The 57,671-nt window shown below is 63.2% G+C and carries 51 protein-coding genes; 19 read left to right on the forward strand and 32 right to left on the reverse strand.

From position 1 onward, the window contains the following. Positions 1-991: 991 nt before the first annotated feature. The 8 genes from A5788_RS24560 to A5788_RS09035 form a co-directional block, all read right to left on the reverse strand. On the reverse strand, positions 992-2,290 hold the full coding sequence (locus A5788_RS24560; protein ID WP_082937917.1) for an oligosaccharide flippase family protein: 1,299 nt from the start codon (positions 2,288-2,290) through the stop codon (positions 992-994). Between the two features lie 2 nt (positions 2,291-2,292). After that, positions 2,293-3,444, reverse strand: coding sequence for a Coenzyme F420 hydrogenase/dehydrogenase, beta subunit C-terminal domain (locus A5788_RS24565; RefSeq protein ID WP_082937916.1), 1,152 nt, complete (start codon positions 3,442-3,444; stop codon positions 2,293-2,295). Positions 3,445-3,520: 76 nt separating this feature from the next. Then, positions 3,521-4,459 (reverse strand): polysaccharide pyruvyl transferase family protein, encoded by a 939-nt coding sequence (locus tag A5788_RS24570; RefSeq protein ID WP_442902845.1) that lies wholly within the window; start codon positions 4,457-4,459, stop codon positions 3,521-3,523. Between the two features lie 210 nt (positions 4,460-4,669). Continuing rightward, positions 4,670-5,524 (reverse strand): glycosyltransferase, encoded by an 855-nt coding sequence (locus tag A5788_RS23480; RefSeq protein WP_197494498.1) that lies wholly within the window; start codon positions 5,522-5,524, stop codon positions 4,670-4,672. 89 nt (positions 5,525-5,613) lie between these two features. Then, positions 5,614-6,111, reverse strand: a complete 498-nt coding sequence (locus A5788_RS24050; protein WP_197494497.1) for a glycosyltransferase family protein — start codon at positions 6,109-6,111, stop codon at positions 5,614-5,616. A 469-nt stretch (positions 6,112-6,580) separates the two neighbouring features. After that, entirely contained in the window at positions 6,581-7,957 is a 1,377-nt protein-coding gene (locus tag A5788_RS09030) for a nucleotide sugar dehydrogenase (protein WP_082937913.1), read from the reverse strand. Further along, entirely contained in the window at positions 7,938-8,438 is a 501-nt protein-coding gene (locus tag A5788_RS24575; RefSeq protein ID WP_082937912.1) for a WecB/TagA/CpsF family glycosyltransferase, read from the reverse strand. The genes A5788_RS09030 and A5788_RS24575 overlap by 20 nt, the downstream gene beginning before the upstream one ends. Before the next feature lie 471 nt (positions 8,439-8,909). After that, a complete protein-coding gene (locus A5788_RS09035; RefSeq protein ID WP_064866508.1) occupies positions 8,910-10,421 on the reverse strand; it encodes a sugar transferase in 1,512 nt (503 codons plus the stop codon). Positions 10,422-11,774: 1,353 nt separating this feature from the next. Here A5788_RS09035 and A5788_RS09040 point away from each other — a divergent pair. Both A5788_RS09040 and A5788_RS09045 read left to right on the forward strand, forming a co-directional pair. Next, positions 11,775-12,425 carry a TetR/AcrR family transcriptional regulator gene (locus A5788_RS09040; protein WP_064866610.1) on the forward strand — a complete coding sequence of 217 codons (651 nt, stop codon included), beginning with the start codon at positions 11,775-11,777 and terminating at the stop codon, positions 12,423-12,425. A 199-nt stretch (positions 12,426-12,624) separates the two neighbouring features. Further along, positions 12,625-13,221, forward strand: a complete 597-nt coding sequence (locus A5788_RS09045; protein ID WP_064866510.1) for a thymidine kinase — start codon at positions 12,625-12,627, stop codon at positions 13,219-13,221. 58 nt (positions 13,222-13,279) lie between these two features. Here A5788_RS09045 and A5788_RS09050 read toward each other — a convergent pair whose 3' ends face one another. Then, positions 13,280-13,720: a hypothetical protein gene (locus A5788_RS09050; protein WP_156525474.1), complete on the reverse strand. Its 441-nt coding sequence runs from the start codon at positions 13,718-13,720 to the stop codon at positions 13,280-13,282. 895 nt (positions 13,721-14,615) lie between these two features. On the opposite strand from A5788_RS09050, the gene A5788_RS09060 reads away from it, so the two are divergent. From A5788_RS09060 to A5788_RS23810, 3 genes are all read left to right on the forward strand, one after another. Beyond that, positions 14,616-15,989 carry an HNH endonuclease gene (locus tag A5788_RS09060; protein WP_082937910.1) on the forward strand — a complete coding sequence of 458 codons (1,374 nt, stop codon included), beginning with the start codon at positions 14,616-14,618 and terminating at the stop codon, positions 15,987-15,989. Positions 15,990-16,370: 381 nt separating this feature from the next. Beyond that, complete coding sequence (locus A5788_RS09065) at positions 16,371-16,760, forward strand: DUF5313 family protein (protein WP_049700807.1); 390 nt, start codon at positions 16,371-16,373, stop codon at positions 16,758-16,760. Positions 16,761-16,898: 138 nt separating this feature from the next. Continuing rightward, positions 16,899-17,045, forward strand: a complete 147-nt coding sequence (locus A5788_RS23810) for a hypothetical protein (protein WP_156525475.1) — start codon at positions 16,899-16,901, stop codon at positions 17,043-17,045. Between the two features lie 5 nt (positions 17,046-17,050). Here the strand turns inward: A5788_RS23810 and A5788_RS09070 are convergent, their stop codons facing one another. After that, positions 17,051-17,539, reverse strand: coding sequence for an excalibur calcium-binding domain-containing protein (locus tag A5788_RS09070; protein ID WP_082937922.1), 489 nt, complete (start codon positions 17,537-17,539; stop codon positions 17,051-17,053). A 236-nt stretch (positions 17,540-17,775) separates the two neighbouring features. On the opposite strand from A5788_RS09070, the gene A5788_RS09075 reads away from it, so the two are divergent. Both A5788_RS09075 and A5788_RS09080 read left to right on the forward strand, forming a co-directional pair. Next, the gene (locus A5788_RS09075) at positions 17,776-20,040 is read left to right on the forward strand and encodes a hypothetical protein (protein ID WP_064866515.1); all 2,265 of its coding nucleotides are present in this window, start codon (positions 17,776-17,778) and stop codon (positions 20,038-20,040) included. Between the two features lie 9 nt (positions 20,041-20,049). Further along, positions 20,050-21,033, forward strand: coding sequence for a glycoside hydrolase family 26 protein (locus A5788_RS09080; protein WP_231894155.1), 984 nt, complete (start codon positions 20,050-20,052; stop codon positions 21,031-21,033). Here the strand turns inward: A5788_RS09080 and A5788_RS09085 are convergent. Genes A5788_RS09085 through A5788_RS09095 form a run of 3 tightly spaced genes read right to left on the reverse strand, consistent with a single transcriptional unit; the run spans position 21,030 to position 25,149 of the window. After that, positions 21,030-23,255: an acyltransferase family protein gene (locus tag A5788_RS09085; protein ID WP_231894157.1), complete on the reverse strand. Its 2,226-nt coding sequence runs from the start codon at positions 23,253-23,255 to the stop codon at positions 21,030-21,032. The genes A5788_RS09080 and A5788_RS09085 overlap by 4 nt on opposite strands. Next, the gene (locus A5788_RS09090; RefSeq protein ID WP_049700804.1) at positions 23,252-23,449 is read right to left on the reverse strand and encodes a hypothetical protein; all 198 of its coding nucleotides are present in this window, start codon (positions 23,447-23,449) and stop codon (positions 23,252-23,254) included. The genes A5788_RS09085 and A5788_RS09090 overlap by 4 nt, the downstream gene beginning before the upstream one ends. Continuing rightward, complete coding sequence (locus A5788_RS09095; protein WP_064866519.1) at positions 23,446-25,149, reverse strand: glycosyltransferase family 2 protein; 1,704 nt, start codon at positions 25,147-25,149, stop codon at positions 23,446-23,448. Before A5788_RS09095 ends, A5788_RS09090 begins: the two co-directional genes overlap by 4 nt. Positions 25,150-25,298: 149 nt before the next feature. Here A5788_RS09095 and A5788_RS09100 point away from each other — a divergent pair, with 149 nt between their 5' ends. The 3 genes from A5788_RS09100 (at position 25,299) to A5788_RS09110 (ending at position 28,224) form a co-directional block, all read left to right on the forward strand. After that, positions 25,299-26,390: an alpha/beta hydrolase family protein gene (locus tag A5788_RS09100; RefSeq protein WP_231894154.1), complete on the forward strand. Its 1,092-nt coding sequence runs from the start codon at positions 25,299-25,301 to the stop codon at positions 26,388-26,390. A gap of 60 nt (positions 26,391-26,450) precedes the next feature. Next, on the forward strand, positions 26,451-27,230 hold the full coding sequence (locus A5788_RS09105) for an SGNH/GDSL hydrolase family protein (protein WP_231894153.1): 780 nt from the start codon (positions 26,451-26,453) through the stop codon (positions 27,228-27,230). Between the two features lie 124 nt (positions 27,231-27,354). Continuing rightward, on the forward strand, positions 27,355-28,224 hold the full coding sequence (locus A5788_RS09110) for a 1,4-dihydroxy-2-naphthoate polyprenyltransferase (RefSeq protein WP_064866525.1): 870 nt from the start codon (positions 27,355-27,357) through the stop codon (positions 28,222-28,224). A 240-nt stretch (positions 28,225-28,464) separates the two neighbouring features. Here A5788_RS09110 and A5788_RS09115 read toward each other — a convergent pair whose 3' ends face one another. The 7 genes from A5788_RS09115 to A5788_RS09145 all read right to left on the reverse strand — a co-directional run bounded on the left by A5788_RS09115 (position 28,465) and on the right by A5788_RS09145 (position 34,737). Continuing rightward, the gene (locus tag A5788_RS09115) at positions 28,465-29,499 is read right to left on the reverse strand and encodes a type IV toxin-antitoxin system AbiEi family antitoxin domain-containing protein (protein ID WP_064866527.1); all 1,035 of its coding nucleotides are present in this window, start codon (positions 29,497-29,499) and stop codon (positions 28,465-28,467) included. A gap of 157 nt (positions 29,500-29,656) precedes the next feature. Further along, on the reverse strand, positions 29,657-30,571 hold the full coding sequence (locus tag A5788_RS09120) for a Clp protease N-terminal domain-containing protein (protein WP_064869434.1): 915 nt from the start codon (positions 30,569-30,571) through the stop codon (positions 29,657-29,659). Positions 30,572-30,593: 22 nt separating this feature from the next. Continuing rightward, a complete protein-coding gene (locus A5788_RS09125; RefSeq protein ID WP_005208515.1) occupies positions 30,594-30,824 on the reverse strand; it encodes a hypothetical protein in 231 nt (76 codons plus the stop codon). Positions 30,825-30,884: 60 nt separating this feature from the next. Beyond that, positions 30,885-33,398 (reverse strand): FtsX-like permease family protein, encoded by a 2,514-nt coding sequence (locus A5788_RS09130; protein WP_152930155.1) that lies wholly within the window; start codon positions 33,396-33,398, stop codon positions 30,885-30,887. Further along, positions 33,388-34,065 carry an ABC transporter ATP-binding protein gene (locus tag A5788_RS09135; RefSeq protein ID WP_197494499.1) on the reverse strand — a complete coding sequence of 226 codons (678 nt, stop codon included), beginning with the start codon at positions 34,063-34,065 and terminating at the stop codon, positions 33,388-33,390. Before A5788_RS09135 ends, A5788_RS09130 begins: the two co-directional genes overlap by 11 nt. A 46-nt stretch (positions 34,066-34,111) precedes the next feature. Then, positions 34,112-34,486: a holo-ACP synthase gene (locus A5788_RS09140; protein WP_049700798.1), complete on the reverse strand. Its 375-nt coding sequence runs from the start codon at positions 34,484-34,486 to the stop codon at positions 34,112-34,114. Then, positions 34,483-34,737 (reverse strand): acyl carrier protein, encoded by a 255-nt coding sequence (locus A5788_RS09145; protein WP_064866531.1) that lies wholly within the window; start codon positions 34,735-34,737, stop codon positions 34,483-34,485. Before A5788_RS09145 ends, A5788_RS09140 begins: the two co-directional genes overlap by 4 nt. 208 nt (positions 34,738-34,945) lie before the next feature. Between A5788_RS09145 and A5788_RS09150 the strand changes: the two genes are divergently transcribed. From A5788_RS09150 to A5788_RS09160, 3 genes are read left to right on the forward strand one after another with little or no spacing between them, the layout of a single operon-like run. After that, positions 34,946-36,085, forward strand: coding sequence for an acyl-CoA dehydrogenase family protein (locus A5788_RS09150; protein WP_231894152.1), 1,140 nt, complete (start codon positions 34,946-34,948; stop codon positions 36,083-36,085). A 5-nt stretch (positions 36,086-36,090) separates the two neighbouring features. Next, positions 36,091-37,035 (forward strand): amino acid--[acyl-carrier-protein] ligase, encoded by a 945-nt coding sequence (locus A5788_RS09155; RefSeq protein ID WP_049700796.1) that lies wholly within the window; start codon positions 36,091-36,093, stop codon positions 37,033-37,035. Positions 37,036-37,038: 3 nt separating this feature from the next. Further along, a complete protein-coding gene (locus A5788_RS09160; RefSeq protein WP_049700795.1) occupies positions 37,039-38,787 on the forward strand; it encodes a hypothetical protein in 1,749 nt (582 codons plus the stop codon). Between the two features lie 8 nt (positions 38,788-38,795). Here the strand turns inward: A5788_RS09160 and A5788_RS09165 are convergent, their stop codons facing one another. Further along, positions 38,796-39,947, reverse strand: a complete 1,152-nt coding sequence (locus tag A5788_RS09165; protein WP_049700794.1) for a PLP-dependent cysteine synthase family protein — start codon at positions 39,945-39,947, stop codon at positions 38,796-38,798. Positions 39,948-39,984: 37 nt separating this feature from the next. After that, on the reverse strand, positions 39,985-40,347 hold the full coding sequence (locus A5788_RS09170; protein WP_082937908.1) for a DUF4229 domain-containing protein: 363 nt from the start codon (positions 40,345-40,347) through the stop codon (positions 39,985-39,987). Between the two features lie 166 nt (positions 40,348-40,513). On the opposite strand from A5788_RS09170, the gene A5788_RS09175 reads away from it, so the two are divergent. The 3 genes from A5788_RS09175 (at position 40,514) to A5788_RS09185 (ending at position 41,601) form a co-directional block, all read left to right on the forward strand. Next, positions 40,514-40,735 carry a BldC family transcriptional regulator gene (locus tag A5788_RS09175; RefSeq protein ID WP_049700793.1) on the forward strand — a complete coding sequence of 74 codons (222 nt, stop codon included), beginning with the start codon at positions 40,514-40,516 and terminating at the stop codon, positions 40,733-40,735. A 69-nt stretch (positions 40,736-40,804) separates the two neighbouring features. Further along, positions 40,805-41,008 carry a hypothetical protein gene (locus A5788_RS09180; protein ID WP_049700792.1) on the forward strand — a complete coding sequence of 68 codons (204 nt, stop codon included), beginning with the start codon at positions 40,805-40,807 and terminating at the stop codon, positions 41,006-41,008. A gap of 125 nt (positions 41,009-41,133) precedes the next feature. Continuing rightward, complete coding sequence (locus A5788_RS09185) at positions 41,134-41,601, forward strand: transcriptional regulator (RefSeq protein WP_064866533.1); 468 nt, start codon at positions 41,134-41,136, stop codon at positions 41,599-41,601. A gap of 36 nt (positions 41,602-41,637) precedes the next feature. On the opposite strand, the gene ccsB is transcribed toward A5788_RS09185, so the two are convergent. The 9 genes from ccsB to A5788_RS09230 form a co-directional block, all read right to left on the reverse strand. Beyond that, on the reverse strand, positions 41,638-42,645 hold the full coding sequence (gene ccsB, locus A5788_RS09190; RefSeq protein WP_049700791.1) for a c-type cytochrome biogenesis protein CcsB: 1,008 nt from the start codon (positions 42,643-42,645) through the stop codon (positions 41,638-41,640). A 46-nt stretch (positions 42,646-42,691) separates the two neighbouring features. Next, positions 42,692-44,353, reverse strand: a complete 1,662-nt coding sequence (gene resB / locus A5788_RS09195; protein WP_049700790.1) for a cytochrome c biogenesis protein ResB — start codon at positions 44,351-44,353, stop codon at positions 42,692-42,694. Positions 44,354-44,366: 13 nt separating this feature from the next. Next, positions 44,367-45,146, reverse strand: a complete 780-nt coding sequence (locus A5788_RS09200) for a cytochrome c biogenesis CcdA family protein (protein WP_049700789.1) — start codon at positions 45,144-45,146, stop codon at positions 44,367-44,369. Positions 45,147-45,151: 5 nt separating this feature from the next. Further along, the gene (locus tag A5788_RS09205; RefSeq protein ID WP_049700788.1) at positions 45,152-45,757 is read right to left on the reverse strand and encodes a TlpA family protein disulfide reductase; all 606 of its coding nucleotides are present in this window, start codon (positions 45,755-45,757) and stop codon (positions 45,152-45,154) included. 14 nt (positions 45,758-45,771) lie between these two features. After that, on the reverse strand, positions 45,772-46,398 hold the full coding sequence (locus A5788_RS09210) for a histidine phosphatase family protein (RefSeq protein WP_064866535.1): 627 nt from the start codon (positions 46,396-46,398) through the stop codon (positions 45,772-45,774). Beyond that, the gene (gene hemL / locus A5788_RS09215) at positions 46,398-47,732 is read right to left on the reverse strand and encodes a glutamate-1-semialdehyde 2,1-aminomutase (RefSeq protein ID WP_064866537.1); all 1,335 of its coding nucleotides are present in this window, start codon (positions 47,730-47,732) and stop codon (positions 46,398-46,400) included. The genes A5788_RS09210 and hemL overlap by 1 nt, the downstream gene beginning before the upstream one ends. A gap of 226 nt (positions 47,733-47,958) precedes the next feature. Beyond that, the gene (locus A5788_RS09220) at positions 47,959-48,894 is read right to left on the reverse strand and encodes a type IV toxin-antitoxin system AbiEi family antitoxin domain-containing protein (protein ID WP_064866538.1); all 936 of its coding nucleotides are present in this window, start codon (positions 48,892-48,894) and stop codon (positions 47,959-47,961) included. A 132-nt stretch (positions 48,895-49,026) separates the two neighbouring features. Continuing rightward, complete coding sequence (locus A5788_RS09225) at positions 49,027-49,953, reverse strand: SGNH/GDSL hydrolase family protein (RefSeq protein ID WP_049700784.1); 927 nt, start codon at positions 49,951-49,953, stop codon at positions 49,027-49,029. Continuing rightward, complete coding sequence (locus tag A5788_RS09230) at positions 49,950-51,452, reverse strand: PucR family transcriptional regulator (RefSeq protein ID WP_197494496.1); 1,503 nt, start codon at positions 51,450-51,452, stop codon at positions 49,950-49,952. The genes A5788_RS09225 and A5788_RS09230 overlap by 4 nt, the downstream gene beginning before the upstream one ends. 104 nt (positions 51,453-51,556) lie before the next feature. Here A5788_RS09230 and gabT point away from each other — a divergent pair, with 104 nt between their 5' ends. The 3 genes from gabT to A5788_RS09245 are packed head-to-tail and all read left to right on the forward strand — an operon-like array spanning position 51,557 to position 56,386. Next, the gene (gene gabT / locus A5788_RS09235) at positions 51,557-52,936 is read left to right on the forward strand and encodes a 4-aminobutyrate--2-oxoglutarate transaminase (protein WP_049700860.1); all 1,380 of its coding nucleotides are present in this window, start codon (positions 51,557-51,559) and stop codon (positions 52,934-52,936) included. Between the two features lie 35 nt (positions 52,937-52,971). After that, positions 52,972-54,942 carry a primary-amine oxidase gene (locus A5788_RS09240; protein ID WP_197494495.1) on the forward strand — a complete coding sequence of 657 codons (1,971 nt, stop codon included), beginning with the start codon at positions 52,972-52,974 and terminating at the stop codon, positions 54,940-54,942. Next, complete coding sequence (locus tag A5788_RS09245) at positions 54,920-56,386, forward strand: NAD-dependent succinate-semialdehyde dehydrogenase (RefSeq protein WP_049700782.1); 1,467 nt, start codon at positions 54,920-54,922, stop codon at positions 56,384-56,386. Before A5788_RS09240 ends, A5788_RS09245 begins: the two co-directional genes overlap by 23 nt. Before the next feature lie 146 nt (positions 56,387-56,532). Here A5788_RS09245 and A5788_RS09250 read toward each other — a convergent pair whose 3' ends face one another. Beyond that, the gene (locus A5788_RS09250; protein ID WP_231894151.1) at positions 56,533-57,387 is read right to left on the reverse strand and encodes an endonuclease domain-containing protein; all 855 of its coding nucleotides are present in this window, start codon (positions 57,385-57,387) and stop codon (positions 56,533-56,535) included. Positions 57,388-57,671: the final 284 nt, after the last annotated feature.

The following is a 57,671-nucleotide window of genomic DNA, read 5'->3' on the forward strand; positions in this document are numbered from 1 at the left end:
CCACTGCACCCGCGCCCAGCGGGCCAACAACCAGCAATTCCACTGCTGAGCAGTGCCCGGCTAACTTCGAAGAGCCCGTATATCGGACACGCTCGATAATGCGGATCCCAACAGGAAATACACCAACACAAACCCCGCCGTAACTCCTATACTTCGCAGCAACCCACGGCCGCTTCGAGCCAGAATCGGGGTCAATATAACTGTTAAACCAATAATCACGATAGAATTTCGCGAGAAAGCAAATATTGTAATTACAGCGGCAGGCAACACCAGCGCAAGTACTGATGCAGCACGACGAGGGTTTAGGATCGTCACTGAAATACACACGGCCAAGGTCGCTACTCCAAGTTGGGTCGCTGGCGTCAGTACGCGAACGACTCCGCTCGGAGCAGAACCCTCCGCGAGGATCGACGCGTCGTCGGCCCTCGCCCTCAGCACAATCACGCCCAAGTTTCCTAGAATTACAGCAGCCGCAGAGAACCAGAGCGTAATGCATACACCTAAATACGCCCAATACCACGCTTTAGCAGCTACGATACGCCCTGCGACTACGATTGCCGCGGCAAAGGCCATCAATCCTCTGGTCTCACTACCAACCACACTGATGTCATATCCAGCTAGTATGCCCCCAACACCAAACGCTATTGTGGTGCATGCAAGAACTGCGCCAACCGCGTCTGTGATTGTGCTTTTAGAGAGCGCAATCAGACAATAGACCGCGCAAAGCAAAAGCGCTAGCTCGGAAAAAAAGACCGTTACGCCTCCAACCGCCAGGCCCTGCGGTATTCCAGCAGGAAATGCGGCAGTACATAAGAACACTGTAACTGCAATGCCACACTGTGGAACGACCACTAGAGCTAGCAATACCGCCAGACCAACTACTACCAAGGATGCATACATCACACGCAGACTTTCCAGAGTGTGTTGGCAGAAGTTGTCGACGAACCACATGAGGCCACGCAAAACGACCTAGGTTCTACACCTGACTTCATCACTCTCCCTTCGATAGCATGTCCGCGAATGCGTGTCTGAAATCCGACAATCGCGGCCTGAGATCTCGAAAAGAGAGCCCACTTACTGCGACCAATATTATCAGCAATGCGAGAGACGAGAGCGCGCTGGCAACCGCTGCGCCGACCGCTCCAAACTTGGGCCCCAAAAGAAGTAGACCGATCATTCCTACGCACAGAGCAATTGCTTGCGTGACAGCCATTCGAATACCGCGGCCTTCAGCTGCGAGCGTCAATGATAGGACGTATGAGACGATCATTGCAGATGAACCAATTGTGCAAACAATTGCCGGAATGACTGCCCCAGAGTACTCGGACCCAAAGATGACAGGTATACCAACAAATACGGCGAGGATCGCCGGCAGGAGCACACTGGCCGACGTCGCCACAGCACGTCGAGCGGCCGTTGCACGCGCGGCGAGAATATTTCCCGCGATCTTCGCACGAGCAACTTTGGGAAAGTGCCGCGCACCAACTGCCTGACCGAAGGCTATGGGAACTGACGCGACTGTGGCCGCAACCGAGTAGAAGCCAGCTTCTGTGGCTCCTAACACTGGAAGCCCCACAACTTGATCGACGCGGTTCCCTGCGGCCTCCGCGACCGCACTTCCCGCGTAACGTATACTGTTTCGTAACATTGGCACCGGTCGCGCGTAAGCGCCTCGAATTGATACCCGCGTCAATGTAAACGACACGGCTCCTGCCACAACTGTTCCCGCAACGCTGCAAACGATCACGGCGGCTGGAGTTAAGCTAACGAGAGATAGCGCAACGATAACCGACACCAGGTATGTACACGGCTGGCTTAGTAGCACTGCTAATACAGATCTGTACTTCTCGAGCGCCACCAGATAGCTAACATCAAGTGTCCAAAGAATCGAGATTGGGACGCAACAAACGGCGACAAAAGCGGTTATCTGTGCTGCACGATCAAAGTCTCGAAATAAGGAGGCCCGGAGAAGTGCGGCCGCGCCAACACAGATGGGAATTGCAAGCACGCACCAAACCCTTGCCGTTCGCAGCGCAGCCTCGCCTTGACCGAGAGCAGAAATTCTTCTTACCTCGATCGGCATACCAATACTGAAGAGGACAGGGAGGATAACGCTCAGAGCTATAACCGCTGCAGTTTCGCCACGTCCATCCGGACCCAGCGCTCTAGCGACGATCGGGGCAGTCACCAGTGCGAGGGCAGTCGAGATAAGTCGCCCCAAAACCAACAGAGACGCTGACCGCGACATTCCAGATATTGCTGAACGAAGGCGAACTCTTCTCTGCAGCATGACTACTCCAAATCCTTGGTGCTCAACACTGAGCGCGCTCGGATCGTAGCCCGCGCTCGCAGAAAGGAGCCTAGAACCGCTCGAACGGATCTAATAGGATAGCGAAAGGCTCCCTTATATAGCTGGAAGCCGTAGTAGCGTGGAGCTACTCGTCCTCCGATTCTGCTTCCAAGAATGCGTGAGGCGAGTACGAGCCTACGGTCGGTTTGGAGCGGTTGTATTTGCCAAGCTTTGCGAATATCAGCTGGTTGCAGACATAGGATGCCCTCGCGAATCGCACGCTGAATCAGCTCATGCCCTCTCGCGGTTCGCGCCAACACCAGCGAGGTGCCATCGCGGCTCGTGAAGTTTGGGAACCCTTTGTCGTCTGTCTCCCAGAAGTCCCCGACCGAGATGTCTGCGTGGTCGCCCGTGCCGTGCGGACACACCTTGCATCGCCACTGCAAACGACGGCCAAGATGCTTGCCCCACGACTCCGCATAAGAAATTTCTACGTGATTACCAAGTGAGTCATCGGCCGAAAACATTCCAGGCCAACCATCACCTCTATAGTCTAACCGCGTCGCGTACTCCAGCTTCACCTCGCTAGCCTCAAGGAGGCTGTCGGTGGCGTGCTGACTTGGCGTGCCTGCGCATAAGAAGGAGATGAGCAATGGAGAATCATCTGGCCTTCTTAGCGCTGAATAGTATTGTCGCAGAGCAGCTGCCTCGCAAGGCTTCCCTACCACCGCAGAAGAACTATCAAGTTCGCCTGCGCCTGCCACCGAGGAGCAGGGCGCATACCTGGAGCCTGACGCCCTAAGGGCATCCTCTCTTGAGGTTATGGCGATCGGCACCGTCCGTGACGCGTTCTCACGCGACTGGCAGACACCAAGACTCACACGTGAGTGCTCATCCGCTAGCCATGCCGTTATCGCGGTGATCACTCCACCACTACTACCCTTGAACCTGAGCTCCGGATCCGCAGCATAGCCCTTCCAGACTGAAATCAGGGGCCCGAATACCGGATCAATCTCGGCACCTGCGTGATCAGGAGACACCACCTTTACACCTGGACAGAACTCCCGAAAACGCTGCGCATCGGCAGACGAGTGGCCTCCGGTCTTCCTTCTGTCGATCTGCGGCCTCAAGTACCCCTCCTCAGAGAGGCCCATGTCGACTCCATCAAACGCCCACGCGCAAGCGCCGCAGCCTGCGCATACCCCTCGCCGAACGACGTTCTCAATTTCTTTATCTAACTGCACCAAGCACCACTCTCAGCACATTAACCGCGGAACCCAGGTCTCCGTCAGCGGATGATCGCACTTTCCCCAGGCTGCTCCTCAGATGCTGATCGTCGACGCCAAGTGGAGAGCTATCGATATGTTCAATAGTTTGGCGCGCCGCCTGCGGCTTCTTTCGCAGATCGAGCGAGGTGTGCCAACCGAGATGGTCCATCAGTGGCAGGAACTTATCAGAGTATCCCCAGCTAATGGCTGGTACGCCTTGCGATACAGCGTTTAGGCACGCGTGCATGCGAGCGCCCACAACCCAGGCCGCTGAGCCTAGAGTCTCTCTAACCTGGTCCAAGGACGTGGGAATAACGACTTCCTCTACTTTGACACCGGACTCAAGCATCTGCGCTATCGCGGTTGCGTCATCATTACCGGACGGACTCCCGACCACGTGGGCTAACAGAGTGACGCGCCTTCCTCGATCATTTAACTGTCTAACCAAATCAATGGTTTGCTCGCGATAGTAGGAGGACGATACATGACCATTGTCAAACCAAAGCAGTCCCGAAACGTTGACTACAACATCTCTTCGATGGGTAGGTTGCGCGTGAACAGGCAACGCAAAGACGAGGTCCGTTGACGTTAGCACTTCCTGAGCACGATTCTGCACCGCCACATCTGCGCTATGCGGTTCTCGGGCAATTACACACGCTGCACGCTCAAGTACGGCTCCAGCTGCCAGTGCCCCAATACGTGTATGAAAAGGGCCAATAGTTTGCGGAAAAAGCACGAGAGGCTTTCCCAGAAAGATGCACCGCAACTGTACATAGACCATTACAAACAGTCGCTTTAGACCATAAATGTCGCTGAAGCTATCCCCAGCTCCAGTATCGACGACAATATCGGCGCACCTAAGCACCGAGCGTATGGGCCCGGATCGTCCGAAGCTCAACATATCTCGAACAATGGCCCGTACGCCGAACGAACCGGGCAACCCCGGCCGTCCGAAATCCTGCCATTGAATTTCGATGTCGTCGCCCCAGGCTTCCCGGCTCAGGTGCCCCGCTCCCTCCGCGAGCACGCGCACGCCGTAGTTTGCCGATCGATCGTCGGCCCACAAGACCAAGACCTTCAAGACCGTCTCCTATACCAAGAAGTTCTCATCCTATATGGCTTCTTCCAGCTGTCGACGACACGCCATTACGTCTGAACGCACCTTCACAGAAGTCCGCGTGCCTCTCAGGCGATCCTTTATCCACGACTCGGCACGAAGGTTCCAAGCAAGGACCTCGAATCCGAGTCGGCCATAACGATTCATTGCAATTCGGAGATTGCTCTTTATTTTTTCCGTCTGCACAAAGTCTTCAATTCCTGCGCCACTTTCTCCTCCTATATGTACGATATTAGAACTGCGTACGACACGCTGTTCAATACCGATACGCCTGCATCGAAGCGCAAGGTCACGATCCTCACCGTAGAGAAAGAACTGCTCATCAAAAATCGAACCAAGCGAAAGGGCAGTAGATTTTGTTGTGACGATTGCCGTTCCTGGAAGCTTAATTCCCCTACATAGCGTTTGCCTTCGCGAAATATTGAAGAACACATAGCTAATCAGAAGCGAGGCCCTCCGAAACGGCGTGAATGTCCAGTTCTCGTACATCTTGTAGTCGATTGCGCCAGAGGGTGTCTTTACCAGCGGAGCGTACAACACCATGTCATGTTTGACTGCTTCCGCGAAGAGTGATTGCAATTCACTCGGCTCGGCCTGACAGTCGGGGTTCACGATAAAGATGTAATCAGACGTTGCGTATGGAATTGCAATATTGACTGCGGCGCCGAATCCAACATTGCCGTGGCCAGCGACTACGGTCCAGGTATGCCGAGATAGGTAGAAACTAGGCGCTTCGTCATCATTGATCACGACAATCGGAGGTTTCGCTGAGCAACCTGCTTCAATTATGGACGCCTCGATACTCAGCAATAACTTAGCGACCTGCTCGAAGTCGTTTCGAAATATCACAACAATTGGGGTGATGCTCGGCCTCAACGCAGTAGTACCTCTGACGTCTGCTATCGTGCGGTATCTCATGACTCAATGACCCGATCCGTCTACTTCGAAGTACTCGCGAGCTTGCCAATCCATTGCCGAGCATTCTCGACCTGGATACGTTGGATCGCAATTCTGTCCTCGCGCCGCGCCGCCATTCGCTTAGTCCAATCATCAATGTTCTGCAGCACTGCCGTCACATTGCCAGCAATCTCGTCAGCATCGATTGAGGTGTAGACCGCCGCGTTCTCGAAATATTCGCGTAAGACCCTTGTGTCAGATGTTACGAAAGGCTTGCCCGCCGCGATAGCTTCGAAGCCTGCAGATTGCATCGTGCTTTCTTTAGTTGTCAACCCCACTATCAAGGCGCTATTAGCCACCAGCGCCTGATAGTGATCACGGCTAACATAGCCAGGGTATATGATATTGGGCGGCGAAGTGTCCATCAAGCCCTTGGGGGCCTTACCAGTTAGTACCCACACGATATTGGGAGTGGCACGTGCAGCTTCAAGGATCTCCTCGATTGGTTCGTCATGCGCGTACGCGAGTGGCGCAAGCACGTAGCTTCCTCTGAACTCGGCGACTTGATCAGGAAGGTCTGGCGCAAATTCCGCTAGTCTAACCAAGTTTGTTATTAGCACTGTGTCGACGGAGCGTTGCCTTAGACCGTCGGCAAGTTCGGAGTTTGGCACAACAGCGCCGCCTGTTCTGGCAGCAATACGGGCCAGGAGAGAGAAGCCCCACCTCCATTTTGGATCGAACAGAACGCCACTGTGCACATCTACGACGAGTTTGCATCGGTGGGTTAGTGCGTATGGCAATAGGGCAAATAGCGCCACAATCGGGGGCTGCATTACGACGCACACTCGGGGCTTTTCCTGCTTTACTATCCTCCGTGTTTCGAGCCAGTTCATTGCGTAGCGGACAATCAATGAGGGTGAATCATTGTCGACATAATATGGCGTAAGCTCCAGCGCCTCAGCTACCTCATCGCTTCGGCGATGGTGCGATACCCAGTTGACAGAGATGTTAGCCATGAGATTCGATTCCCGATAATCCTCCAGTGACCACCCTTAGGTCTACTATCTTCTTCGCGAGGGCGAGGTCAAGGTCAGCAACTAGCGAGTTGTTAACGACAACCAAGTCATAGTCGCCCGCATCGATATTCTCACCGCTCAAGAGCTTCTCTGAAACATTCGGTATCCGGTCTATTAGATATCCAAAGTTTTGGCCGACTATATTTGCAGATTTAACTATAGGGTCGTATATGGAGACCTCATAACCGTCACTAACCAGATCCGCAGCTAACGTCACGTTGGGACTCTCCCGCAGATCATCGGTCCCAGATTTGAAGGCCAATCCTACAATGAGCACCCTCGCGGGCGGTGAGGCGAGACGGCGTACCCGCATCAATTGGTGCTGCTTGTGTGACTCGTTCGAGGTAAGCACGGAATCAATGAGTTCGCACTTGATGCCTGCAGCGGATGCAATGTACTGCGTAGCACGCACGTCCTTGGGAAGACACGAGCCGCCGAAAGCTCCTCCCGGTTTTAAATAGTATTGAGATATATTTAGTTTAGAGTCAGACACGAAAATTCTATGGACGACCGAGCTATCGACATCATAGGCAGAGCAAATCCTGCCGATCTCATTCGCAAATGAAACCTTAACCGCATGCCAGGTGTTGTCGACAAATTTCGTAAGCTCAGCTTCGCGAAACCCTGTCGTGAAATAGTGTGGAGTATTGACGCCGGAGTATAACTTTTTCACAGCCTCAGGCAGTGATTGTTTCGCTGATCCGACAACGATTTTGGGTGGATTGAAGTAGTCGGAAACAGCAGTCCCTTCGCGTAGGAACTCAGGATTGTAAACGAGATCAACGTAATCGCTGTATGAGTCTCCCAACTTGCTTTGGAAGAGCGGTACTACTACGTTCTCCATCGTTCCAGGACGGAACGTTGATCGAAATATGACTGAGATCGGTTCTGTGCGCTGGCTCTGCTCACCCGAAGATATCGAGTCCGCGACTTGCCGTGCAGCTTCTAGTATAAAGCTTAGGTTGTGGGACCCGTCAGGTGCGGAAGGTGTTCCCACGCATATGATCACACAGTCGAAACCCGACAATTCTGGAACCTCTGTCGTGGCAGACAGGCGGTCGTCATCAAATCCCGATTGCAGCATCTCGGGGACTCCGGGTTCGGCAATTGGAGAGATTCCGCGAGCGGCCTGTTGTACTTTACCGGCGTTTACGTCGACACCCACGACGGTGTGTCCCTGACTGAGAAGACAGGCTGCCGCAGTAATACCTACATAGCCTAGCCCTAGGATTGCGATGTTTAGCGGCGCCTTGTCCGCCTCCGCAGAGTATTTGTCGATCACTCTCTTCCTAACTCTCAGGATCGTCATTTGGCACTTGGTGGTTTTCGGTTTTCGGCTGAGCCCTGAATGGTTTTACGCCCTGTAATAGTCGAGCCTTCAAACCTTTCAGACATCGGACGATGAACCACGGAAGGTCATTGGCAAGGTATCGCACAGCTAGACGCTTGGGCTCGCTCGCTAGACGCCAGAGCCACTCGAAGCCAGCACGTTGAACCGCTAATGGAGCCCTTCTTATCTGCCCCGATGCGAACTGTGCCGCCGCCCCCGTGCCAATGAAGATGCAATCCGGACGACGGTTTAGTAGCTCACAGGACAGAATCTCTTGCTTTGGATAGCCCAGCCCTACGAGCACAATTGCAGGCGTTTTTGGTAGTTGGGCCAGTGCCGCGCTTATCATGGCCTTGGATGCGCCATCTGCGGATGGTAGATCACCTCCGCTGAACTTCAGTGTCGGATTCTGCCTTGCAAGGACTTGGGAGGCCTCCTCGCCCCCCGTCCAAGCACGCAGATGGGAGTATCCGGAGAACTACGCGCGATGGACCGGGGCAGTTCGAGCATTAGATCAGCGCCTGTGATGCGCTCTAGCCTCGGGCTCCCCTCGAGCCGCGCTATCCACATGAGCGGCTTGCCGTCAGCCGTCCACATCACCACCTTATCCCTTGGATATGGTGTACCCCCACGACTTATCTGGCGAGCGATAGACGTGTTTACCGTAACAATGAGTCCGCCGCGTTGGTGCCTGATGCGGTCGACGATCTCCTCGTGAACCTCCCGTCGGCTAGCGAAACTCAATGGTATCGGGCTGGGAACATCGGGGGCTTTGTTGGCCATCAGGCAGTCGACTCTCCTGCCAGCCTTTTGGCTGAGCGTTGTGGCATTCGTGGAAACTTTGGTAGCGCTCACAATTCAGGTTTTCTTCGAGTTGACCCTGGTCCCAGGGATCGGGTGCGCGACCCTGAAGTTCAGAATTGTTCTCGCGTTAATACGCCCCCTCCTTCGCCAGTACCGCCTGCGCTGTGCGCCACAGAATTGCAATGTCCTGCATCATCGACCAGTTCTCCACGTATGAAAGGTCGAGCCGCACAGACTCTTCCCAAGTGAGATCAGATCGCCCCGACACCTGCCACAGTCCGGTAACTCCTGGCTTCACGAGCATCCGCCGGGACACTCGGCCGTCGTACTTCTCGACCTCGTCGGGCAGCGGTGGTCGCGGCCCCACTAGGCTCATCGAGCCGCCGAGCACGTTGAAGAGCTGCGGGAATTCGTCCAGGCTGTATCTACGAATGAACTTGCCGACTCTCGTCACGCGCGGGTCGTCCCGCATCTTGAACAAGACACCTGCACCTTGGTCGAGGTGCGCAAGCTCTGCCTTCTTCTGGTCGGCGTCCTGAACCATCGACCGGAACTTCCACATGCTGAAGGGTTCGTTGTTGAGGCCGACCCGCGTGGCTTTGTAAAAGATCGGTCCGCGGGAATCGAGCTTGACCGCCAATGCCACGCAGAGCATCACCGGCGCCGCGAGCAACAGCGCGATGCCCGCACCGAAGCGGTCAAAGAATCCCTTGCGGAACTTGTTCGCTCCCTCGTAGCGGGGCTTGTCGATGTGCAGCAGTGGCAGGCCGGCGACCGGGCGGACCATCATGCGTGGTCCAGCCACGTCCGTGACGCCGGGCGCCACAAGCATTTCGACGTGAATGCCTTCGAGGTCCCAGGAGAGATCCTGCATTGCCTGGTGGCCCAGTGCCTCGGCGCTCGTCACCGCGACGGTGGTTGCTCCCGTGTGCAGCACGGCGTCACGTACGTCGTCGAAGTCACCGAACACGGGAATCATCTGCTCTGCTACCCGTAGTTCTTCGGGCGTTCCGCGTCGGCTCGGCGGAAGACACACGCCCACCACGTCGTAGCCGAGTGTCGGGCTCTTGAGCAGGCGCTCGACGAGGGGTTTGGACGGGCTGACGGCTCCCACCACCAGCACTCGCTCCAGGTTCTGCGATTTGGCGCGCTGCCGAATCAGGTCTTTACGCCACATCCAGCGCGTGAGAAGGAGTCCCAACGTGCCGGCAGGTAACGCAATCAGCAGAAACCCGCGTGCGATGTTGAGTCGGAAGACAAGATCAAGCATTGCCAGCACGCCGAACAGTGACAGGCATGCAGTAATCACTCGGCTGTACTCCTGCGGTCCCGAGCCCACGATGCGGCGATCGAGCGACTGAGTCGCTCGTAGCGCAAGTAGCCAGCACACGATCAGCGCGATCGACACTACGGCTGCAGGCAGGCCCCATCCGCCATTCGGCTGCAGCGGGTCGTCGGATCCGAAGCGGAAGATCTGCGCGGCGAGCACAGCGACGGTCACCACGACTGCGTCGCTCCAGCTGACCCGTGTCAGGTATGCCGACACCCATGCTCGGGGCGACCCGATAGACGTCCTCGCCGAGGTACGGAAAAACCTACGAGACCCGTTGCCAAATGAAAGCTCGCGTTCGGCGGTCATGACGCCACCTGGTAGCCAGACGAGCGCGGCGTCGACCGCACGAAGCGGCCAGCATCGATCTCGACGCAACGAAGGAACACTTCCTTCTCCTTCTTGACGCGTGAGGTACTCACGACAGAACCAACCCCGACGGTGGAGCGCATACGTCCAGAGTGTTTCGCACGCGTACGAGAAAGATACGATGCTCGTAATTGCGACACAATTCGGGGGTCTCTTTTCGCTCGTTGTGCGTGTTTCATAGATGTGACTGCGGTCACTGTGTTGTGCGAACACGTTTGCACTACAACAGATCCCACTGACACTGTGAGCGCCCTGACCGTCACATGTGCGTGTTGCTTAAGTTGTTCGTGCATGTAAACCGCACGTGTACGAAACGGTTGCCGGTGTGTAATTCATCTGATCGGACTACACACTGTTCGGCTCGTCCTTCAGGTCAAGGAGTTCACGGTTGGACAGCAGCCCCACGTTCGGTATCTATTGCTTTCGGTAACTAGGCGTAACCGGACCGATGTGCGGAAGCGTGGTTCGGACGACCAGCGAGTAGCCGTCGCGGCGTGCCAGCATCGACATATCCGGCCGCAACTGCGTTGGCGTATTGGACGTGCGCACGCGGCGGGCAGAAGCATTCGGTGTGGCTTCTGATCCGCTCGGTACTGGAGTGGGGCGATGCGCCTCGACGCTGGCCAGTCGACACAGGCAGGCACTAAGCGATCAGCCCGGATGCGACGTGTGACCTCCCGACGATCGTCAGCGCGGTGCCCCGCGGGCGTGAGTACACGTCGGGGTACGACGTTCTCACCTACGCCACGACACTGATCGACAGCACCGTCGCAGCGTTCGGCAAGCCGTGAACTCGACCTGCCCCTAACCCCCCATGCTTCCCCCGGTTTACACCGAAGCATGATTTCAACACCGTTCTGTGAACATCAGATGAAGAGATTTTCTTACGCGTACGACGCCACGCTGCGATCGATGCGAGAAACATAACCTGAGTCAACGCAGCACGCAATTCATACCTGTGAGTAAGGTAAGCGAGGTCACGCGCCAGCGCGGACCCTCAGCCCAAAGACTAGCCCTGACCTGCGGACGGACGTTCACCAGTGGATCATCGACGCACGTCGGCTCAGACGAGACGGACTGTTCGAAACGTCCGGGCGGAAGATAGAGAAATCCGCAATATCTCAATTTGTTGATTTTTCTCTGTGCTTACCGCACAAGGGTTTGAAGGTAATCAGCAAACGTTCTTACCACCACAGAGCTACGGGCTCGCACCCGACAGTCGGCAGATGTCGCCACAGCTCTGTCTCGGACCACGGCTGGCGGGCCCGCTTGGCTTGTGTGAATCTGGATTCAGTGACTGTCACACCGCAGCAACGCCGAGCAAGCATCGTCGACGCCGCCATCCGCATCCTGGATCGCGACGGCGCCGACGCGCTGAACATGCGGCTGCTCGCCGAGGAGATGGACCTGCGGCCGATGGCGGTCTACCACTACGTCAGCAGCAAGGCCGAGTTGCTGTCGATGGTGATTGCCGAGGTCACCAGCAGGGTGAAGTGGCACAGGCCTAGAGGCGGCCCGCGTGACCGCCTGTTGGCTCAGCTCTACGACACCTATGCGGGCCTGGCCGCGATCCCCTGGCTGCCCGAGCTCCTTCATCAAGGTGCGAGCACGGGGGTGCCGCCGTACGCGATGATCGACGCCTTCATCTCCACCGCTAACGACATGGGACTGAACGACGAGCAGGCATACGACCTATGGCGGGCGGTGTGGTCGCTCATCGGGTTCGAGCTTCAGTGGCATGAGGTCAACCGTGCGTATGCCGAGAAGAAGTCGTGGCTGGAGACGGTCGATCCGAGCACCGTCGAAGAGAAGTACCCTGCCCTCGCGCGCGTGCTACCCGTGTGGAGTTCGTACGCGGCCAGCTACGACGTGCGGACACACATCGCAGCGCTCGTCGACGGGACCATCGCGCGGTATGCGGGTGAAGCGTCGGACGACGCGTGACGCCCGCGGCTCATCCAGAGCAGACTGCCGTGTTCTGTTGTGAGGAGAACGGGCTCAGCGTCGCGGTCTGCGACTCGGCCGCCTAGGAGGGCTGTTCACCTTACGTATTGACCGGCGTCGTCGGGATACTCCTGCGCGAGTGGTGCGATCGGCCCGCGTCTGCAGCATCATGTGACGGTCGTCGTCTGGAGGTTGCGCAATGGGTGAGCCGGGTCGCCTCGTCTTCTACTACGGTCCGATGGGCGCGGGTAAAACGACGCTCGCGCTGCAGACGCACTTCAATCAGGGCCAACAGGGCAGAGTCGGTGTGCTTATGACCAATCGCGATCGCTCGGGCCAGTCGCTGGTGACAAGTCGGATCGGACTTGTCGCCGACGCCGTGCTGATCGACGACGACACAGACGTCTTTGCGCTCGTCGAGGGCTTCCCCAGTTCGCGAATCGACTACGTCGTCTGCGACGAGGCGCAGTTCATGAGCGTCGCGCAGGTCGATCAACTCGCGCGAATCGTCGACGAGAGCGGTCTCGACGTCTTCGCCTACGGACTCCTCACCGACTTCAGATCAAAGCTGTTCGACGGCGCTGCACGTCTCGTTGAGGTGGCAGACGAGATGCACCGGCTGCAAGCCGTCGTGCTGTGTTGGTGTGGCCGAACAGCATTCATGAACGCGCGCATCGTCGACGGCGTGATGGTGCGGACCGGAGACGTGGTCGCCGTCGGAGATACTGCCGACGGACCGATGCAGTACCGAGCGCTGTGCCGGCGGCATTTCGTGGCGGGCCGGGTGGCGAAGTGAGTCGAGTACAACACACTGGGCACCGCTGCACGACACCGCGAAATGTTAAGTGCCAGAACTACTTGACAGTCACCGTCTTGCAACTCACCTGGGGATTGGTCCAGCCCTCACCGATATTGATGCCATACGCACAGACGGTTTGAGGCCGACGGCGTTTCGTGTAGACGGTGGTCTCGAACCCGTGGTTGCCGGTGATTCCGTACGCGGTATTGACGTCGGGTCGCGACTTGGTTGCCGTCAGGACGTTCGCGTAGCTTCCCGATTGGCCCGGTTGCGGTCCCACATTCATGTGGACGTCGATGTTTTTGCCGCTGCCACTCGGGTCAAATGCCCACCCGCGCACCTTGACTGCGCCAAAGCCGAGCGCTTTCACCTCGTCGGGGCTGCCGCGCGGGTGTGGATCAGCGATGCTGACCGTGCGACAACCGAGAAGAACATTGCCGCCGCCGCCGACATTGATCCCGCACAGACACACCGGCACGTTTCCCGATTTGCTCACGGCGAAGGTCGCGTCGAAGCCGTGGGTTTCCAGGCACGCCGATCGTCGAATTGACTTCCGGGCCAGCACTATTCAAGACGACGGGATGTTCCTCGGTGTTCGGCGCACCCGCCTGTCCACCGACGTGAGCATGCACCTGAATGCTTGCGCCGGCATCGTCGCGGTCGGGTGCCCAACCTCGTATCCGCACCACTCCTGCACGCGGCGACGCCACTTCATCGATCGACCCGATCGGATTGTTGGACGGTGGCGTCAGGTTCTTGGGACGCAGAAGACCGGTCAAGTAGGCCTTGCTCATCGATCCGATATGCGTGGCACCTGAATTCTGCGTCAGAATCTGCAACGACCCACCCTGGTCAGCGAGCACGATCGCGACATGACCCGCTCCCCCGGTGCCATTCGACAATCCCGAAACCCACACCGCGACATAACCTTTCACAGCCGGCGTCGATGGTCCGAGCTTGCTGTAGTGCGACGACGCCGCGCTCCCGTACAACTGGGCCGCGTACGCCACTCCCACCTGTTCACCTTCGTCTTTGCACTCCGACCTCTGAGCTGTGAACCCGGCCGGATCAGAGTCGGCGTGCACACCGTTGCTCGTCGTGAACACCGGCGACCTCAAAGCCCGATGAACCAATGACCGACGGATTTCGACGCTGCATCGCATTGCCGCTCGTGAGCGCATTCTGCTGATACGACGACGCGCAGTGGACCGTACGCACTCCTCCACGTTCGCTCTAGTCCGGCTCGGGCGAGTGCTCGAACCTCGGCACGTAATTGGTCGCCTATACCACTCGCCACCGACAATTTCGCCGCCTGAAACCGAGTTATCCACAGGCCTTCTACCAGCAGAAATAGCCCTTGATTCGAACGTCCATTCGTGTACCTTGGAGTCATGCCCGATTCGTCGCCAATAGCCGTTTTAACTGACTCTGTTCTTGCCGACCCCGTCTTCGCCGACCCTGTTTCCACCCACTCTGTTTCCGCCGCGCTGCGCGACGCTATCGCCGTGGTTCGCGATGCCGTGAGCGCCAACCACGACGACGCCACCCTCGCCTGCGAGACTATCCGCGCGTTGATCGAATTGCGCAACGTCACCGAGCACCAGCTCGCCGCACATACGGCCACGCTATGTAGGCTCGGCGTCGATAAACGCCAGGGCCGCAAGATGACTGAACTATTGGGCGAACTCGGAGTGGCTCCCGCCGACGCGCACCGATGGGTACGCATAGGTCGGGCCCTCGGCAGCCTCGGCACTGTCGACGGGTTCTCCGCAGACGGCGCGTTCTCGTCGGCACATGTCGACGCCATAGTGCGCGGACTAGCCCATATCGAGCAACGCAGCGCCACCCCTATCGATAGAGACGAGCGGCGGCAGTTCGCATCTTCGCTTGCCGCTCAGGCATTCTCGACAACAACACCGGCCGACATCTTTGAATACGCCCGCACAGTCGGCAATATCCGATCCGACGACACCGGCGGTCTGCCAGCCGCCGAAGACCGTTGCATCAACTCGGTGACCACCACCAAAGTCGACGGCCGACTCCGCGTCAAAGCCGATCTCGACGCCGTCGTCGCCGAGAAACTGATGACTGCTATCGACAAGTTCTCGGCGCCGCAACCGCAACCCGACGGCTCGCACGACCCGCGCGGTCCCGAACGTCGTTGCGCCGACGCGCTCGAGATCATCCTTGATCTCGCCGCCAACGGCGCGGCCACCGACGCATCGTCGAACATCAACGGCGACAACGTGATCACTCAACCGTTCGCCGGCCTGGCCTCCCCCACACAACTCGGATTGACCATTCCCGCAGCAACTCCCGAACTGTCGACGCTGCCGTTCATGGGCGCAGTCACCGAAGCCACCGCCCGACGTCTTGCCTGCGACGCCGACGTCACTGTCATGATCACCGACGGCGAAGAAGTCCCGCTGGCAGTCGGCCGCACCAAACGCCTCTTCACCCGCACCCAACGCCGAGCGCTGAAGAAGCGCGACCACAGCTGCATCAAATGCGGGGCGCCCGCCTCATGGACTCGCGCTCACCACATCACCCACTGGGCCGACGGCGGCGACACCGACCTCGACAACGGCTGCCTGCTGTGCAGTTGGTGCCACGACGACGTGCACCACCGCGGCTGGGACGTGGTCATGGGCCACGACCGCCACCCCTGGCTCATTCCACCGACCACCGTCGACCCCCAACGCGAACCAATCATGTCCTATCACCGACGCACCATGAACCTCGACAACCTGCCCGCCGCAGCATGACCGAGCCAGACACGAGCGAGCCCGGCGTCATCCAACCCAGCACGATCCATCTGAGCCTGGCCCACCGCCACCACCACTGACCCGACACCGCCCTCAGAGACCACACACCTCCGCACCCGAGACCACACCCCTGCGCACCCGCACCGCGGGACCGCGCACGAACCTTGAGAACTCCATACTTCTGCGCGGCAACACGCGGGGCAGCCTTCCGACACGCGGCTGGCTGCCCCACGAGGCCTTGCCGCAACACCGAGCGCTACCCGGGGCTTCACGCTTCACTCCGCGCATACGTCGTACGTCACAACACCTCGACGACGTCCGGTATGCGCGTTCGCGTAGAATTCAGTAGCACGCGATTGAATTTCGAGAAGGGCGCAAACCATGGCAGACACCGCGGCTCGACCAAGGGGCTGGCAGTACGTCCGCTATTGCTATGGCGCAGTGCTGCCGGACTCCATGCGTGCCTGGGTCGCCAACGACCTGGCAGGCAAGGGCGCCCCGATGCGCATGGTGGTCCGCTGGGCCATTCCCTGCATCATCCTGATGCTGCCGATGCTCTTCGTTCCTGCCGACTGGGGCGTCCGGTTCATCATGTTCTCTCCGATCCCCATCGCGTACATCTTCTTCTCGATCGCCCTGAACGTCATCTACCGCAGGCATCGACTCGAGCAGCACGGATTGAATCCCGATCTGGTCAAGCACAACGAGCGGGTTCGCAACGCCGACCTGTACGACGAGTACCACCGGAAGTACCGCGGCAGCGCTCGATAGATCCGCTTCGCCGAGGTGTTCACACTTCGGCGACTTCCGGCGCAACCGATGCCGCGCCTGCGGTGAGATCAGTGAGGGCCCGCTACGTCAGGTCGCCCACATCTCGACCGGCAACACCACGTCGTCGCGTCGGCTCACATGGGCACCGTTCTGGTGCTCGTCTTCTCCTCCTGGGTGGCGCGACGCTCAAGCTCGCGCACATCCCTCGCAGCCCACGGCTCGAAATCCGAACTGCCGCAGAACAAACTGGCCCGACCGATCATCGGGAGCCTGGTCGTCGGCTAGCCGATCTACTCGCAGGCAACCCCGTCGCCGTCACGATCGAGACTCGACGAGTAGCCCGGCTGTCCCTCGTACAACGGAGCCGCGCCGGCCGCTCGTGCTGCCGAGCAGCTTCCGTAGGACGCGCTACCGGCCCCGGAATCGGAGTTCGCGGTTGGCGTCGTTGTCCTCGGCCCCACCAGTCCGCGCGGCGTATTGGCCGAATCGTCGGTCTGATCGGCGACCTCGGTGGTGGTCTCCGTCGGAGATGGCGTGACTGTTGTGGTGCGCCAAACAGTCTCGTTCGACGCCGCCGTGGTGGTCTCGGTCAGCGTCGTCGTCGACGTCACGGTCGGTGCCGCCTGTGTGCTGTCGCCACCACCGCCGAGCGCCGCACCGATACCGCAACTGGCCATCATGAGAAACAGTGCCCCGACGCCTCCCCCGACAATCGCTTTGCGACTGATCTTCGACGACTGCCCCGTAGGAGCAGGTTGATAGGGATAGCGTCCGGTCATGGTCACCGCCTGTGATCGACAATAAGCCTGCACAGTCTGCACCCCACGACGGCCACCAACGCGTCCGATGGCGAGGTTCGACCGTTCGGACTACGCCACCCGGACTACTGCCTGCGGCCGCCGTCCGCGACAGGAAAGGTCCTGTCGCGGAACTCACCTCGGGAACGATGCACGCGGAAAGTCGCGTCCTCCGAACGACGTACTCGGCCATTCGGGAGGTGGGACAATCCTCTTTCATGGCCGACGATGACCAGGCTCCCGAACCGTTCGTGCTCCTGACCCACGGGGTCAGCGGAACCGAATCTGCGGTCATCCTCGACAGCGCGCGGGTCGTCGAAGTTTCCGGCGAGGGATTCAAGGGCGTCTTCACGACATATCCCGAACGACCAGCCCACGTCCGACGCCCCCGTAACCGTGTGGCGTACCGGTGGGGAAACATGACCTCCGGCATGGCCATACAGGCAATCTGGGCACTCTTCGGCCCCTTCGCACTGGTCAATGTTGCGGGGTGGATGTATCCGAAAGCCGCACAGGACAATCCGATCGCACAGTGCTGCGTCGTCGTGCTGCGTGCACTGCTACGACTACTCGGACTTGCCCTGACGGTCACGATGATCGCGCAGTTGACATTCCTGATCGACGGCGTGCTGTTTCGCCGGATGCACGACGGCGCCTGGCGCGACTGGGCCGTCCTCGGCTGCCTCCTCGCGATCTTCCTCGTCGGCGGCTTCGTGAGTCTGTACGGCGACAACGACAAAGACGTGGACGGGCCCACTGACTCGGCACCCACTGACTCCGTGCCCACTGATTCCGTGCCCGCGGATTCGGCGCCCACGAACCCAGCGCGTTTCAACGAATCGCCCTCGGCCACCGACCCCGCCGAGGTTCCGCTCATTGCGACCGATGCGTTCGTCTCGCCCTCGGACGGCAGGGCAACGGTGTTGATCACCACACACGCCGTTGCCGGAATCTGCACTGCCACAATCGTGTTGGGCGACCACACCGTACCGCGCGCCATCTGGGGACTCGTCGTCGCCATGCTCACTGCGGTCATCGTGGCCACAGCTCTATGCGTCGACCCTCGCGCGACATCGACGCCCGAATCGTGGACGAAGGCATTCGTGTCGTGGCCTGCGGTGCTCTGGGTCGTCGCATCGTCGACGCTTCTCGTCGTGACGAACTTCGCCGCGAAGCCACCGCACATCGTCGGCGATGCGATCACCTGGCTGTTCTGGCTCGACGCCGCGCTGGTCGGCGCAGCCATTCTCACGACCGTCGGCGCGCTGGTGCTACCGCGCAATCTGAAGGCGTGGTGGGGTGCCCGTGAGAAGCCGACAACTCCCTGGCTCAACGGACTACACGCTCCTCTCGTCGCTGCGATCGGCGTGCTGTGGGGAGTCGGGCTGGGCGTCGGGTTCACCCGACTGGCCGCGCTCGTCATCGATCACAGCAAACCCGATCACGAGAACCCGGTGCCGTTACCCGACTCGTACGCCAGCACTGCCTGGATGTGGGGAGTCACTGTCGTCATCTGGGGTCTGGGAACCGTCGTGTTTCTCGGCGGGGTAATCGTCGTCGACGGTCGAGCCCGAGCGAAGCTTGCTGGTCCACAACTGGCCGACCTCGAGTTGCTCGACACGTCGCCACGACGCTCCTTCGGCCGGCGCATCAGGTGGGGCGTGGCCTCCGCAAAGCTCCGCATCCCGGTCTGCGTTGGCACACTCGCTCTCTGCGCGATGATCGCGGGCATCGTGGCCACCGCCAGCACCAGCCTTGTCCGCCGCGGCGAAGGTCTGCAGTGGGTCGGCATCGGCGCACTCGGTCTCGTCGGTCTGCTGCTTCTGCGTGCGATGTTCAACGCCGCACAGAAACCACGAAAGGCAGGCCGATCCCTGGGCGTGCTGTGGGACCTCGCATCCTTCTGGCCCCGCGAGGCACATCCACTCGTGCCACCCGCGTACGCACCGCGCGCGATTCGCGACCTGGATCGATTCCTGAGCACGAGACGTCATCGGCGGTTGATCCTGGCCGCGCACAGCCAGGGCTCAATGATCATGTACGCCCTCGCGCACCGCATCACACGGGAGCAAGGCCCGGAACGCACACGGCTCTCGCTGTTGACGTACGGCTCGCAACTGGGGTGGGCATACGGCCGAGCCTTTCCCGCGGCGTTGAGCCATGAGACCCACCTCATACTGCGAAAAGCGCTGGACAACAGGTGGATCAACCTCGTCCGGTTCACCGACTACATCGGCGACGGCGTGGTCAGCTACACCGAAGACGGCAAACTGAAGCGCTACGCCAACGAATTCGTCGTTCCACGAGAAGTGTTCAGCGGGTGCTATCTAGTCAGAGAGAATGGTCGCATCGTCGAAGCCTTGCTTCCCGATCCATCACCCGACGACTACCCCCACGACGCCGTACACCAACACTCGGCGTACACGTCGGACATCACGTGGGACGTCTGGATCAAGAAGCTCGACCCTGGGCCTGGGGCCTAACATTGCGGGGTGCCCCCGATACCGCTGCCCCGACGCGACATTTTGCGTCTGGCCGCGCTGGGTGGACTCGCAGCCGTGGCGGCGTGCACCTCCACACCTGAACAGCCGACATCGCCTACCTCGCAGCGACAGTGGGGCGCATTCATTCCCGAGGTCCTCCCCCGCGAGGGCGTGGCGTCGACGCCGATCGCGCGACTCACCGAATTGGCGGGCAGCAGCCCACACTATCTGCACCGGTTCGTCTCCTTCGGCGACTCACTACCGACCGCAGACCTCGACGCCATCGCGGCGTCGGGTGCGGTTCCGCTACTGAGCCTGGAGCCATGGGACCCGGGCGGCGGCACTGTGCAGCCGCTGTTCTCGTTGGCACGCATCGCGTCCGGAGTGTTCGACGGCGAACTGCGCAAATGGGCGTCGAGCCTGACCGTCTGGGGCAAACCAGTCCTGCTGCGCTTCGCGCAGGAGATGAACGGCACCTGGTATCCGTGGTCGATCGGCGTCAGCGGCAACACCGCAGAACAGTATCGGGCAGCGTGGCTACGGATGCACTCGATCTTCGACGACGCGCACGCCGACAACGTCCGCTTTGTCTGGGCACCCAACGTACTCACTGCTGGCACAACCGATTTCACGTCTGCGTTTCCCGGCCACGACCACGTCGACTACCTCGGCCTCGACGGATACAACTGGGGCGACGGTTCCGGACATCGATGGCAGTGGCCCGAGGAACTGTTCCCCGACAGCCTGAGCACTCTGGCCCGCCTCGATTCCGACCGCCCGATCCTCATCACCGAGGTGGCGAGCACCGACGGAACGACACCCGACGCAAAGGCCGACTGGATACGACGCTTCTTCGGCATCGTCGAAGCCACCGATCGCCTCGAGGGAGCACTCTGGTTCCAGGTCGACAAGGAACGCGACTGGCGATTCAACTCGACGCCGCAGAGCCTCAACGCTTTTCGCGAGGCCATTGCCAAGCTTCAGGGCACTTAGCGGGCGGTGTAGTCGAATCGCTGCTCGTCGAGTCTGCTGACGAGCGCAGGCTCGAGAACCGTTGCGGCCGTGTTCGTCAGGTGTGAGTCGTCACGGTAGAACATGATCTTGTTGCGCGCCGGGAAGCACGTATTGCCTTCGCACAGTAGGTCGTTGACACCGATCGAGGTGATGTCGGTGTCCTTGCCACGCGCCTGGGCGTCGAGTATCGGCTCGATGCGGATGAAGCCGTCGAGTCCGAAATCGCACCTGTGCCAGTTGTCCAGCGCACCCGACATGCAGTCGGCGATCTGGAATCCCGGATACGGTGTGTCCTCGATGTACACCAGGCGTGCGCCGGTGGCGCGGAGTCTCGCGAGCGTGCGGTCCCACGCCTCCTGCGACGATGGGTAATCAGGAACGTAGGTCGACAGCGACGAGATGATGATGATCTTCGGGTGGAGTTCGTCGATCGCATCGAGGGAGGACGAACGCCAGTCGAGACAGTCCTGCTTGTTGAACGGATCCTGCTGGCGCGGTCGAGGAGTGAGATCCTGTGCGGGACAGGCGGCCTTGGTGAACTGGTGTATCTGCCAGCCGTGCGCATCACCGATGCTGCGGAGGGCCTCAGACCACTGCTCGGCGTGGCTGTCACCGAAAAGCGCCACCGGAATACCATCCGCGCGCCCGAAGACGCACGACCGCGTGGGGTTCTGCTGCCCTACCGGCACAAGACATTCGGTGGGCGATGGCCTGTCGTCGTATGCCTGGAACGGGTTGGGCGTCACCGGCCCACTCATCGTCGAGCGCGCCTGGCCGAACACGGCGTCGTAATTCAACGACGCGTGCGCGACGGTGTCGCGGCTCGCCGCCTTCACCACGAGGACACCGGCAGTCAGCGACACCGACAGCGCGACGACCAGTCCGGTGAGTCCGACAGAGATCGACGCCGACGCGTTACGACGGAGTTCGGCGTTGGCGATGATCGGTTCCTCGAAGTACAGCGTCGACAACGTCGCTATCACAAGCGATCCCACCGAAACGGCCACCAGCACCGGCCATGAGCGAATGCCGGTCTGCGCCTCGAAGATGACGAGCACGGGCCAGTGCCACAGGTACCACGAATACGACACGCGCCCGAGAAAGCGCAGCGGCGCAAGCGACAGCAAACTGCCGACGAGCGGCAGACCCGTACCGGCGAGCTGACCCGCGACAATGACGAGTCCCGCCGACAGCGTCGGCAGCAGCGCCGCGGTTCCGGGATAGGGCGTGCGCGAATCGATCAGCACACACGCCGCGACGATGCCCGCGAAACCCGCCCAGCCGAGCACGACGGCGAGCAACGTGACGGCGGGGTGGTCTCGACAAGCTCGACCAGCGGTAAGGGCATCTCGACCAGCGGTAGGGGCATCTCGACCGGCGGCGGGTGGTCTCGACAAGCTCGACCAGCGGGCCGGGTGGTCTCCACCAGCGGTAGGGGCATCTCGACCAGCTCGACCAGCTCGACCAGCGAGGGTGGCGAGCCACGGCGATGCGACGGCGATGAGTGCGCCCACGCCGAACTGCCAGATGCGGGTCTGCGTCGCCATGTAGGCGTACGCGGGGTCGGCTGCGGTTGTCTGGATGCACCAGACGAGCGAGACCACTGTGATCACACCGACGACCACACCGATCGAGACTCGGGGCGAAAGACGTCGGCGCAGAGCGGTTCTCGACACCGCAACGGCGGCGGCAAAGATGATCAACGGCCAGCCGAGGTAGATCTGCTCCTCGATCGACAGTGACCAGAAGTGCGTCGCGAGGCTGCCGTCTATCGCACCCGAGAGGTAGTCGGCGTTCTGCGCGATGAAGTGCCAGTTGGCCACGTTCGCTGCCGCGGCGAGAAGATCGAGCGACTGCTTGAACACCTTCAGTAGCGGCATCGTGATGATGGCGGCCACGAGCGAGACGACGATCACCAATGAGGCCGCCGGAACGATGCGGCGGCAGCGTCGAGCATAGAAACCCTTGAACGACACCGTCTTTGTCTGCTCGAACTCGTTGACGAGCAGCCGGGTGATGAGGAATCCGGAGATGACGAAGAAGATGTCGACACCCACGAATCCGCCAGGGATGAACGGGATACGCGAGTGAAACGCCACGACGACCAGCACGGCTATGCCGCGCAGACCCGCAATGTCGTCGAAGAACTGTCGCTTGGGAACCGCGGGGGTGGCAGGCGCGAGGATGTCGGTCAGTCTCACGTCGACCACGGGAGCATGATGTCGAAGACGCCCATCGCGAGCACCCCGATGAAGACGATCGCGAGCGTGTAGCCGACCACCTCGAACACAGTGATGCGGTTCCAATTGGGTTCGGTGGGGCGACGTTCCGTCACCTCGGGACGCTCAGGAGAGCGACGCTGAGGAGCCTGCGGCCCGAACTCGGGTTCACTCATGCCGCGCGCTCCGTGACGTCGGACGCCTCAGCAGTCGCGGTGGCAGCGCCTATCTCGTCGGACACCTTCGACGATGCACGCTGATGTGAGATGAGTATCTTGATGAACTCGGATAGCAGCGGCAGGGCGAGATAGGTGTAGGCCCCCACGAATCCGACGAGCATGAAGAATTCCCAGAGCCCGTATTCGCGCACGTCACGCACGAGGAGAACCCAGAAGAGCGCGAGTGATCCGCCGAGTGCGACAACTCCGAGCAGACTGATCGACCGCGCAAGTGAATTCGTCTTTCCGACAACGCTTGTGGGTACCCAACTCTTCTCGCGTCCGGTGAGCTTGTGCCAGATGGCAACCGTATGCGCGAAGCTGTACGCCATCTGAATCCGGAGCACCTCGAATCGCCACCTGCTGCGCGACACCAACGGAAAAAGAACCACATACACCCACAGTCCCAGCAGGAACGGAACGAGTTGCGCCGGATGCACATCGGCCGGATAGAACGCGACCATCACGATCCCCGGAATGAACAGCATGAAGACGTTCATGGCAGTCGTCAGGTAGTAGAAGACACCTGCCAGGGCCGCGAGGCGCTGCCGGATCGTCGGGCGGACGGGAGCCGTGGTCAGCGCCGGATTCGGGAGGCGCGACAGCGATCCCATGCACCAGCGGTACTGCTGGTTGAGGAATCCGGCGAGATCCGCGGGACACAACCCGCGCGAGAGCACCACCGGGACGTAACTGACCCGGTAACCGGCCTGCTGCAGATGCCGGCCCGTGTGCAGATCCTCGCTGTGGTCGATCGGCGCGAACCCGCCAACGGCCTCGAGTGCCGACCGCCGATACACCGCAGAGGTGCCGACACACGTCGCCGCATCGAAGCCGTCGCGTGACGGCAGCACCCAGCGGTAGAAGAATTCCTGTGTCGCCCCCGCAGTCCGCTGAATCCAGTTCATTGATTCGGTGGTCGCGAAGGTCTGCGGACTCTGCACCACCCCCACTCGCGGATCGTCGAGGTAGGGCACGAGATGCCAGAGAAAGTCGGGGCGCGGACAGAAGTCGGCGTCGAAGATCACGATAAGATGCCCGGAGCTGATGCCGAACGCGTGTCTGAGGTTTCCCGCCTTGCGTAGCTCACCGCGGTTGGGCCGGACGATGTAGGTGAAGCCGTACTCCTCGGCGAGGAATTCGACGCCTGGCCGCGCGGCGTCGTCGAGGACATAGAACTTGATGCGGCTCCCCCACGACAGGCGCGAGACGTTCTCGTAGGTGTTGCGCAGAATGGCGAGACTTTCGCCGCACGTGGGCAGAAAGACGTCGACGCGTGGGTATCGGGCGTCGTCGGGCTCCCAGCTCGCCGCGAGTGTCTGGTGCGAACGCCACTGCACGCGGCGTCGGGACATTCCGGTGCACGCTGCGAAGACCACACTCGCCGCGTTGAGCGCGAGCACGATCAGCGCGGGCCAGAGCAGCGGGTGAGCCGTCGCGAAGACGAACAATGACGCCCCCGCGAGGACGAACGCGGCAATCAGGAACAGCTGAACCCACCTCATCTGCGGACCGAGATAGGCGTAGACCTCGCCGTCGCGCGGAACCGTCACCACATTGGGGTCGCGCAGAGGTGTGGGCGGAGTGCCATGACGACGCCGCGTTGCTGCCGCGTCGTCACGCGTGCTGATCTGCACTCCCACGCGAAACAGAATCATGGACGGGGCACCCCCGCGCAAGCAGACGGCACCGTGTTCGCACGACCCGCTAGATTCTCCGTGTGAGAAAAGCGTTGGTCTTCGCGTGCGCGTGCGTGGTCACGCTGTGCGTGGCTACTGCCTGCGGAAACGACGCATCATCTTCATCAGTGACCAAGACCACACAAGCACGCGGTGACGTGCTCACGACGTCGCCCGGCCTCAACTCGTGGACGGCAGCGCTCCCGCCGCACACCCGTGTCACCCGTTTGAATTACACGTCGACGTCTGGAGTCGACGGCTCGCAGACCGCGGTCACCGGGGCGGTGTTCGTCCCGGGTGGCTCATGGCCCGCGGGCGGGTGGCCACTGATCGCGTTCGCGCATGGCACGACGGGGCTCGCACGCGACTGCGGGCCGTCCGACCATCCGGACATGTTCGGCGAGGTCTCGCTCATCGGCTCGTTCGTCCGCGCGGGATACGCCGTGGTGACCGTCGACTACCAGGGGCTGAGCACCCGCGTCGACGCCCCGCCGCACCCCTACCTCGAGCCGCGGACCGCCGCATACAACGTGATCGACGGCGTACACGCTGCCCGCTCGGTGGAGCCGACGATCGGCGCGAAGTGGGTCGTCGTCGGCCCATCGCAGGGAGGCGCAGCGGCGTGGGCAACAGCCGAGCAGTACGGAAAGTACGAAAACTCAACGCAGACAGGCGAACTCGTCGGAGCCGTCGCGATGTCGCCGGTTCTGGACATGACCGGTTACGCCGACGGCACACTCAACACCGCCCAGCGATTCCTTTATCCCCTGATCGTCGTCGGGGCGTCGCGGGCGGATTCGCGCATCGACCCCGGCACATATCTGCCGGGACTCTCGACGCCCGACGTCGACGCCAGGATGTCTTGTGCCAGCGGTCGGACCGCTCTGGCCGCACAGTCGCACAGCCCCGACGCGCAGGCATTGGGCTCTGCGGCGGCGCAGGACTCATCAGACGCTACTGCGCTGCTTCGAAACACTTTGCAGCGCTTCGCGTTACCGTCGGCACGAACAGACGTGCCCATTCTCGCGATTTACGGCAGCGCCGACGAGATCAACCCTGTGCACGTGACCGAGGCCGCACTTGCGCGAGCCTGCAGCCTCGGAGATAAGGTCGCGCGCGATCGGCGCGAAGGACTCGGACACTCGTTTGATCCGGGCCCCATTCTCGGCGAGTGGATTGGCGCGCGAATGCGTGGTTTGCACGTACAAAGCGACTGTTGACCGACGGGCCGCTATTGTGACCCTTCGGGGCGTGGGCGAGAAGATGGAGTGGTTAATCGCATGGGAAGTCTGCTGAAGCGAATCTGGGCTTCCGCACCGATCTGGGCCTGGGTGGTCATGATCGTCTGTGTTGTCGTGCTGATCGTCGGACTTGTGGTGTCGGGGAACCGCACAAGCGGCGTCAGTTCGACTGCGTCGAGCGGTACGCCATCGGATGCTGCGCCGTCGAGTACCGCACCGACTGCGACCCCGGCGACGGTTGCGTTCATGGACAGCGCGAAGTCGTCGCCCAAGACCCCCAAGACCATTGTGCTGCTCGGTGATGCAACGGGTGCCGATCAGCAGGGCTGGGCGCCGGCGCTCGGTTCGGCGATCAGTAAGGCACTCGACCGGCCGGTCGCCACCAAGTACTGGAACACCTCCACCGAGGCCTACGGACCCATGACCGGCCTCGGCGAGGGCACCAACGGTCCGATCGGTTACTGGAACGGCAGCACCGCGGGCAAGGGCCCCTCGTATGCACAGGAGAACCTCGCGAAGCTGATCCGCCCCGAGGTCACACCCGATCTCATCCTGCTCAACTACGCGAGCACGCCCGATCAGGGCACGCCGCTCGCCGCGCAGGTCCAACCGTTGATCGACCAGCTCACCAAGAAGTATCCGAAGGCCAAGATCGCCGTGATCAAGCAGAGCGTCGAGGGCGCGTCGTCGGATCAGAGCGCCGGATACGCCGCCGCCATGGACGCCGAGGGCATCCAGGTCATCGACGTCCACGGCGCGTTCCCGTCCGACCAGGCGACCAAGGCTGTGCTCACCGCGTTCGGGTTGTCGAGCCAGTAGCCGGGTGCGCTCCTGTGATGGGTGCCTGCTGTGACGGGTGGGCTGCTGTGACCAGTTCACCGTGATCGGGCGCGTCGCCGGTGGTGCCCCGCGTCCGAGCTCACCGTCGGTCTAGGGTTCTAGGGTGGCAACCCCAAAGCAGTGGATCGCCGGGGCGCGACCCCGCACACTCCCCAACGCGATCGCACCCGTCGTAGCCGGTGTCGGCGCAGGCCTGCACATCGGTGGCGTGAACTGGTGGAAGGCTGCGCTGGCCGCAGTTGTCGCTATCGCGTTCATCATCGGCGTGAACTTCTCCAACGACTACTCCGACGGCATCCGCGGCACCGACGACGAGCGCGTCGGCCCGATGCGCCTCGTCGGCTCTGGCGCTGCATCACCGGAGTCGGTCAAGCGCGCGGCGTTCCTCTGCTTCGGGATCGGGGCCGTGTGCGGTCTGGTACTCGCAGCGACGACGGCCTGGTGGCTCGTGATCGTCGGAGCGATCTGTATCGCCGGGGCGTGGTTCTACACCGGAGGGTCGAAGCCGTACGGCTACATCGGGCTCGGCGAGGTCGCGGTGTTCGTCTTCTTCGGGCTCGTCGCGGTGCTGGGGACCGAGTACGTCACCGTCGGGACCGTCGACTGGGTGGGACTGGCGTGCGCGGTCGGGGTCGGCTCGCTCTCGACGGCGGTGCTCGTGGTCAACAACCTGCGCGACATCCCCACCGACCGCGAGTCCGGCAAGAACACCCTGGCCGTGCGCATGGGCGACGGCGCAACCCGACGCTTCTACGGCGTGCTGCTGCTGGTTCCGCTCGTGATGAGCGTCGTACTCGTCGCGGCCACCCCGTGGGCGTTGCTCGGCCTGCTCGCCGCTCCCCTGCTGTGGAAGGCCTACCAGGCGGTCCGCGCCGGAGCCGTCGGCCCGGGGCTCATTCCGTCGCTCGGCGCCACGGGCATGGCCATGCTCGCGTGGGCCGTACTCACGGCCGTCGGGCTGGCGGTCGGGTAGTCCGGCGCGCGTGCGCCCGCAGAAAACTACAGCCCACGGGCGGCGCGCATGTACCGGTACAGGCCAAGGGTCCCAGAGTCGTAACTATCTGCGCGAGTTGATCTGCTCGAAGAACTCGTCGCACGTGAGGATCGTCATCGAGCAGCGACCCGGGGCCCGGGCCCCGACCGGGCCGCAGAAAACTACAGCCCACAGGCGGTGCACATGTACCGGTACAGGCCCACGGCCCCAGAACTGTAACTATCTGCGCGAGTCGAGCTGCTCGAAGAACTCGTCGGACGTCAGGATCGTCGTCGAGCGCCGCCGCGGATTGAGGTGCACCCCGTTGTGGACGGCGCCCATGATCGTCGCCTCGACGTGGGGCCACCGGTTGACCACGTCGTCGTAGGTGAACGGCATGTACACGTAGTTGCCCGCGGCCTGCACCTGGTTTCGACGACGGTCCTCTTGGAAGCTCTCCTTCCCGGAGTGAAACGCATAACCGTCGACCTCGACGACCAGCCTGTCTCCGATCAGCATGTCGACATGCCCGACACCCGGGATGTGTGCGTGCGTCGTCAGCCGTACACCCTTGCGGCGGATACGAACCCGCGTGATCGACTCGATGCCCGACGCAGCCTTGGGGTCGCACTCGTCGAGCAGTCGCCTCACCGACTTCGGCGCACCGTCGAACGCCGAGTGGATCTCCTCGACGGTCGGCACGACGAAGTCGGACTCCGCCTCGTCGTCGCCGCCGGACTCGCCCGCGAGCGTGACTACGCCGCCGGACTTACCCCCGAGGTCACCCGCGCCGCCGGACGTGCCCGCAAGCTCGCCCGCGTCGCTGGGCTTTCCGACGGGTTTGCCTGCGTCGTAACGGTATCGGCGGTGGAGCATCGAGTCGGTGACGACGATCGTCTGCTCGCCGGTCAGGCATCGCAGCGCGTGGCGCAAGGCGGTCACCGGCTCGTCGACCGCGGCGTCGACCCTCATGTGCCCGCCGTACTGGCGGCAGAATCGTCGGGGATGTCGACGATGCGCCGAGGCCGTCCCGCGCACGTGTAATGCCTTGACGCGCGGGGGAATCCAGAACCCGTGCAGCTTGAGCGCCGCCACGCACGTGAGGCAGCCGCCCGCGCGGACCGCCTCGACGACCAGCGGGTCGGCACCATCGGTGGCCATCCAGCCGTGGCGCAGTCGCAGGAGTTGGCCCTCTTCGACGCCGCGTCGAACATCTCTCGGCGACATTCCGTCGCGCAGCAGCTCGGCAACCCGGTGCACTCCGAAGTCATCCATGGCGACACAGTGTGCACCGGATTCGGACACGCGCGGGAAATCCTTCCACAGGGCCTCCTGCGCGCGCAGAAACCTACGACTCAGGGGTGGTCCACCTGTACCGGTACAGGCGGACCACCCCTGGCGTGTAACTTTCTGCGCACGGACAGGCCCGAGATCAAACCTCCGCGTCGACCTCCGGCAGGCTCGCCAGTACGGCGGCCTTGAGATCCTCTGCGCTCGTGGCAGATTCGACGACGGCGCGCGACGCCGGGTCGTTTACCTCCAGGATGCCCAGGAGTAGATACTCGGCGCGGAGCTGGTCGTTGCGCTCACGGGCGATCTCGACCGCAGCCCGGAAAGCGTCCCGGGTCTCGGACGCGAAGCGAGGTCGGCCACCGCGACCGCGCGGGCCGCGCCGTCCGCGACCGGGCTCCCAGGGGCCCCGACCGTCGGACTCGCCGTCGAACTGCCCGGGACCGAACTCGGCACCGAACGGACCCTCGGGCCCGAAGGGGCCCCCAAACGGACCACCCGGGAACGGACCACCCGGGAAGCCCCCGGGGCCTCCGCGACGCGGGTCGAAGCCCTCGCGCGGGTCGAAGCCAGGGCCGAAGCCCCGACCGCGCCCACGGCCGTGACCGTGACCGTGTCCACGGCCCCGACCACGGGGACCCCCGCCACGAGGACCGCAATCGCGACCACGCGGACCACGGCCACGCTCGGGTCGCTCGGCCCAGCCTTCGGAGAGGTCGTCGCCGAAGCGGTCGCGCACGGCGGCGCGGACCTTGTCGAGGTCGATCCCGATGCTCTTGAGAGCCTCGCGATCCTCCTCGTAGCGTTCGGCGGCGCTCTGCTCGGCGGCTTGCTCCTCGTCGGCGTCGTTTTCTTCGTGGTAAGCCCGCACGACGTCGCGCGCCGCGTCGAGCTTCAGACCCTGCTCACCGAGCAGCCCGAACAACGGCGAACGCGCGTTGCACAGCATGCCAAGGATGAGGTGGTCGTTGCCGAGCTGGCGATGTCCCAGGTCGGCGGCTTCTTGCGTGGCAAATGCCAGCATCATCTTGTCGTCTCGACTGAATCGTCCAAACATGATGGTTCTCCTTTCGGCCCTCTCAGGCCTCACGTTGTGAATGCTTCTGGTGCACGGCCTGGCGGCTGATCTGCAGAATCTCTGCAATCGCCTGCCAGCTCCAGCCCTTGGATCGAGCGTTCGCAACCTGTACTTCCTCGAGCCGGTCAGCCAGGGTCCGCAGTGCGCGGACAGCGGCGAGGCCGATGGCCGGGTCGTCGCTCGCGGCGGCTCCGGCCAGATCTTGCTCTGGTGTCGTTGGTTCGTCGTGCATGATGTCAGGTTATGTTGACACCAGCCCGTTGTCAACAATTATTGACAATCCAATTCGACGCTACTCCTCGACGATCGCCTCGGTGATGTTCATCCGAGCAGCGCGAGCCGCGGGCACAAACGCCCCTACAAGGCACAACACGATCGACACCGCGACGAAGAGCAGAGTCGACGGTCGAGGCGAGTAGGTGATGTCCAGCGACGTCGTCGCGGACAGGATCTTGTCGGCCAAGAAGTGCAGGCCAGTACCCATCACGAGCCCGGTGACCGTGCCGACCACCGCTATTGCGCCGGCCTCGGCGACCACCATGCGGGAGATGAATCGACGCGACGCCCCCATCGCGCGCAGCACACCGAGCTCACGACGACGTTCGAGGACCGACAACAACAGTGTGTTGAGCAATGCGATCGCGGCGGCCACCGACACGATCCACTGGATGGCGACAGTGAAGGCACCCGCCTGCTGCGCCTGCTGCTGGGTTGCCGCCAGCGCCTGTGCTCCGGTGTAGACGTATGCGGTCCCCGACAGCGGCAACGGATGCGCGTCGACGATGCGCTGCAACTGCTCTTGCACCGCGGCGCGGTCGGTGCTCGGCTCGACATCGATCTGTAGGTACGTGTCGCCGGTCCGGTTGAACCACTGCGCGAGAAGCGGATTCGACATTGCAGCGGTACCGGAGTCGATGGAGATGTAATCGACGATGTCGCGTACGACGAGGTCGCGATAGCCGGTTGGTGTTGCCAGGCGCAGCGTCGAACCTATGTCGGCGTCGAGGGACCGGGCGAGCACGCTCGACAAGATGATTCCACGACCGTCGAGAACGTCGGAAAGTGCCTGCGGCGTCGTCTTTTTGGTGAACGGCGCCGTCGATCCCGGTTCGAGTCCCTGGACGAGAATCCGAGCCTCACCCACATTGACGTTGGCCCACTGCGCTCCGACAACCCGCGACACTCCCGGCACCGCGCGCACCTCGTCGGCGATCGCGCCGGGTAACGCTGCGCCCGCAGGGATCTCGTCGCGCGGCGTCGACGAGACGTAGAAGTCGGGGTCGCCGAGTCCGTCGAGCGAATGTGAGATCGACGCGACGAGATTGTCGAGCGCACCAGACGTGCCCATTCCCACCGCGATGGCGACCGCAACGGTCATCAGCGTCGCCCAGGCGCGTCGCGGAGCGCGTTCCGTGTTGACCGCAGCGAGTTGTCCAGGACCGCCGAATCGTCGGGCGACCGACACGACGAGCCGCACAAGCGGGCGGGTCAGCGCGAAGCAGACCAGAAGCGCGCCAACGGCATACACCGCGCCGGCGACGATGGCCGGGCGTCCCGGAACATCGACGGCGATGAACCACGATCCGACGAGCAGCGCAACACCAGCGACCGCTGCCAACACAGTCAGCGGTCCGCGCTGCGGACCGGTGTCGGCGACCTGTCCAGACACCATCGCCTCGACCGGCGACACGGCGAACACCGATCGCGCGGCGAGCGAGGTCGCGGCAACACAGGCAAGCACACACGCGATCACCGCGACGACCGGCGCATAGGACGGCAGGTGATAGTCAACGACGATCGAGACCGAATCCCGTTTCGTCGTCGGAACCCGTGAAATGGCCCAGCGGCCGGCGAGGATTCCGATCGGAACGCCGATCAAGCCGCCGACGAACCCGAAGACCGCAGACTCTGCGAGCAGGTCAGAGACCAGATGGGATCGCTTGGCGCCCAACGCGCGAACCATCGCCAACGACGCCCGGCGTGACGCCACAGCCATGTTCATCGTGTTGAACACGAGGAATGCGGCGATCACAAGCGAGATGAGCGACACGAGCAGCGTCGAATCACGGGTCACCGACCCGGCAACCTCAGCTTGTTTCGCGCGGAACCCCGGATCGACCACGACAGCACGCCCATCGACGACGCGCCGCACCTCGTCACGCAGCGTGCCGACATCGACGCCCGGCGCTGCGACGACGAGGATCGACGACACCTTGCCGCTCAGCCCGGTGAGGCGTTGAGCCAAGCCGAGATAGGCGAACATGAAGTCGCCGTTGTTGAGTCCCGCACCGTCGACTACCCGCACCACCCGGACGTCGACTCCGTTGACCGAGAGTCGCTGCCCCAGAGACAAACCCGTACCCGACCCGACGATGACGCCGTCGTCGAGGTCGCCCGGGCTCAGCCCGGTGGCTGCGGCCTCCTGGACACCGCCGGCAAGGGCACGTGCCCGAAAGTCAGATCCCACCAGCGCAATTCGTTTGTCGTCGACGACCGCCGTACCGCGGATGACAGGAACCACCGACTTGGCGTCGGGAACCTGTGCGCGGATATCTCCCGCAACCGACTCGTCGATTCCCGAATCCGCGATCGACGCCACCTCGAGCTGGGCCGTACCGTTGATCGCGGCGTCGAAGTCGCGGATCGACTCGCTCAGTGACCCGTACGTACCGAGTACCGCGATCAACAGCGCCGACGAGACCGCGACCACGATGAGCGAGGTGACCACGCGCAGACGGTGATCACGCAGCTCACGCAGGTTCAGGACCCGCACACGCGTGAGCGCGGCGAACAGCTTAGTCACCATCGGTTGCGACCCTGCCGTCGCGCACGACGATCGTCCGATCGGCGACATCGGCAGCATGCGGATCGTGAGTCACCATGATCACCAAGCGATTCGGCGCGTCGTGCGCAACCTCGGACAGCAGTTCGAGGACAGAGTCTCCGGTGTGGGAGTCGAGGTTGCCGGTCGGCTCGTCAGCGAGGAGGATCGACGGCTCCATCATCAACGAGCGCGCGATCGCGACGCGCTGCATCTGTCCGCCCGACAACTCCGACGGTCGGTGATCGATACGGTTGCCGAGCCCGACGCGGTCGAGAAGCTCGACGGCCCGCGGCTTTGCGCGTCGCAGCGACTGACTGTCGAGAAGCCTTGGTAGCGCGACGTTCTCCCACGCCGACATCGTCGGCACGAGGTTGAAGAACTGAAACACGAACCCGACGCGATGCCTACGGAAGGCCGACGCCGCGTTGTCGTCGAGGCTCGCGAGGTCGACGCCGTCGACCTCGATCGATCCCGACGTCGGGGTGTCGAGTGCCCCGATGATGTGTAGCAGCGTGCTCTTACCCGCGCCCGACGGCCCGACGATGGAGACGAACTGCCCACCGTCGAGCGTGAGGTTCACCCCGTCGAGCGCGCGAACCCGCTCGTCGCCGAGGCGATACTCCCTGACCAGGTCATCGGCTTGCACCACGCATTGCGCCACGCGACCGATGGTATGCGACGCGACGTGCGGTGCATCACACCCCAACGTTGGCGATAACCGTCGCCATCGCATGCGTCGACGTGTGCGACAGCGACAGCGACGGCTCGCGCCAGTTCTTTCGTTCGGCGACAGCAGCCAAGCTTCCGGTCAGCCGAATACCGGGCACCGGACCGTTCATGACGACCTCGATCTCATGCAGCGGGGTCGCAGCGTCGGAGTCGATCAACGTTTTGATGACCGACTCCTTTGCAGCGAAGCGTGCCGCGAGACGCTGTGCGCGCGTGGGCCCTTCGCATCGCGCGAGCTCGGCATCGGTGAAGACGCGCCGTAGATAGCGGTCTCCGAACGCTTCGATCGAGACACTCACATCAGCGACGTCGACAAGGTCGCAGCCGACGACGAGGCTCATACTCCGGCAGCGACGAGGGTGCTCAGCGCCGAGGCAAGGCTGTTAACGCTGGAGAAGGTCGACTTCTTCAGAATCTCCTCGGGAAACTCGACGTCGTAAAGATCTTCGAGTCCCAACATGACGTTCACGGTTGCGTGTGACGTCAAGCCGACGGTGAATAGGTCGGTATCGTCCGACACCTCTTCTGCTGCGACCGTTAGTTTTCCATACTTGTCCAGTATGCCCCGAATGTCGCTTTTGTTGATTTCCATTGTTCCCTCCCGAGCCGAACATGATCCCCACCGATGATTAAGCTGCAAAACCTGGCGTTGCAGATGTCACATCGTGCTCGTATACTACAGGCGCATTGAAAAATGGACCACAGGGGGAAAGACAGGTCCGTGCATTTGGGGGATTTATCAGTCCGTGAATCCCGCTCCGTTTTCGCATTTTGGGAGGAATGTGTTGACCACAGGAGAATTGGATTCTGCATGCGCGTTGGACGCTTCGACGGTCGTCGAGGTTGCCGCAGCTGCTGCCGATGATGTCGATCGCAATGGACGCTTTCCACGCGAGGCCGTCGACGCACTGCGCCAGAACGGGCTCTTGTCGGCATCCCTGCCGGTAGAGTTCGGCGGACGTGGAAGCTCGATCAGCGAACTCGCAAGAGTGACAAGACAACTCGGAGCTGCCTGCAGTTCGACCGCGATGATTTTTGCCATGCACCACTCGCAGGCACTGACTCTTCGCTTCCACGCCGCGACACCCGCTGCGGCCGATCTGGCTCGCGAAGTCGCACGCACCGAAGCGCTACTCGCCTCCGCGACCACTGAGATCACCACGGGCGGTGACGTGCGGTCCTCGACTTGCGCCGTACAGACAAATGGCGATCGTGTCCATCTCGAAAAGAATGCACCGGTCATTTCCTACGGCGAGTATGCGGACTACATCTGCACCACCGCGCGGCGCAACAGCGACAGTCCGCCCGGAGACCAGGTGCTTGTCGTCTGTCCGCGCGCCGAGACCGAGCTCACCAAGACCTCGGAGTGGGACACCCTCGGCTTCCGCGGTACCTGCAGCCCCGGCTTCATCCTCACGGCCGACACCAGCGTCGATAACGTGATTCCCGTTGACTACTCCATCATCTCCGCGCACACCATGCAGCCGTCGTCGCATACGTTGTGGGCTGCGGCGTGGCTCGGCATGGCCGACGCCGCAATAGCCAAGGCGCGCACCGAAGTTCGTGCCGCCGCGCGCAAGACGCCTGGCACGACGCCGCCCCAAGCGACTCGACTCGCCGACCTCCTCGAACTGCATCAGCGATTCGAGAGCTCGGTTTCCGACGGCATCGCACAATACGAAGAATTCCTCGCGGCCGGACACCTCGAACCGACCATCGGATTCTCGGTCACGATGAATAATCTCAAACTGACTGCGTCGACGGCCGTCGTCGAAATCGTTGCAGGTGCACTGACCATCTGCGGCATCAACGGTTACCGCGAGAATCACCGCGCCTCGATGGGGCGTTTGCTTCGCGACTCATACGGACCAGCACTCATGGTTTCCAACGACCGGATCCGGGCGAACAATTCGCAACTGGTCCTCGCACTACGGGGGTAATCCAATTGACTGACCAACTCATCGTCGACCTTCCGGTCGCGCATCGCCAGTTCCGTGATCAACTGATCGCAGCGGGACATCTCATTCCCTCCGGCCTCGACGGCCTATATGGCCGCGGTGCCGAATACGAGGCTGCTTTCGCCGGGGTCGACCGCATCATGTGGCAGGCGGGCGTCGACGCCCACGGCGAGGAGAACATCACGCGCTTCCGGTTCCCGCCGATCTTCCCTCGGGAGGCATACGAGAAGACCGACTACATCGCGTCGTTCCCGCAGCTGACCGGGGCCATCTCCACCTTCACCGGCGGCTCGGCAGAGCACCGTTCGCTGCTTCTCGACCGAGAAGCCGGCCTGCCGTGGGACGGCCACCTCTCGTCGGCGGGCACCATGCTCGTCTCGGCGGCGTGCCACCCGCTGTACTCGACGCTGCCGAACACGTTGCCAGAGGGCGGATCTCGCTACAACGTGCACGGATACTGCTTCCGCCACGAGCCGTCCGACGACCCGCTGCGCATGCAGGCCTTCCGCATGCAGGAGTTCGTGTACGTCGGCGACCCCGAGGGCGCGAAAGAACACCGCGCGACCTGGACGCGGGTGGCCCACGAGATCTTCGTCAAACTTCACCTGCTCGCCGACGACGTTCCCGCCAACGACCCGTTCTTCGGCCGTACCGGCAAGATGCTCGCGTCGAATCAGCTCGAGGAGAACCTGAAAACCGAACTGGTCGTGCGCCTGTACGGCGACCTCGACGACGGCACCGCCCTGCTGTCGTGCAACAACCACCAGGACCACTTCGGAACCGGTTTCGACATCTCCACCGCAGACGGCGAGCCTGCACACAGCGCGTGCGTCGGTATTGGCATGGACCGGATTACGTTGGCGCTGTTTGCTATTCATGGGATCGACAGCTCCGATTGGCCTGTCGAAGTTCGCGCAGCACTTGCGCTCTAGTCCATGAAGATCGTCAACGCACCGACCTACCTGTCGTCAGATGCCGGCCCGCTCTTCGGCGTATATACCTACCCCGAGGACGGGCTGGTTCGCGGCGCGGTACTGGTGTGCCCACCGCTGGGGAAGGAACTCAACCACACCTGGCGTGGCTTCAAACGGCTGGCCGAGTTCCTTGCAGCACAGCGCCTGCTTGTCCTCCGAATCGACTACACGGGGACGGGTGAGTCCGCGGGTTCTCAAGAAGATCCGTCAGCCGTGGACCTCTGGGATGACAGCATCACCACGGCATTCGATCATCTCGTGCGAATGGGTGCCGGACCGATTTGCGTGATTGCACACCGCAGTGGCGCGCTCTTGGCGCCGTCCAACGAACGAGTCCAGCAGGGCGCGCAAAGCCTCGTGCTCTGGGATCCGATCCAGCGCGGCCGGCACTTCATCCGGACGCAGCAGATGCTCTACGCGGTCCTCGCTGAAGGCCAAGATGCACCGACCCCGGGTTCCGAAGAATTGGTTCACCTGGCCGGGCTGACGCTCCACCGCGATGCCGCGCGCGCGTTCTCCCGTAAGACCCTCGATCCTGCGGCAGTTCTCGGCCAGCGACAGGGGAACGTTCTCGCGTTGATTCCGGACGACGAACGGGATTCGTCGCTGGCGCAGACAATCACCGCTGCAGGAGGCACGGTCACAGGGCTGAGCGATCAAGCCCCGTTCATCCAGGCAACCGAAGCACTTCTCATCGATTTCCCGGAGGAACTCGAACACATCCAACAGTGGGTGTCCCGACACATGCCCACGCAGCGAAGGCGAGTCGAACCCGTTCCGGTCACCGAGGCGGTTGTGGCAACGACGCCAGACGGTCGCGCGATACAGACACGGGTGCGCACGACCCGCGACGGCATCGTCGTGTGGGATACCGCTTTGGCAGGTACCCACGGAACCGCCGACCGCGTACTCATCCCCCACCCGATCGGCCACGACATCCGCAGCGGCCCAGCCAGGTTGTACCTCGAGCTCGCGAACGACGTCGCGGCCCGAGGCGGCCGTACCGTCCGTTTCGACAGGCGGGGCGTCGGAGAGTCCGGCACGACGTCGACCGACGACACGTTCGTGAAGTTGTTCACGCGTTCATACATCCGCGACGGTAACCGAATTCTGGACGAGCTCAACCTCTCTCGAATTCACGTCATCGCTCACCTGGGGATCTGCGCCGGAAATTGGATGTCGGCCCACGCCGCGATCGAGACGGCACATCGACAGTCGGCGCGATCGCGAACCGTTGCCGTGATCGCCAACGTCAACCGGTGGGATGTCTGGCCCAACGTGCCACTACCGTTCCTGCACGGGTCGAACTCGGCTGCAGCAAGGCTGGAACTCCAGCGGCAGCGGGTGGTCTTCCGTGGAATACGGGACCTCACTGACGTATCCGGGAGGATTCGGTCCATCCGCTTGCGTGCCGCGTTAGCGCGATTGCGGGTCTTCCAGATGCCGGAGACGATGATCGCTCATGTGCAACGCGCCGGTGCCGACGTTCGACTCATCCTCGCTCCGAACGACTATCGGCAGTTCACGCGTCTGGGTGGGCCACGAGCGCTAGCCCGCCTCGGCATCTCGATACCCGTCGCCGATCTCGCCTACGGCGATCACAGCGGCTACCACATGCCGACACGAGAGCTCTTGAAAGCCAACGCACTTCGAGCTCTCGGACTGCACGACAACACCTCGAGAGAGATCGCCGGCCCCGAGTCGGCGTGACGCGGCGATCAGCCCGTCCACTCCCCAGTCCGGTAGAACTCGTCTAGAACTGCGGTGGGCGGCGCGAGGTCGAAGCCTTGCGCTGCGACCCAGTCGTCGTCGAAATAGGTTGTGGCGTAACGGTCGCCGGAGTCGCACAGTAGCGAGACAACGCTGCCAGCACGGCGCTGCGCGACCATCTCCGAGATCACCTGCGCGACACCCCACATGTTGGTTCCCGTCGACGCGCCGACGCGACGCCCGAGGCGATCCGACAGATGGCGTGTGGCCGCGATCGACGCGGCGTCGGGTACGCCGATCATGCGGTCGATGACCTGCGACACGAACGACGGCTCGACGCGCGGCCGACCGATGCCCTCGATCCGCGAGCCGGTCTCCGATCGCAGCGATCCGTCGCCGGTCTCGTACGCGGGCAGGAATACCGAGTTCTCCGGGTCGACGACGGCCAGCCACGTCGGATGCCTGCGGTAGCGCAGGTAGCGGCCAAGCGTCGCCGACGTTCCACCCGTACCGGCACCCACCACGATCCACGTGGGCACCGGATGATCCTCGGTGGCCATCTGCGCGAAGATCGACTCCGCGATGTTGTTGTTCCCACGCCAGTCGGTTGCGCGTTCGGCCATCGTGAACTGGTCGATGAAATGTCCGCCGAGTTCGCCCTCGAGCCGCAGCGCCTCGTCGTACACATCCGACGCACGCTCGACGAAGTGGCAGCGACCGCCCTCGCGTTCGATCAGCGCTGTCTTGGCGGGTGACGTTCCCGACGTCATCACGGCGATGAACGGCACCCCGATCAGATGCGCGAAGTACGCCTCGCTGACCGCCGTCGATCCCGATGACGCCTCGATCACCGTGGTGCCCTCGGTGATCCACCCGTTGCAGATCGCATACAGGAACAGCGAACGGGCCAGCCGATGCTTCAGCGAGCCCGTGGGGTGTGTGCTTTCGTCCTTCAGATAGAGGTCGACGCCGACCTCGGTGCCCGGAGCACCGTTGCTTCCGTCGTCGATCCAGCGCGACCATCCCGGAAGCTCGCAGCGCAGCAGGTGCGTATCGGCACTGCGCCGTGCGTCGGCCTCGATCAGTCGCACGGCGTTGTCGGCCCAGCGTCGATCTGTGCGATGGTCGACGGTTCGCGCCGGGTCGAGAGTGGCACTCATCGGATGTTCGGCGGGTCTAGGGGCCGTGGTCTAGGGCTCATTTGCCGTCTGCCCCACGCAGGCGCGTCTGGAGGTCGTCGTGTTTACGACGGCGCTCGGCGTCGACCGCGGCGATCTGGGTGTTGACGCGCACGCGCAGTTTCTTGAACAACACCATGCCCAACGGAAGCGCGATGAGGACACCGAACACCGCGGCTACCAACAGCGGCACGGTGACGCCCGCGAGCGCACCGATTCCCATGATGATCGCGGCCACGACCACCACCAGTAGCAGTCGCGCCACGGTGTAGAGAAGGATCGAGACGAGCAACGTTCCCATGCCCACACGGCTCTGACCTGCGATGTCTGTGTTGTCTGGTTTGTGCGTACCCGCTTGAGTGGGCTCCTGCTTGTCGGTCACATGTTCAGGATACTTGGGTGCATAATCGGTGTTTGCAGGTCACAGGCACCTTTTGACTCTCTTTACCTCGTAATGACGGTTCGAGTACCTGGGCGTTTTGCGTGTATTCATGTCTCAACGCGCAATCACCGCGCGTCTTTGGAAGAGAAACCCGAAGGGGAGAACAATGACCGCTCTCAGCCCTGGTGTAGCCACCGTCATCACCCCCGGCCTCGCAAGCCAGCACACACTGACCCCCGGCCAGGTTGCCGCGATGTTCAACGTGAACCCCAAGACCGTCGCACGGTGGGCGAGCTCGGGCATTCTCGGGTCGATTCGTACCCCCGGCGGCCATCGTCGTTTCCGCGAGGAGGACGTCGTCGCACTTCTCAATCGTCGCGTCGGATAGTCACCACGCGCCGCTGGGCTCACCGATCTCCCACACCGGGGCGCGTACCCTGGTTGATGGGAGGTTGCCATGACGTTTCTTTTGGCCATCGTCGGCTTGGCCGCGATCGGTTTTCTGTTGTGGCGCGCGTTTGGGCCCGCTCTGGCAGAACGACGTGACACGACGACGGGGAGGCCGACGTCTCGCAGCCACGGACCCGTAGGGCCCGACGACGACGCGGATTTCCTTCGCGATCTCGACAGGCGCACGCGAGGACCCAACGACGAACTGTGACGCACCCTGCACCGGGGATGCACGACGCACACCTACATGGTGTGGGTACGATTGCGGTCCGTAGCAGACACAGCGCCAGGGGGAATAGCGTCATCGACATCGACACGTCGGGCGAGTTCTGAATCATGACCACTCGCCCGGGCACGGCTCCCGACGGCGACGACAGTTTCGCCGCCAAACTGGCCGAACTGTTTGAGCATTCTCGCGATGAAGACGGCCGACGGTATACCGGTAAGCGGATCGCGGAGAAAGCCAATCAGCACGGCCACTCGTTGAGCGACGCCTACATTTCGCAGTTGCGCACAGGTAAGGCGCGTACGCCGTCGTTCAAGACAGTGGAGGCCATCGCGAGCGCCTTCGAGGTCAGCGTGACGTACTTCCTCTCAAATCCTTCCGAGGACCTCGACCGTGTGCAGCGGCAGCGCGACTACGTCGAGATGCTCGCCACGACTGAGACTCATCTGTCCGGGGTCGACCTGGCAAGCCTCTGCCCCGACACCATCGACGTCATGATCGATCTGCTCAAAATGGTTCGCGCACAAGCGTTGTCAGAGCGCAGCGCGCGGACAACCGGTGGGCACCGTTCCGCTTAGGCGGGCTACTTCACCGCTTCGCGTAGGCGGGCGCTGTCACAGGCCGGCGTAGGAATGCAGGCCGGAGACGACCAGGTTGATGATGAACAGGTTGAACAGCAGCGCCACGAATCCGGCGACGTTGATCCATGCCGCGGTGCTGTTGCGCCATCCGGCAGTTGCGCGGGCGTGCAGGTATGCGGCGTAGATGATCCACGCGATGAACGAGACGGTTTCTTTCGGGTCCCAGCCCCAGAAGCGGCCCCATGCCGACTCGGCCCAGATGGCGCCGAACACGATTCCCAGCCCGAAGAGCGGGAACCCGAACACCACGCACTTGTAGGCGAGACGGTCGAGTGCCTCTGCGGTCGGGATGTGGGCGACAAGTCGACGCAGTCCGCCGACGACGCCGCCACCGGTCTCGGAGACGTTCTCGGCCGACGCTCCCCAGCGCATCTTGACCAGGTACAGGATGCTGGCGACGCCGGAGACGAGCAGCACACCCGAGCTGATCGAGATGATCGAGACGTGGATGGCCAGCCAGTACGACTTGAGCGCTGGAACGACGGGCGCGGCCTGTGTGTAGAGCCACCGGCCCGCGATGAACATCAGCAGGGTGACCGGGAGCAGCACGAAAGCCAGTAGCGGGCGGTTGATCTGCTTACGCAGGATGACGAGCCCGGCGACCACGCACGCGGCGCAGGTCAGCGAGATGAACTCGTACATGTTGCCCCAGGGGGCGCGGTCGGTGGCGAGTCCGCGGGTGACGATCGACGCGATGTGCGCGATGAGTCCGACGAACACGACCGGATAGGCCATGTTGCCGATCTTCTCCGACAGCGTGCGCGGAGCGGGACCCTCGATCTTGCCGGGGGCGCGCTGCGTCGTCGAACCGCCTCCCGCTGCGACCAGTTCTTTGGCCGCGGTGAGCTTTCGAGAGCGTGCTCCTGCGAGTGCGGCGAGGAACATGAGCATCGCCAGGACGTAGATGGTGATCGCCGTACCGAACAGAAGGTCGGAGTAGCGCGCCAACGTTTCGTCGATCTGGTCTGTTCCGTTACCCATCGCTGGCCCTATCTCTACTGCTGCAGTCTGCTGGAAGCGTCCGCGACTACAGGCGTCGTAGTCTCCTGTTGTCGTCGGTGAGCAGGCCGCGTGCCTGCTCGTCGAAGCCCTCGCCCCAGCCGGCCTGGTCGGTGCGAGCCAGTCCGGCAATCTCTACTACCGTACGTCGTCGGTCGCCGTTGTCCGAGTCGGGCACCAGACGCGCCCAGATCCTGCGTCGTTTGACGATCAGCGAGACCACCAACCCGACCAGCATCACGATCGACGACACGAGCACCCAGGTCTGCGCCGGATCGTGCGAGACCTGGACGGAGATCCAGCGCTTGTAGCCGTCGAAGCTGACCTTGGTGCCGTCGGGAAGGCTCGCGCTCTCGCCGATCTTCAGGTTCGCCTGGGCCTCACGGTTGAGCCTGCCCTGGTGCATCATCGTGGGGTCCAGCGAGTAGGCGTTCTGCGCACGGCCGGTGTCGAGGCCGGTGTCACCACGGTAGATACGGATCGCGACCTGCGGGTCGTTCGGCTCCGGCGACGACGAACTGAGCAGCGTGCCGTCGTAGCTCGCCGTCGGCGCGAAAAGTCCCTCGAGGGCGATCTGATTCTTGCGGCGGGTGTCCTCGTCGGGATACAGGCCAGCCGGGGTGTCGAAGCGGGCAGCGCCCGACGACAGCATGGTCTGCATCACTTCGGGGATGAACAGGGCGGTCTGCGTGCGCTTTTCCCCGTTCGGGAAGGTCACGGTGAAGGTCGGCGCGAAGCCGTTGCCCAGCACGTACACGCGATCGCCCGAGACGCGCAGCGGATCGTTGACGCGCACCGAGCGCTCCTGCCACTGCGACGACGGTGTGCGCGGGTCGGTGGTGTAGCGGATCTTCGCGTCGTACATCGACGGCTGACCGTTGGGAAGGAAGGTCGCGGAGAAGTCGTCGACGCGGATGCAGAACGGTGAGAGGTTGGTGCCGTCGACCAGCGCGCCCGCACGGAACGAGTCGTAGACCGCCGTCGACGTGTTGCACAATCCCTGCTCGCCGTCGGCGACGAGACTGCGCGTGCCCTCATAGCCGTACACCTTGCCCACCGCGATGGACACGAGCAGCGCCAACAGCGCGAAATGGAAGACCAGATTGCCGAATTCGCGCAGGTATCCCTTCTCGGCCGACACTTCGACGCAGCCGTCCGGATATGCCTTCGACGGCTCGCGCACGGTGATCTCGCGTCGCCAGCCACGCAGGTTGCCCGAGATGCGTTCGGCGAGTTCGGCGGGCTCGCCGTCGACCGTCTCGGTGATGTGTCGCGGCATGCGCGACAGATTGCGAGGTGCGGCAACGGGTTTGGCGCGAAGACTCTTGGCGTGCTCGATGATGCGCGGGGTGAGACAACCAACCAGCGAGATGAACAGCAGGACGTAGATGGCCGTGAACCACGCGCTCTTGAAGACGTCGAAGAGCTGGATCTTGTCCATCCACTCCCCGAGCCAGCCGTGGTCGGAGATGTACTGAAGTGTCTTCTGCTCGTTGAGTTCTCGCTGCGGCAGCAGTGCACCGGGGATCGCGGCGAGCGCGAGCAGGAACAACAACACCAACGCGGTACGCATCGACGTGAGGCTGCGCCAGAGGTTGCGCAGCGGCCACAGCACCCGACGCTTGACCCAGTGCGGACGCTGCGGGGCCTGCGGCGCGGGGGTGGACGGTCGGTCGATGGTCTGTGTCATGTTCGCCCTGCTTCTATACCGGAAGCTCGGTGTCGGAGATGAAAGCGTCGCGGACCCACACGATGAACTGGTCCCACAAGCCGGTGACGAGAGCCACTCCGACCGCGATCAGCATGATGCCGCCGACAATCTGGATGAGTCGGGCGTGCGTGCGCAACCAGCCGAGGCTGCGCAGTGCCCACGCGGACGAGAACGCGAGAATGACGAACGGAATGCCGAGGCCTGCGCAGTACGCGATGATCAGCGCGACGCCCTTCGCAGCGGTCGCGCCCTGCGTGCCACTCGCGGTGGCGATGACCGCGGCGAGTGTGGGACCGAGGCACGGGGTCCAGCCGAGCGCGAAGACCGCGCCGAGCAGTGGGGCTCCGACGATGTTGGAGACGTTGCGCGGCGCGAAGCGGAACTCGCGCTGCATCATCGGGACGAGTCCGATGAAGACGAGGCCCATCACGATCGTCACCACCCCGCCGATGCGTTGCAGCACATCATGATTGACGATCACGGTGCTCGTGATACCGAGGACCGTCGCCGTCGCGGCGACGAAGACCACCGTGAAGCCGAGGACGAACAGCGCCGCCGCGATCGCCACCCGTGAACGTCCCCGCTTGGGCGACTCACCGACCGTCACCGCGGGCGCCTCTGCCCCGACGAGGCCTGCGAGGTACGAAAGGTAGCCGGGGACAAGCGGCACCACGCACGGGGACGCGAAGGAGACGAGCCCGGCGATCACGCACGCGGCAAGCGCCAACAGCAGCGGACCGCTGGTGACCGTGTCGGCGAAAGTTTGTCCCATTCCGCTCACGGCTGCTTTCCGGAGTCTTCCGCGGCGATCTTCTTCACCATCGCGTCGAGTTCGTCGGCGCTGACCGTGCGCAGGTAGACCGCGGCCGGACGGTGCTGCCGGTCGAGGACGACGGTCGTCGGGACGACCGAGGTGGGTGTGGTCATCGAGGCGAGCGTCGCGCCATCGAAGTCGTAGATCGAGGGGTACCCGACCTTGCGGTCGGCGACGAAGTCTTTGGCCGACTGTCGGTCGTCGCGCAGGTTGATGCCGACGAAGGCGACGCCGTTGTCCTTGTTCTGGTCGTAGACGGTCTCGAGGTCGTCGGCCTCTGCGCGGCACGGAGCGCACCACGAGCCCCACACGTTGACCACCGTGACCTTGCCCGCGAAGTCCTTGTCGACGTCGATCTGCTTGTCGGTCACGAGGTCGGGGCCGATGAGGTCGGCGATCGGCTTGCGCTCGGATTCGGGGTAGGTGATCGTCGTCTGTCCCCCCGGCGACACGAATTGGAAGGTGTCGCCCTGCGCCACTGCGTCATTACCTCCGCTGCAGCCGCTGAGCAGCACGCCGAGCGCGGTCAGCACGGCGAACAGAGCTGCGGTGAAGGTCTTACTGCGCATGTGTCGAATCCGGCTCATGCCCCGGTGGCGAGCGGGTCGGAATGCCCGGCGGGTTCGGAGTAGATGATGTCGACGAGAGCGTCGTCGTCGTAGATGAGACTGGTCAGCGATGCCAGTGAGCACTGACGACGGCGGGGGTCGTGCCAGAGACGCTGGCCCTCGAGGAAGCGTCGAAGGGTGTAGACGGGCAATTGGTGGCTGACGCAGACGGCCTCGTGGCCGCGAGCGGCGTCGCGCGCCTTGTTGGCGGCCGCGAGCATGCGGTGCGCGAGCTGGATGTAGGGCTCGCCCCACGACGGGGTGAACGGGTCGCGCAGCTTGACCCAGTGTCGGGGCTTGCTCAGCGCGCCGTCGCCGACGGAGACCTTGAGGCCCTCGAAGACGTTCTCGGCCTCGATGAGTTGATCGTTGGTGAAGATCGGCAGTCCGTGTGCTGCGGCGATCGGGGTGGCAGTCTCCTGTGCGCGCTGCAGTGGGGAGGCGAAGACCGCGGTGACGTCGTGGTCGGCGAGCGTGCCCGCGACCTTCTCCGCCTGAGCGCGGCCGGTCGTCGACAGGCGGAATCCGGGCAAACGGCCGTAGAGGATGCCGTCCGGGTTGTGCACCTCTCCGTGGCGCATCATGTGGACGATCGTGTGCATCAGTCGGACTCCCCCGATTGCGTGGCGTGCGCTGCAGCGCGGGCTGCGGCCGGCAGCGCGTCAGCGATTCGACCAAAAGCATCCTCGTCCAGCGCCGCAGAGACAAACCAGGCTTCGAATGCGCTCGGCGGTGCGTACACGCCCGCGTCGAGCAGCGCGTGGAAGAAGGGCGCGAAACGCCAGGTCTCGGTGTTTTTGACCGCGGCGTAGTCGGTGATCGGCGTCGAGGTGTCGGAGGTGAAGAACACACTGAGCAGGTTGCCCGCCATCTGCACCCGGTGGCCGACGCCCGCGTCGGTGAGCGCCTCGGCGAACAGCGCGGCCAGCTTGTTGGCGTTGGCGTCGAGTGCGGTGTAGACGTCGGCGTCGGCGTGGCGGAGCGTCGCGAGTCCTGCGGCGACGGCGACAGGGTTACCGCTGAGCGTGCCCGCCTGATAGACGGGCCCGGTGGGTGCGAGGTTCTCCATGATGTCGGTGCGACCGCCGAACGCCGCAGCGGGCAGTCCGCCGCTCATCACCTTGCCGAAGGTGTAGAGGTCGGCAGCGACGCCTTCGAGGCCGTACCAGCCTGCGGGGCTGACACGGAAACCCGTCATGACCTCGTCGATGATGAAGAGCGCGCCGTGGCGCCTGGTGAGATCGCGCAGGCCGGCGTTGAAACCGTCGACAGGGGCGACCGCGCCCATATTGCCGGCCGCGGCCTCGGTGATCACGGCTGCGATCTCGTCTCCGTAGGTGGCGAACGCTTCGGCCACGGCGTCGAGATTGTTGTAGGGCAGGACGATGGTGTCGTGTGCCGCCGCACCCGTGACGCCGGGCGTCGTCGGCAGGCCGAGCGTCGCGATACCGGAGCCCGCGTCGGCGAGCAGCGCGTCGACGTGACCGTGGTAGCAGCCGGAGAACTTGATGATCTTCGAGCGTCCGGTTGCGCCGCGCGCGAGGCGGATCGCCGACATCGTCGCCTCGGTGCCGGAGTTGACCAAGCGGACACGCTCGACCGGATCGACACGGTCGATGATCTCTTCGGCGAGTTCGATCTCGCCCTCGGTCGGCGCGCCGAAGGAAAGTCCGTGCGCCGCCGTCTTCTGCACGGCCTCCACGACCGCGGGGTGCGCGTGGCCGAGGATCATCGGCCCCCAGGAGGAGACGAGGTCGACGTAGTCGTTGCCGTCGACATCCGTCAGATGACAGCCCTGCGCTGAGGCGATGAATCGCGGAGTGCCGCCGACCGCCGAGAACGCGCGCACGGGCGAATTGACCCCACCGGGCGTCGCATCCTGGGCCCGACGGAACAATTCAGTTGAACGGGCTGCGACCTCAGCGGAACTCCTCACGGCCTACAGTGTTCCAAACCGCAACGATCGGCGACAATTCGCCCTGGTCAGGCCGCGCAGGCACTCGGATAGCGGCTGCATCGCGCGCCGCCGGGTTGGAGAAACTCGCCGGGTCGCGGGCCGCAAACTACGTACACAATCCGGTCGCCAGCGCGAGGCCACGACAATAATTGTCTCGGCGCCCCGCTGACGTCACAGTTGTGTACGGACCCGGTCCTCGCGGGGTTCAGCATCCCGTGAAGTCGGGATCGTCCCAGTAGCCGAGGGCGTGATCGGCGCCGGAGTCGGCCGCCTGGCGCGCCAGCTCGGGCGGCTCGGCCAGCGATTTGAGGTGGTCGCGTCGGCGGATCATCGCGAGAAGCGTGTCGACCACTTCGTCCCACGTGAACATCAGCCGCTTGTACGAGATCCGCCACGGGATGTAGCCGAGACGGTGAGCGGTCTCGTCTCGGACCCGGTCCTTCTCGCGTTGCTCCGACGATTTGTCGTGGTAGGCGACGCTGTCGACCTCGACGATCAGCCTCTTTCCGATCAAGAAGTCGACCCTGCCGATCCCGGGAATCTCCACCTGAGTCTCGAACGCGATCCCCAGCGTGGTCAGGCGGAACCCGAAGATGGACTCGGCCCCGGAGTCGAGGCAGTCGACGCACCGGTCGAGGAGTCGCCGGATTCGGACGGGCATCGACGAGAACAACGCCTGTAGGTCGGTGAACTCGAGCAGCCCCTGATGCAGCACGGAATCGCACGCGGCGACGATGCCCTCTTCGTTGAAGCAACGGACCGCGTACTGCAGCGCCGTGGCCACGTCGTCGAGCGGGTAGACCTCCCGTGACGCCCGTCCGTAGCGAGTACACGCGTGATGTGTGCCGGCAGATCCGCGCACGGCGACGTTTCGACCGCGCACGTGCACGAGGTCGCCGTACGGGGCAACCCACACGCCGTGCAGATCGAGTGCGCTGGCACAGGTGCAGACTCCGCCCGCGCTCACCGCCGAGACGACCGTCGGGTCCGCGAACGAGGAGGCGTACCAGCCTCGACGCAGAAGGCGCAGGTCTCCAGCGTCGACCATTCGCCGTACCTGCGCCTGGCTGAAGTCGCGGCGGGTCAGCTCAGCCCAGGAGAAGACGCCGCGCCACTGGTCGCTGTGCTCGAGTCCGGTCACGAACCACAGCGTCTCGCGCGGATCGCTGCGAATAAGTGGTGAAGCCGGCGAGATGGGCGATGTTGTGGATACGCGGCGGGCTGTGGATTGTTCGATGACGTAAAGGTCGTGTACCGCCAGCCTTCGGTGTGCTCACCGGCCCAGGGCGGCGCCCACCTGGTCGGCGATGGCGCGCTGGCCGTCGACGTTGGGATGCACCTTCACCGGGGCCGACGACCCCACTTGCGGTTCTATCCAGCGCACGCCCTCGGGTTGGCAGGCGTCGTGACCTTCGGAGACCGTCGACATATCGACGAACGTCGCGCCGGTCTCGGTGGCTGCTCGCGCGACCGCGCGGTTGAGCGTCGCCTGCAGGTCGCGGATGTACGCGACGTCGCCCGCGGCAATGCGCATCGTCGGATAGCAGCCGGTCGTATCGGGCAGAATCCACGGATACCCGACGACGACCACGCGCGCGTTCGGGGCGCGGTCGGCAACGGCGTTCAGCGCTTTCACCAGTGCCGGATAGGTGCTCGACTGCACCCTGCGCACAAAGCTGTCGCCATACCGGACGCGACACGGCGCCCCGGTCGGGTCGTCGGCGGCCACCTCACCGCAGTCGGCGATGGTTCCGGAGAAGATATCGCCGTCGTTGCCGCCGATCATGAGCGTCACGATCCGCGTTCTCTCCCCGAGCGCGTCGAGCTGCGGATCGACACCGAAGTATTGCGCCGCAAAGAAATCCGACGTCGTCGCACCCGCGCAACTGACATCGTCGAGTGCAAGCCCCCGTCGCTGCGCAAGCACGTGGGCATAGTTCGACGACGACCGTTGGCACTGCAGCGGCGAATCCTCGACGAGCGGACGCACCCCCGTTCCCGCACTGTAGCTGTCGCCGAGGTTGACATACGCGGCGCTGACGGTTGTTCCGCTGCTACCGGTTGTTCCCGCGCCGTCGGACGTCCCCGCACTCGCGGTCGTCCCGGAACTCTCCGCCGAATTCGAGCCGCCGTCGGTGCACGCCGTCGCCAACAGCAGCGTCGCGACGACCACGAGAAGCCAAGGGCGGCGGGAGTTCACGCGCTCTCGCTCAGCAGTGTCAGCAGCAGTTCGGCGCGAGTGCGGGCGTCGGAAAGGTCGACGGCGAGCATGTCCTCGACCCGCTCGATACGGCCGCGCAATGTATGTCGGTGCACGCCGAGCGCACTCGCCGCGGCACCCCAGTTGCCGTTGGCCTCAAGGTAGGCCAGCAGGCTCTGTTGGAGATGTCCGGCGTTCGCGGCGTCGTATGCGACGAGCGGGGCGATGCGCTCGGTGTAGCTGTCGCGCAACACCTCTCGCACGGTGTCGCTGGCGAGAAGTGAGCGTAGGTCGTAGAGGTCGAGGAGCTGACCCGCAGCTGCCGAACGACACGAGAGGCGGGCCTGTCGTACCGAGTCTGCGACGTCGTCGACCGGAACCGCGGGCCCCAGCCCGCCGCGGACTGTGCCTGTCGCACTGAGTATTCCGAGTAGACCGGTGGCGAATTGGATGTGATCGTCGCCGCGGATCAGGCCGACGAGTTCGTTGCCGCGACGGTGCACGAACACCGGCCGCCACCGGCGCTCGAACTCGACGGCGAGGCGTCGAGCGCCGTGTTGTGCATCGTCGACACTCTCGAAACGGAACACCACCGCGCGTACCCGACCCTCGGGATCGGCTGCCCGAAGCAGCATCTCGCGCGATCGCTCCCCGACGTGGCGGTCCATGGCGAGCGCGAGCACTTCACCCTGCAGTTCGCCGACGTCGCGTCGAACCTCTTGCGGCTTGGCATATTCGATGACGAGCAGCGAGACGGCGTGGCCGATCAGCATGCGGCCGACGTCGTCGAGTGGGCTCGAACCGATGACGCCGAGATGTCCGAAGGTCGTTGCCCCCGAACCGACTCGCGCGACGGTGAGTACCGAGTCGTCAGTCACGCGGACGGCGCCCGCGGATGCGGGGTCGCGCATCACTATCGCGCGAAGCTGCTCGAGTTCAACGGAATTCGCCTGTCCGGGAGCTTCGGCAACCGGGGAGTGCCCGGCGTCGAGCAGGATCACCCGCTGGCCAACCGCATCGGCGAGCTCCCGTACGAGTCCCTTCGACCCCGATACCGTTGCCGCCCTTGTCATGCGAGGTTGCGCACGCGTCGCGGACACCAGCCGCGCCGACCGCTGCGCGGCGATCTGATCGAGGACTGCCCGCGTGATGGCCGAGAACGGTATCGCGAGCGGAACCTCGAACAGCGGGAGACCGAACTCGTCGGCGGCCGCGAGCAGGCCGTCGGGCACCTCGTCGAATCCGAGACCGACACCGAACCCGATCGCGGCGGCACCGACGGCGTTGAGGCTGCGTACGAACTCGCGCTGCGCGGCAGCGTCGTCGGCGTTCAGTCGCATGCCGGTGGTCAACAGCACCTCGCCGCCCTGCAACCAGTCGGCGGTGCTCACGAGTTCGGAGCTCACCGCGCAGTCGAGGTCGCGGTCGAGGCCCTCGGCCCCGGCGCGCAGCGAGAGTTCGAGTCGACGCTGGGCCATCAGCCATCGAACGGTGGTCACCCACCCACCGTAACCGCCGACTGGACATTGTGGCAGTGCGACGCCGAAAGGCTGTACAACTTGTCAGGTCCGCAGGTGGGGGTGGCAGGCGAACACTGGTGTCCATGACCACAGCAACCGACATTGTCTACCGGCTGCCCCAGGAGCGGAAGCTGGTCAGCGAACTGCCCGGCCCACGCTCGATGGAGATCGGGCAGCGCCGACTGGGTGCCGTCGCCGCGGGCGTCGGCTCCAGCGTTCCCGTCTTCGCGGCCGACGCCGACGGCGGAGTGATCGTCGACGTCGACGGCAACTCTCTGATCGACCTCGGCTCCGGCATCGCCGTCACATCCGTCGGCGCGAGCAACTCGGCCGTCGCGGCGGCCGTCGCCGAGCAGGCAGCGCACTTCACGCACACCTGCTTCATGGTGACGCCGTATGAGGGCTACGTGGCCGTCGCCGAGAAGCTCAACGAGATCACCCCGGGCGACTTCGAGAAGCGCACCGTGCTGTTCAACTCGGGCGCCGAGGCCGTCGAGAACGCGGTGAAGATTGCCCGCCTCTCGACACGACGCAACGCTGTCATCGCCTTCGATCACGCCTACCACGGGCGCACCAACCTGACGATGGCGATGACGGCCAAGAGCATGCCGTACAAGCGCAACTTCGGTCCGTTCGCGCCCGAGGTGTACCGGATGCCGATGAGCTATCCGTACCGCGACGAACTCGGCAGCGACGGTGTGGCTGCGGCCAAGCGCGCGATCTCGATGATCGAGAAGCAGGTCGGCGCGGAGACCACCGCCGCGATCGTCATCGAACCGATCCAGGGCGAGGGCGGATTCATCGTTCCGGCACCGGGATTCCTCTCGACGCTTGCCGAGTGGTGCACGATGCACCGCGTGCTGTTCATCGCCGACGAGGTGCAAGCCGGATTCGCCCGTACCGGAACGTGGTTCGCGTGTGAGCAGGAGGGCGTCACGCCCGACCTCATCACGATGGCCAAGGGCATCGCAGGCGGAATGCCCCTGTCTGCGGTGACCGGACGCGCCGACATCATGGACACGGTGCACGGCGGCGGACTCGGCGGCACCTACGGCGGCAACCCCGTTGCGTGCGCTGCGGCGCTGGCAGCCATCGACCAGATGGAATCGCTCGACCTGTGCGGCCGTGCGCGACACATCGAGACCATCATCACCGAAGCACTCTCGGCCACCAAGGACGAACTCGACGGTGCGGGCCTGCCCGTGATCGGCGACATCCGCGGTCGCGGCGCGATGATGGCCGTCGAACTGGTGACGCCCGCTGAAGACGGAACCGCGACTCGCGAACCCAATCCCGACCTCACCGCCGCGGTGGCCAAAGCGGCGCTCGCCCAGGGCGTCGTCGCGTTGACCTGCGGCACCTACGGCAACGTGCTACGTCTGTTGCCACCGCTGGTCATCGGCGACGACCTGCTGCGCGATGGCCTGGCGGTGCTGTGCCAGGCACTCAAGGACAACGCCTGACCTGCTAGTTCGTTGCCAGATCACTAAGGAGAGTCGTGTCCCCGCATCCCCTGGACCAACCGCATCCCCTCGATCCGCTGACCGCCGACGAATTCCGTTCCGTCACAGCCCTACTCGGTAGCGAGCAGGGCGTCGGCGACGGTTGGCGCTATGCGTCAATCGAACTCGCGGAGCCGACCAAGACCGAACTCGCCGCATTCGACGCCGACGGCACGCTTCCGCCGCGTCGAGCGGTGGTCGTCTGCTTCAACACAGGAGAGAACACGACGTACAAGTCGTTCGTGTCGATCTCGGGTGGCAGCGTCGACTCGTTCGAGCTGATTCCCGACGTCCAGGCGAACTTCACCGTCGACGAGTTCGAGGAATGCGACCGCGTCCTGCGCGCGCACCCCGACGTCCAGGCGGCGCTGGCTCGACGCGGGATCACCGATCTGGACGGCGTTTTCATGGATACGTGGACCTATGGTGGCGCGGTCATCCCCGACGAGTACCGCGGTCGACGCCTCGGCTGGTCGGACACCTGGGTGCGCAACAGTGAGGGCTCCAACCCGTATGCGAACCCGGTGTCGGGGCTGCACTGTGTGATCGACGTGAACACGATGGAACTGCTACGCATCGAGGACACCGGCGGATTCGACCAGCCGGAAGTGATGGGCGAGTACGTTCCGCGCCATATCCCACAACGCATTCGGGACACCTTCAACCGGCCCGAGCTCAAGCCACTGGAGATCACCCAGCCCGACGGGCCGTCGTTCACGCTCGACGGCAATCAGCTCACGTGGCAGAAGTGGTCGCTGCGTGTGGGTTTCAACTATCGCGAGGGCATGACCCTGCACACCGTCACCTACGACGACGGCGGGAACGTGCGCAAGATCGCGCATCGTCTCTCCTTCGCCGAGATGGTCGTCCCCTACCGCGATCCGAGCGAAGACCATTACCGCCGTACGGCTTTCGACATCGGCGAGTGGGGCCTCGGCTTCATGACGACGTCGCTCGAGCTGGGTTGTGACTGCCTCGGCGAGATCCGATACCTCGACGCCACACTGCACAACAGTGCGGGCGAGCCGTACACCATCACGAACGCGATCTGCATACACGAGGAAGACAACGCCGTGCTGTGGAAGCACGTCGATCACGACGCGGGCGCAGAGGTGCGTCGTATGCGTCGGTTGACGGTGAGTTTCCATGTCACAGTTGCCAATTACGAGTACCTCGTCTACTGGCGCTTCTATCAAGACGGCAACATCGAGTGCGAGGTACGCGCCACCGGCATCATGGTGACCACACCAATGCCGCCGGGCCTGACGTCGAATCCGCACGGCACGACGGTCGATAACCGCACGTACGCTCCGTTCCACCAGCATTTCCTCGTTGCGCGAATGGATCTCGACATCGACGGGTCCGACAACACGGTCTACGCCAGCGAGACTCTCGTCGAGCCGATGGGCCCCGACAATCCGCTCGGTCTCGGCCTGGTGCAACGGAACACGCCGCTGCTGACCGAGTCGGAAGGCATGCAGGACCCCAACTTCGCGACGCAGAAATCGTGGAAGATCGCCAATCCCAACAAGACAACAGCGTTGGGCCTGAATCCCGCGTACAAGCTGGTTCCGACAGGCGCGTTCCCGGCGATGTTCGACCCCGCGTCGCCGATCTTCCAGCGTGCAACCGTCATGGGACACTCGCTCTGGGTGACCCCGAACCATCCCGACGAGCGTTGGCCCGCAGGCGAATTCGTCAATCAGTCCGAGCGCGACACCGGACTCGGCGAGTGGACCAAGGCAAATCGACCGATCGAGAACACCGACGTCGTGCTGTGGTACACGTTCGGAATCCATCACATCACCCGTCCAGAGGACTGGCCGGTGATGCCGGCCGACACGGTGTCGTTCTGGCTCAAGCCATTCGGCTTCTTCGATCGCAACCCCTCTCTCGACGTCGAGGCGTCGCCCCCGACTCACTGCCATCACGAAGGGAACTCGCATGACCAGCACCCAGGTGCTTGACCCGCAGGCCGTACTCGACGGAATACCTACCGGCCTCTGGATCGACGGCAAGGAGGTCGAGGCCAAGGGCGGCAAGACATTCGACGTCATCAACCCGGCCACCGAGGAGACGCTGACCGCGGTTGCCGACGCCAGCGTCGACGACGCCGTGCACGCACTCGACCGCGCTGTCGCCGTCGCGGATTCATGGGCGGCGACGCCTGCACGCGAGCGTGGCGAGATCCTGCGTAGCGCTTTCGAATTGGTCGCCGACCGGGCCGACAGCCTTGCCATGCTCATGACGCTCGAACTGGGTCGCGCACTGCCGGATAGCCTTTCGGAGACCAAGTACGGCAACGAGTTTCTGCGCTGGTTCGCCGAAGAGGCTGTCCGGATCGACGGTCGCTGCACGCAGTCACCGGCGGGCACCGGTCGAATCCTGGTGAGCCACGGTCCTATTGGACCGTCGCTCGCGATCACGCCGTGGAACTTCCCGCTGGCGATGGGCACGCGCAAAATCGGCCCGGCATTGGCTGCCGGCAATGTCATGCTGGTCAAGCCAGCACACGAGACACCTTTGACCATGCTGGCACTGGCCGAGATCTTCGCCGAAGCAGGACTGCCTGCGGGCGTGTTGTCGGTGCTGCCGACCACTGACGCGCGCGGCGTCGCGTCGGCCATCATCAGCGACGACCGGATCCGTAAGATCAGCTTCACCGGTTCGACGCCGGTGGGTCGAAATCTGATGGCACAGGCCGCAGAGCGGGTGCAGCGGACATCGATGGAACTAGGCGGCAACGCACCGTTCGTCGTATTCGACGACGCCGACATCGACAAGGCTGTCGAAGGCGCGTTTCTCGCGAAGATGCGCAACGGCGGCGAGGCATGCACCGCGGCGAACCGCTTCCTGGTCCAGTCCGGGGTTGCAGAGGAGTTCACCGACAAGTTGATCGAGAAGATGTCGGCGGTACGACTCGGACCCGGCTACGAGGAGGGCGTGACGCTCGGACCGCTCGTCACCGCAGCGCAGCGCGACAAGGTCGCCGCAGCGGTGGAAAGTGCTGTCGCACATGGTGGTCGGGTTCGCCTTGGCGGCAAGGCTCCCGAGGGGAAGGGGTACTTCTACCCCGCGACGGTGATTGATCAGGTCGACGCGTACGCGCCCGTCACCCGCGACGAGATCTTCGGCCCCGTCGCGGTGATCAGCACCTTCGACTCCGAGGACGAGGCGATCGCCGCAGCCAACTCCACCGTGTACGGCCTCGCCGGCTACTTCTTCACCCGCGACCTCGACCGCAGCATGCGCGTCGCGTCGAAGCTCGACGTCGGGATGGTCGGGGTCAACCGCGGCGTGATCTCCGACGTCGCAGCACCCTTCGGCGGCGTGAAGCAGTCGGGCATCGGCCGCGAGGGCGGCTCCGAGGGCATCGACGAGTACCTGACCACGAAGTACGTCGCGCTCTGAGGTCGACTGGGCGGCTCGTCGTGCCGACTGGGCGCCCCAGAGCGTCGACTGGGCGCCCCAGAGCGTCGACTGGGCGCTCCAGACCGTCGACTGGGCGCTCGAGAGCGTCGACCGGGCGCCTCGTCGTGCCGACTGGGCGCTCCGGTCTAGTCGAAATACGCACCTCGCCGGTGAAGCGCCTGTCGGATCTCGGCTAGGACGGCGTACGGGTTGTCGCGGAGCTTGGCCTTGTCGACGTAGATCATCAGCCATCCGTCGTCGTGCAGCCGTGCGCGACGTTCGGCGTCGCGAACCTGCTGACCAGGCCTGGTGTGGTACTCGCCGTCGTACTCGATGCCGATCTTGAGTGCCTCGTATCCCATGTCGATGCGCGCGTAGATCTCCCCTGTTCCGTCGCGAACCTCGATCTGGAGGTCGGGCGCCGGTAGTCCGCCCTCCAGAATGGTCAAGAGCAGCCATGCCTCGGTGGGCGACTCGATTCGGCTGTCGATCAGCGGTATCAGTCGCCGCAGTTGCACCACGTTGCGCCTACCCTTCTGCGTAGCTGTGTACTTTTCCAGCGCGGCGACGTCGAGGTCGGTAGCGCGTGCCAGGGCGTCGAGGTATCCGAGCGCGCGTGACGCGAACCGAATGCGGCCGATGTCGAAGGCCGTCCTGATCGCGCTCGTGACCTTGATTCCGTCGATGGTCACGATGTCTGCAGGGTCGAGGTCGAGGCGATGAGTGACGGATCCCTTCGCGGGTCGGCCGGAGCAGCTCGTGCCGCGGATCAGCTCGATGGTGAAATCCTCGTCGTACCAAACACTTCCGTGCATGATCAGTGCTGCCATGCCAGCGACCACGACGTCGCCCTGAGCCTGCTGCGCAACGGCGACGATTCGTTGTCGAGCCGTCATGAGCGTCGACTTGAGTATGTAGCCGCTGCCACGAAGTCGACGGAACGTCGAGTCGAACTCGCTGGCGCTGATACCGGTGACGCTGAGCGTTGCCCTGCGCTTCACGACCTCAGGCGAATCTACGGGTGATGCATCAAATGGAGTCATGGTGCTTGGACGCAGAGATAGTGCGATTAGATCCATCCGATTTCTGGCGCGTCCAAGTCGACGCCCCCTGGCTACGCCTACTCGGCACGACGCAACGCCCACTCGGCACTCTCAAGCGCCCAGTCGACACTCTCGAGCGCCCACTCGGCACTACGGGACGCCCACTCGGCAATCTCAAGCGCCCACTCGGCACTACGAGACGCCCACTCGACGCTCCCGAGCGCCCACTCGGCACTACGCAA

The sequence above is a fragment of the Gordonia sp. 852002-50816_SCH5313054-c genome, from assembly GCF_001665925.1.
In the GTDB taxonomy this organism is placed as follows: Bacteria; Actinomycetota; Actinomycetes; order Mycobacteriales; family Mycobacteriaceae; genus Gordonia; species Gordonia jacobaea.

Bases quoted from the DNA above. Each gene is read 5' to 3' on its own strand.
- A5788_RS09030 (WP_082937913.1), bottom strand. From the start codon at position 7,957: ATGACGATCCTGAGAGTTAGGAAGAGAGTGATCGACAAATACTCTGCG.
- A5788_RS09140 (WP_049700798.1), bottom strand. From the start codon at position 34,486: ATGAGCCTCGTCGTCGGCTGCGACCTTGTCGACGTCGCTGATGTGAGT.
- A5788_RS09065 (WP_049700807.1), top strand. From the start codon at position 16,371: ATGGCAGACACCGCGGCTCGACCAAGGGGCTGGCAGTACGTCCGCTAT.
- A5788_RS09090 (WP_049700804.1), bottom strand. From the start codon at position 23,449: ATGAGTGAACCCGAGTTCGGGCCGCAGGCTCCTCAGCGTCGCTCTCCT.
- A5788_RS09060 (WP_082937910.1), top strand. From the start codon at position 14,616: ATGCCCGATTCGTCGCCAATAGCCGTTTTAACTGACTCTGTTCTTGCC.
- A5788_RS09175 (WP_049700793.1), top strand. From the start codon at position 40,514: ATGACCGCTCTCAGCCCTGGTGTAGCCACCGTCATCACCCCCGGCCTC.
- A5788_RS09165 (WP_049700794.1), bottom strand. From the start codon at position 39,947: ATGAGTGCCACTCTCGACCCGGCGCGAACCGTCGACCATCGCACAGAT.
- A5788_RS09205 (WP_049700788.1), bottom strand. From the start codon at position 45,757: ATGCGCAGTAAGACCTTCACCGCAGCTCTGTTCGCCGTGCTGACCGCG.
- resB (WP_049700790.1), bottom strand. From the start codon at position 44,353: ATGACACAGACCATCGACCGACCGTCCACCCCCGCGCCGCAGGCCCCG.
- ccsB (WP_049700791.1), bottom strand. From the start codon at position 42,645: ATGGGTAACGGAACAGACCAGATCGACGAAACGTTGGCGCGCTACTCC.
- A5788_RS24560 (WP_082937917.1), bottom strand. From the start codon at position 2,290: ATGCTGCAGAGAAGAGTTCGCCTTCGTTCAGCAATATCTGGAATGTCG.
- A5788_RS09200 (WP_049700789.1), bottom strand. From the start codon at position 45,146: ATGGGACAAACTTTCGCCGACACGGTCACCAGCGGTCCGCTGCTGTTG.
- A5788_RS24565 (WP_082937916.1), bottom strand. From the start codon at position 3,444: ATGGGCCTCTCTGAGGAGGGGTACTTGAGGCCGCAGATCGACAGAAGG.
- A5788_RS09245 (WP_049700782.1), top strand. From the start codon at position 54,920: ATGACCAGCACCCAGGTGCTTGACCCGCAGGCCGTACTCGACGGAATA.
- A5788_RS09130 (WP_152930155.1), bottom strand. From the start codon at position 33,398: ATGGTGACTAAGCTGTTCGCCGCGCTCACGCGTGTGCGGGTCCTGAAC.
- A5788_RS09160 (WP_049700795.1), top strand. From the start codon at position 37,039: ATGAAGATCGTCAACGCACCGACCTACCTGTCGTCAGATGCCGGCCCG.
- A5788_RS09105 (WP_231894153.1), top strand. From the start codon at position 26,451: ATGGGAAGTCTGCTGAAGCGAATCTGGGCTTCCGCACCGATCTGGGCC.
- A5788_RS24570 (WP_442902845.1), bottom strand. From the start codon at position 4,459: ATGTTGAGCTTCGGACGATCCGGGCCCATACGCTCGGTGCTTAGGTGC.
- A5788_RS23810 (WP_156525475.1), top strand. From the start codon at position 16,899: ATGGGCACCGTTCTGGTGCTCGTCTTCTCCTCCTGGGTGGCGCGACGC.
- A5788_RS09075 (WP_064866515.1), top strand. From the start codon at position 17,776: ATGGCCGACGATGACCAGGCTCCCGAACCGTTCGTGCTCCTGACCCAC.
- gabT (WP_049700860.1), top strand. From the start codon at position 51,557: ATGACCACAGCAACCGACATTGTCTACCGGCTGCCCCAGGAGCGGAAG.
- A5788_RS09115 (WP_064866527.1), bottom strand. From the start codon at position 29,499: ATGGATGACTTCGGAGTGCACCGGGTTGCCGAGCTGCTGCGCGACGGA.
- A5788_RS09145 (WP_064866531.1), bottom strand. From the start codon at position 34,737: ATGGAAATCAACAAAAGCGACATTCGGGGCATACTGGACAAGTATGGA.
- A5788_RS09120 (WP_064869434.1), bottom strand. From the start codon at position 30,571: ATGTTTGGACGATTCAGTCGAGACGACAAGATGATGCTGGCATTTGCC.
- A5788_RS09185 (WP_064866533.1), top strand. From the start codon at position 41,134: ATGACCACTCGCCCGGGCACGGCTCCCGACGGCGACGACAGTTTCGCC.
- A5788_RS09125 (WP_005208515.1), bottom strand. From the start codon at position 30,824: ATGCACGACGAACCAACGACACCAGAGCAAGATCTGGCCGGAGCCGCC.
- A5788_RS09035 (WP_064866508.1), bottom strand. From the start codon at position 10,421: ATGACCGCCGAACGCGAGCTTTCATTTGGCAACGGGTCTCGTAGGTTT.
- A5788_RS09180 (WP_049700792.1), top strand. From the start codon at position 40,805: ATGACGTTTCTTTTGGCCATCGTCGGCTTGGCCGCGATCGGTTTTCTG.
- A5788_RS09070 (WP_082937922.1), bottom strand. From the start codon at position 17,539: ATGACCGGACGCTATCCCTATCAACCTGCTCCTACGGGGCAGTCGTCG.
- A5788_RS09045 (WP_064866510.1), top strand. From the start codon at position 12,625: ATGGGTGAGCCGGGTCGCCTCGTCTTCTACTACGGTCCGATGGGCGCG.
- A5788_RS09095 (WP_064866519.1), bottom strand. From the start codon at position 25,149: ATGATTCTGTTTCGCGTGGGAGTGCAGATCAGCACGCGTGACGACGCG.
- A5788_RS09210 (WP_064866535.1), bottom strand. From the start codon at position 46,398: ATGCACACGATCGTCCACATGATGCGCCACGGAGAGGTGCACAACCCG.